Source organism: Halomonas sp. WWR20, assembly GCF_054602495.1.
In genome coordinates this window covers 1-40,840 of sequence record NZ_JBTRHR010000016.1, presented here as the reverse complement: position 1 = coordinate 40,840, position 40,840 = coordinate 1, and the positions used below count along the sequence as shown (strand labels likewise).

Here is a 40,840-nt window from a genome sequence, read left to right as displayed (position 1 = left end):
GCCGGGCTATGTCGACCGCTACATGAAGGGCGAGCTCAAGATCGACGAGTTCGTGACGCACGATCTGCCCTTCGAGAAGATCAACGAAGCCTTCGAGCTGCTGCATGAAGGCAAGAGCATCCGCTCTGTGCTGCACTACTGAGCATCATCGTCATTCGCGCTCGGGGCGGTCGATACCATCCCGAGCGATTCTCAAGGAGTCGAGCATGACCATGACCGAATCGCTGGAGCTGGTGTCCGCCACCAAGAGCTTCGGTGGCTGGCTCAAGCGCTACAAGCATCGCGCTCGGAGTCTCGATTGCGAGATGATCTTCGCCATCTATCTGCCGCCCCAGGCCGAGGAGGGCCGGGTGCCGCTGTTGTGGTGGCTGTCGGGACTGACCTGCAACGACGAGAACTTCATGCAGAAGGCTGGCGCCCAGCGGCTGGCGGCAGAGCTGGGCATTGCCATCGTGTGTCCCGATACCAGCCCGCGCGGTCTGGATCTGCCCGGTGAGCAAGACAGCTATGACTTCGGCTCCGGGGCGGGATTTTACGTCAACGCCAAGCGCGAGCCCTGGGCGCGACACTATCGCATGTACGACTACGTCAATGACGAGTTACCCTCGGTGGTGCGTCAGCACTTTCCGGTCAATGGTCGCGAAGCCATCAGCGGCCATTCCATGGGGGGGCATGGGGCCCTGGTAATGGCGCTGCGTCAACCGGGCCGCTTCGCGTCGGTGTCGGCATTTTCTCCTATCGTCAATCCCAGCGCGGTACCCTGGGGCGAAAAAGCCTTTAGCCACTATCTCGGCGACGATCAGGGCGACTGGCATCAGTACGACGCCTGCGAACTGGTCGCCCGAGGGGCCTCTCGTCAGGAGCTGTTCATCGATCAGGGCGAGGCCGATAACTTTCTCGACGAGCAGCTCAAGCCCGAGCGTCTCGAGGCGGCCTGCGAGAAGCGCGATCATCCACTGACGCTGCGTCGTCAGCCCGGCTACGATCACAGCTATTTCTTCATCGCCACCTTCATCGACGACCACTTGCGTTACCATGCCCGCCATCTAGGCGTGAGCTGAAACGTTTTCGATTCTGCTGGTTGATGTCGTCTCTCATGCCCCACCCTCGCGTGGGGCATGTTTCGTTACAGCGCGGTGTGGTACTGATGAAGACGCAAGCGTCATGACCGAGCGCGCTCCACGCGTCCGGCATTGTTATACTCTCGCATCGATCTTTGGCGAGACCACAAGGCAGGCGCATGACGCAGAGCTGGCCGCGCAGGATGCTGCGCATCGTATTTTTTGCTGTTCTCGGTTTTATCGGCGTTTCCGTGCTGCTGGTGGCCCTGTTTCGTGTGGTTCCGGTATTCGGCTCGATGGTCATGGTCGAACGCAAGATCGAATCCTGGATCTCCGGCGAGGCACTGGATATCCAGCAGCAGTGGACGCCTTGGCCGCGGCTATCCGACAACGCCAAGCTGGCGGTCATTGCCGCCGAGGACCAGCGCTTTCCCATGCATTCCGGGTTCGATCTGGTCCAGATGCGTCGGGCGCTGGATGCCTGGTTTCAGGGCGAGTCGTTGCGCGGCGCGAGTACCCTCAGCCAGCAGACCGCCAAGAACTTGTTTCTCTGGACCGGTCGCAACTGGCTGCGCAAGGGGCTCGAAGCCTGGTTCACGGTACTCATCGAGTTGCTATGGCCCAAGGAACGCATCCTCGAGGTCTATCTCAACATCGCCGAGTGGGACACGGGTGTGTTCGGACTCGAGGCCGCGGCGCAACACTATTTTGGCGTCTCGGCGACCCGCCTCAGCGAGGTCCAGGCCAGCCGCCTGGCGGCGATCCTGCCCAATCCACGCGCCTGGAGTGCCTCGCGGCCTTCCGCCTATATCGAACAACGCAGCGCCTGGATTCGCAAGCAGATGCGCAACCTGGGCGGAACGGCCTATCTGCAGCGTCTCTAGCCCAGCGATAACCGAACGGGTATGCCACGATCGCGTTATGCCCATTGGCGCCATACGGCCGGGCAGGGTAGGGTGAGCTCCTGTCAAGGACTCCACAGAATGGATACGCAAAAGGACGCTTCGCATGCCCGCGCTCAAGATCGCTATCGTCGGTTTCGGCAAGATCGCCAAGGATCAACACCTGCCCGCCTTGCAGCACAATCCTGATTATGAACTGGTGGCCGTCGCCAGTCGTAATGCAACGCTGGATGGCGTTGACAACTATCCTGATATCGAGACGCTGCTTGACGCAGTGCCCGAGCTGGATGCCGTGTCGCTGTGTACGCCTCCCCAGGTGCGCTACCAGCAGGCCCGGACCGCGTTGGCGCACGGTAAGCATGTCATGCTGGAAAAGCCGCCCGGGGCGACGCTGAGCGAGGTGGAGGATCTCAGCGCACTGGCCCGGCAAGCTCACCGGACGCTGTTCGCCACCTGGCATTCCCGACATGCTGCTGGCGTATCGCGTGCCAGACAGTGGCTGGCGGAGCGCGAGATTCACGGCGTGGACATTCAATGGAAGGAGGATGTGCGCCGTTGGCATCCGGGGCAGGCCTGGATCTGGCAGCCGGGTGGGCTGGGAGTCTTTGACCCCGGTATCAATGCCTTGTCGATCGCCACGGCGATTCTACCGCGTCCGTTCTTTCTCACCCAGGCCGAGCTTGAGTTTCCCAGCAACTGTCAGGCACCGATCGCCGCCCAACTGGACTTCAGTGATGCCTTGAAAACGCCGATTCACGCCGATTTCGACTTCCGCCAGACCGGGCCGCAAACCTGGGATATCCACGTGGAAACCGATGCCGGGCGCTTGACGCTATCCCAGGGCGGCAGCCGGATGATCATCGATGACGAGGTCGTGCACGACGGCGAGGATGCCGAATATGCCGGGCTGTACACCCGTTTTGCCGAACTGGTCGATGCGCAGCACTGCGAAGTCGATGTCGCGCCACTGCGCCATGTGGCCGATGCCTTCATGCTCGGGCGCCGGGTCGAGGCCGAGCCCTTCCACGAATGACGCGCGGTGTCACATGCCCGCACGGGCCGGATGACGGATGATGTCGCGCAGGGTCGACATCAGCACCCCGGCGCCGGGCGACAGACGCTGTTCTCGCAGGCTGACCAGCCCGTAGGGCTGAACGCTGAGCTTTTCGGTGAAGGGCAGGATGCGAAAACGTGGCGGCGAGCACAGCAGTTCCGCGACCTGCCGCGTGGTGACGGTGAGCGAGTCGGACTTGTCGACCAGCGCCAGCGACACCAGGATATCCGGCGTGTCGACGATCTGGCGCGGGGGATGCACGCCATGATGCAAGAACAGGTTGTCGACGCGTTGACGCATTAGCGCACCGGGCGGCTGTAACGACCAGGGGTAGGCCACCATGGCCTCCAGATCCAGCGAGGGTAGATCCGCGAGCGGATGCCCCTCGCGGCACACGAAGCAGATCTCCTCCTCACCGATCTCCTCGAACACGAAGCGCTCGGTCGGAAACCCTTCGGGAATCCGTGTGATCGCAAAATCGTACTCTCCCTCCATCAGGCGGGGAATCAGCATCTTGCTTACGTTGACATCGACACGCATCTTCAGTCCGGGATGTTCGCGATGCACACGCTCAATGGCACTGGTCAGCAGGGTCACCGCCGGTGCCATGACCGTCCCCACCGCCACCGTTCCCGCATTCCCCTCGCGCAGGGCGTTGAGTTCCTCGCCGGTATGGTGCAGTTCCGAGAGGATGCTGCGCGCATGGCGGACCATGATCTCGCCGTACCAATTGGGGGTCACGCCCCGCGGATGTCGATCGAATAGCGCCATGCCCAGTTGGCTCTCGAGGTCGCCGAGCAGCTTGGACGCGGCGGGTTGGCTCATCGAGAGGCACTCGGCGGCGCGATGCAGGTTACGCTGCTCGTCCAGCGCCAGAAACAGCTGCAGATGACGCAACTTTAGTCGTGCACGAAGAAACCACTCGGCAGGGAGAACGCCCATGTCATGCCTTCCTGTGAAGAATCGATAACCACCAATGCATGGCTCTTGGCAGAAAGCATTATTAGCCGGTTATTTACAGGCTGTCTAATATGATTCGGGACGTCTCCCTTTCTTGAAGCGCTAAAGCCAAGAAATGCTAAAAACAACGTGCTTCCCGAGCGGAAGCCAGGAGCTTGCCATGTCACCTAACGTTTCTCTCTCGCGTCTGGCGCTGGGCATTGGGCTGGCGGCCTTGATGCTGGAGGCAGCACAGGCCAATGACGATGCCGACACTCAACAGCGCGATACTAAACCCAGTGGCGCTGCGGGCGTCGAGCAGGCAACGTTCGGCACATTGCCCGATGGCCGCGAGGTCGAGGTCTATCGCATCGCTAACATCAACGGCATCGAGATGCGTGTGATCAACTACGGTGGCACCATCGTCTCGCTGCGTACCCCTGACATAGCGGGACAGTTCGACGACATCGTGCTGGGTTTCGATTCACTGGAAAAGTACCTCTCCGATACCTACCGGGACGCCAACCCCTATTTCGGGGCGCTGATCGGACGCTACGGCAACCGTATTGCCGGCGGGAAGTTCTCGCTCAATGGGCAGACCTACGAGCTGGCGACCAACGACGGCCCCAATCATCTGCATGGCGGAGAGCAGGGGTTCGACAAGGTATTGTGGCAGGCCGAGCCGTTCGAGAACGACCAGGGGCGGGGTGTGGTGCTGACCTATACCAGCGCCGACGGTGAGGAGGGCTATCCGGGCAAGCTAAAGACGCAGGTAACGTACACCTTGACCGATGCCGACGAGTTGGACATTCAGTATCGTGCCACGACGACTCAGGCCACGCCGGTCAACCTGACTCAGCACAGCTATTTCAATCTTGAAGGCGAAGGCAGCGGTAGCATTCTCGATCACTATTTGATCATCAACGCCGAGGCCTTTACGCCGGTCGACGAGACGCTGATTCCGACCGGCGAGATTCGTCCGGTGGCCGGTACGCCTTTCGACTTCACCCAGCCGACCCCGATCGGCGAGCGAATCGAGCAGGACAATCAGCAACTGACATACGGCAAGGGCTACGATCACAACTTCGTGCTCGCCCGCGAATCGAGCGCCGATGACTCCCTGGTGCTAGCCGCTCGGGTATGGGAGCCCGATAGCGGGCGCCTGCTGGAAGTCTCGACGACCGAGCCGGGACTGCAGTTCTACTCGGGTAATTTCCTGACCGGCGATCTGACCGGCAAGCGTGGAAAGCCTTACCGGCACCGCTCCGGCTTCGCGCTGGAAACCCAGCACTTTCCCGACTCGCCCAATCAGGAAAATTTTCCCTCGACCATCCTCGAGCCGGGCGATACCTACCATTCGCGCACGGTCTACGCCTTCTCTGCCCAGGCATCGCTTGGTGACGAACAATAACTCCCGACTGCTCCATGACATTGCGTGCCGGCCGCCAACCTGGTGTCGGCGGCCGCACTGGTCATACCAGCTGGCCAACTTTAGTCGCAGCGTTGAGAGTGCATCACGATCCACAACGCCCATTGCTGCGGGATTCGCCATAACCCGATAACAAATTGATTATCGAGACTTGGATAAAAAGGGATTTGTCGGTTATTTCCAATCTGCTCTATCGTAATGCGCATCCACCCCGTACCACCGCATGGTCGTCGAATAACAACAATGCCCTGATGGGCATAAGGAGAATTCCGATGTCTTTTATTCCCACGCTCACTCGCCTGGCGCTGGGTGCCGGCTTGGCATTAGGCACGTTGGGGATTGCGCAGGCCGCCGAGGACGAGGTGAAAATCGGCTTCATCGTCAAGAAGCCCGAGCAGGCCTGGTTCATCAATGAGCAACAGGCGGCGACCGAGCTTGGCGAAGACAAGGGCTTCGAAGTGGTCCGCCTGGCCGGCGAGGATGGCCAGCAGGTGCTCAGCGCCATCGATAACCTCAATTCCCAGGGCGCGCAAGGCTTTGTCATCTGCCCGCCTGACGTGCGCCTGGGGCCGGCGATCATGAATCGCGCCAAGCAGTATGGCATGAAGGTGGTCACCGTCGACGATCAGTTCGTCGGCAGCGATGGCGAGCCGCTGGCCGATGTGCCTCATCTGGGCATGTCGGGCTACAAGATCGGTCAGCAGGTCGGCAACGCGATTGCCGAGGAGATGCAGGCGCGCGGCTGGGATCCGGACGAGGTCGCCGCACTGCGCATCACCAACAATGAATTGCCCACCGCCAAGGAGCGCACCGACGGCGCCACCGACGCGCTGCTCGAGGCCGGCTTCAAGCAAGCCAATATCTTCGATGCGCCCCAGCAGAACACCGATACCAGCAGCGCCTTTGCCGCAGCATCTCCGGTACTCTCCAAGAATGGTGATTTCGAACACTGGGTAATCTATGCGCTCAACGAGGAGAGCGTACTGGGCGGCGTGCGCGCCAGCGAACAGTACGGTCTTTCCCCGGAGCAGGTGATCGGTGTCGGCATCAACGGCTCCGGTGCGGCGTTTGCCGAGTTCTCACGCGAAATCCCCACCGGCTTCTACGGCACCGTGGCGGTCAGTTCGACCCAGCATGGCCGGCAGACGGCGGACAACCTCTACACCTGGATCACCGAAGACGAGAAGCCGCCGGCCAATACCGAAACCACCGGAACCCTGATGACTCGGAACAACTGGCAGCAGGTTCGCGCAGACCTCGGGCTTTAACCCGCACAAGACATACTGGACGCCCATGCATGGCGTGGGCGCGTTTCTTCGCGAGTCGTTTTCGGAGTCGGATCATGGCCGAACCTTATCTGCGTTTCGACGGTATTACCGTCGAGTTTCCCGGCGTGCGCGCGCTCGACGGCGTCAGCTTTGGCGCCAAAGCCGGCGAAGTGCATGCCCTGATGGGCGAGAACGGCGCCGGAAAATCGACGTTGCTCAAGGTCCTCAGCGGGGTCAACAAGGTCACTGCCGGCGCGCTGTGGATCGATGGCCAGCGACACGTTTTCGCCAACGCTCGCGAGGCCTTGGCCCAAGGCATCGCCATCATCTATCAGGAGCTGACCCTGTCGCCCAACCTGTCGGTGGCCGAGAACCTGCTGCTCGGGCAATTGCCCGAGCGTCGGGGATTCATCGACCGCCGTACGCTTCACGACCGGGCTGTCAAGGTACTGCGTGACTTGGGTGAGGAGGACATTCACCCCGCCACCAAGGTGCGCGAGCTGTCGATTGGTCAGCAGCAGATGATCGAGATCGGTCGTGCGCTGCTGCGCGATGCGCGGATCATCGCCTTCGACGAGCCCACAAGCAGTCTCTCCGTGCAGGAGACCCGTCATCTCAAGCGTATCGTTGCGAGGCTGCGCGACGAGGGGCGGGTAGTGCTCTACGTCACCCATCGCATGGAAGAGGTCTTCGACATGTGCGATGCCGTGACCATCTTTCGCGACGGCCAGCATGTGCGGACACATACGTCTCTCGAGCATCTCGACCACGACACGCTGGTCAGCGAGATGGTCGGCCGTGAAATCGAGGACGTCTACGGTTACCGCACGCGTCAGCATGGCGACACCCTGGTCGAGGTCGAAGGGGTGATCGGGCGCGGCGTTCACGCACCCGTGAGCTTCTCCGTCCGGCGTGGCGAGGTGTTCGGCCTGTTCGGTCTGGTCGGTGCCGGGCGCAGCGAGCTGATGCGGCTGGTCTGCGGCGTAGAGCGGGCCCACGAGGGCGTGGTGCGTTTCGACGGCAACGCTCGACGTTTCGCCAGCCCGGGTGAGGCGATACGTGCCGGCATCGCCATGTGTCCGGAGGATCGCAAGTCGCAGGGCATCTTCCCGGTGGCCAGCGTCGCCGACAATCTCAATATCAGTTGCCGGCGCTTCTTCAAGCGCTGGGGCATGTTCCGCAGCCCGGCACGCGAAGCGGCCAACGCCAACGACTATATCCGCCAGCTGAGCATCAAGACGCCGGATGCGAGAACGCGTATCAGCACACTCTCCGGCGGCAATCAGCAGAAGGTGATCCTGGCGCGCTGGTTATCCGAAGAGATCGAGCTGTTCGTGATGGATGAGCCGACGCGCGGCATCGACGTGGGAGCGCGACGCGACATCTATTCCCTGCTCTACGATCTGGCCGAGCAGGGCAAGAGCGTAGTGGTGATCTCCAGCGACCTGGCCGAGGTCAGTTCGATCTGCGATCGCATCGGCGTGATGCGCGACGGTGAGCTGGTCGAGATCGTACCGCGAGACGAGGCGACGCCTGAGCGCCTGCTGGGGCTGGCGCTACCCGCCTGATATCGACTATGGAGAATTCGTCATGACCACGCAAAAACTCACCAAAGGCGCCGCAGATTCCCCCAATGCCGACTCCGCGGGGCGTCGCGGCATGCCCAAGGCACTGCGTACGCTGCTCGACACCTCGGGCCTGATCGCCATCTTCATCCTGCTGTTCATCGGCCTGTCGGTGTTGGTTCCCGACTTCCTGACCGGGCGCAACATCGTCGGTCTGCTGCTGTCGGTGACGCTCATCGGCACCATCGCCACCACCATGATGATGGTGCTGGCGCTGGGCGAGGTCGACCTTTCCGTGGCCTCGATCGTCGCCTTCGCCGGGGTGGTCGCGGCAGTGATCACTTCGACCTCGGGCAGTGTGATCATCGGGGTGCTCGGCGGCGTGGCCGCCGGCGGGGCGGTGGGGGCCTTCAACGGTTTCGTGGTGGCGCGCTTCGGTATCAACTCGTTGATCGCCACCCTGGCGGCGATGGAGTTCGTCCGCGGGCTGGCCTACATCACCTCCGGTGGCGATGCGGTGATGATTACCGTGCCGGGCTTCTTCGACCTGGGCAGTGCCTCCTTCCTGGGCCTGACCCTGCCGGTATGGACGATGATCGTGTGCTTCGTGATCTTCGGCGTGCTGCTCAACATGACTGCCTTCGGCCGCAATGTGCTGGCCACTGGCGGTAACGCCGAGGCGGCGAGCCTGGCCGGCGTCAACGTGCGCCGGCTCAAGATTACCGTGTTCGCGCTGCAGGGCGTGGTCGCCGGCATCGCCGGGGTGTTGCTTACCTCGCGCATGGGCCTGGGCGATCCCAACACCTCGCAGGGGTTGGAACTCGCCGTCATCTCGGCGTGTGTGCTGGGCGGAGTGTCGTTGTCCGGCGGGGTGGCCTCGATCACCGGCGTGCTGGTCGGGGTGCTGATCATGGGCTGCGTACAGAACGCCATGGGACTGCTCAACGTGCCGACCTTCTATCAGTATCTGGTGCGTGGGGCGATTCTGCTGCTGGCGGTGATGTTCGATCGCTGGAAGCAGACACGCAGAGCAAAAGCTTGATCTCGCGTTTCACCAAGTTGGCGTAACGATCACCGGGCAGGGCACCATACCGCTATACGGTGTCCGTCAGTACCGCTTCCGCCAGCCCCAGAGGGTCCTCCTCTAACCCGTCCAGTTGACCGTCGAGCAACAGTTGGGCCAGGCCGTGTACCAGAGCCCAGGCCCGCAGCGCGGTGCGGTTCACGCGTGTCGGATCCGGCGCTGCCTCGGGCCAGCTGCGGGCGACCGCCTCGCGTAGCGTCTCGAAGGCCGTCTGCGAGGCTTCGCGCAGTTCGTCCTCGCGCCGTTGCGACGGGATCACGCTGAACATCAGACGGAACAATGCCGGGTTGTCGTGGGCGAAGCGAATATAGCTACGTCCCCCGGCGAGCAGAGTTTCGCCGTCTCCGGCCTGCGCGTCGGCCTGACGCTGGGCGGCGCTCAAACGCCGGAACCCCTCCGAGGCCAGCGCCTGCATTAAGGCGTCCTTGTTGGCAAAGTGCCGGTAGCTGGCGTTGGCGGTGACACCTACCCGGCGAGCCAGCTCGCGCAGACTGAAGCCGCCGTCGCCACTCTTTGCCAGCAGTTCCAGACCCTCCTCGACCAGGGCACGGCGCAAGTCGCCATGATGATAGCGATTCACGGGACCGTCTGGGGTTGATGTTGACACTGTATACATCCTCTCCTAATCTTATGTTCACAGCATACACATAAGTCCGATGCGGGCCCAGCCCGCCGGGGAGAAGGCCATGATGGCGGTCTGGATTCACCTGGTAGCGGCGCTCTGGGCGCTGACGTTCGGTGCCGTACAGCTGCTATCGGCGAAAGGGTCAAGGCAACACCGCTGGCTGGGTTGGTCCTGGATGCTGGCGATGGTGATAACGGCGGTGTCCTCGTTCTGGCTGCATGGCGATCTAGCCATACTCGGGCCCTTCAGTGTGATTCATCTGCTCTCCCTCTGGATACTGGCCTGCGTGGTGATATCACTGCTGGCGGTACGCCGCCGGCGCTTGAATGTCCATCGCAAATTTATGATTGGCGCCTACCTGGGACTGCTGGGTGCCGGTCTGGGCACCCTGGCTCCGGGGCGTCTGATCAGCGGCTGGCTGTTCGGCGCTTGATTTGCCACGGGCTGAGGCGGGGGGCTTCGCCCATCTAGGGGGTAATCATCCGGGGGCCTTCCCTTGGACTGCCGTCAATATCGTTGCGCTTCAATACGAGTGTGCTCGAAGCTTTCCTGCTTGGATTCAACCCATAAATGCAGTTCCTGCGGTTTTTGCAAAACAAAGTAAAACGGGGCGGGCCAAAGGCCCGCCCCGTTTTACCGATTACTCGCGTTTTTTAGGCTTATTCGGGTAGCGCGTAGACGGCGATCTGATCGCCGACCTGATCCTTGAGGATCGTATTGCCGCCCGCGACGAAGGCGACATATTCGCGGCCCTTGTACTCGTAGACCGAGGGGTTTGCCACGGCCGGAGCTTCGGCCTGATCGGACCACAGTTCTTCGCCGGTCTCGAGCGAGTAGGCGCGGAGCTTGGCATCCATCGAAGCGCCAATGAAGATGACCCCGCCGGCCGTGACTGCCGGACCGCCGATGGTGGGCGAGCCCCAGCTTTCGGGCATGAAGAAGCCATACTGCTGCGAAGCGCCTACCGGGCGGCGCCACTTCACATCGCCGGTGTGCATGTCGATTGCAACGATCTCACCGAAAGGCGGTTCCCAGCACGGCATGCCGAGCCAGTTACGTGCCACCATCAGTTGCATGCCGTAGGGCGCGCCGGTCTGGGGCGCATAGCCACTTTCATTGCCGGCCTCCTTGTCAGCCTTTTCATAAGCCTCACGGTCGTAAAGCTTGACGTACTGCACGATGTGCGAGGTATTGACGATGGCCGTCTGACTCTCCGGATCAAAGGCCACGCCTCCCCACTGTACGCCGCCGGAGCTGTCGGGATAGGTCAGCGCACCCGCGCCCTTTGTGGTGGGAGGCGTGTACATGCCGCGATATTCGAGCTGGTCCCAGAGGCGCGAGCACTGGCCGAAGCCCACGGCATCGGCTAAGTTCCAGATTTCCGGCTTTTCGGACTGGTCGAGCAGTGGGGCGGGTTTGGTCGGGAAGGGCTGCGTCGGCGCGTAGACTTCGCCCTCGACGGAACCATCTCCCTGCGGTACCGGGCGTTCCTCGATCGGCCAGACATCCTCGCCGGTCAGACGGTTGACCACAAACAGGAAGCCCTGTTTGGTGGCCTGCACCAGTGCGGGAATCTGCTTGCCATCCACCGTGATGTCCATCAGCGTCGGCGCAGAGTTGATATCGTAGTCCCAGATATCGTGATGCACCCACTGTCGCGACCAGACCACCTCGCCGGTATCGATGTCGAGCGCCGTGGTCGAGGTCGCCAGCGGCGCCTCTTCGGTGCGATTGCCGCCCCAGTAGTTCGGCGATGGCGACGACACCGGCAGGTAGACCAGGCCATGCTCTCTATCGGCCGACATGTGTGTCCACACGTTGGCGGTACCGCTCTTCTGACGCAACTCCTCGGGAAGCGCGTGGAAGGTCCATTCACGTTCGCCGGTCCGTGCGTTGATCGACCAGACGGTTCCGGGCGGGGCCTGCTCGTACGCCCAGTCCATGCCGGCCCAGCCGAGAATCAGATGATCGCCGACCACGGTCGGTGGCTGCAGCAGCGATAGCGGCCACTTGTCGTGGGTATCGTTCCACTGATTGGCATTCAGCACGCCATTATCGGCAAAGCCCTTGCACAGCTCGCCGCTGTCGGCATCCAGTGCATAAAGCTTCGCATCGACCGTGCCCATATAGACGATCTTCTGGCAGGACTCGCCAGCGACCGGATTATCCGCTTCCCAGTAGGAAACGCCGCGGTTCTTCAATACCGGCTGCGTCAGTGCCTTCTTCGGCGCTTGGGTATCGAAGCTCCATTTCTCCTCGCCGGTGCCGGGATCGATCGCGATCAACCGATAGAAGGGCGTGCCTACGTAAATCGTGTCGTTGGCAAAGATCGGTGTCGCGGACCAGACGGTGGCCGGTGTATCGCCGCTACCATCGGATATGTCGCCGGTGTGGAATTCCCAGACCTTTTCCAGCTTGCCGACGTTGTCGGCAGTGATCTGTTTGAGCGGGCTGTACTTCTGCGCGTTGAGTTGACCGTGGAAGCTATCCCAGGTCGGTTTAGCGGGCACGAGCGGGATCGGTGCGCGGGCGGCATCGCCTGACGCAGTATCGGCCTGCTGCTCGGCAGGCCCGTTCTGGGCGGCCGGCTGATCCTGTGCCAGCAGCGGCGTGGGTGTGATGAACAGCGCGAGTGCCGCGGCCGTGCCGAAGCGTTGCGCGGTGGATAGCAATGTTGCCATGGAGCGGCTCCTCATGAGTGGGCGGGGCGGTGGGCTTTAGGGGAGCGGATCATGTCCAGAATCAGTCCGACAAGACCTATGGCCATGGCAACACAAAACCACCACTGATGCAGAAGGAGTCCTGCGAAGCCGGCGCCGACGAGTGCCAGCAGGATCAGAACGCGTAGCGCGTTGCGAGCGCCACGGCCTTTCAGCGCCGGCAGGACAAGCGACAGGATGGCCAGCGCGATGCTGACCAGAATGATGGCCAGCGCCCCGAGAGTGCCGGTGACGCCGGTCAGTGGAGTGAAGTAGGCATAAACAGCAACGGCAAGCCCCGCGAGCGAGGCCAACAGCAGCAGAATGGCGCCCGGTCTGGACGAAAGGGAGAGTGGCATATCGTTTCTGTCTCCTTGTGAAACGATGGGTGGAAACATTGGAAGTTCGTTCCGGTGTTTACCTTGCTATTCGTCTGAAACAGCGAGCTTTATATTAGCATGAAGCAGAATTAGTGACTGGATAGCACTATAAATCTTCATCAGGGCGTAGAGCCTTGGTCAGGCAAGTCACATTGAGCTCTCGCCGCGCTATTCTGTACCGATCGATTCGATGAGGAGGCGATATGCCGATTACCTTGGAAAATACCTCGCTGCGCCTGGTCGTCGCGCCTGAGGTCGGAGGCGCGGTGGTGCGCTTCGATTCACTGGGAAAAAACGGGCCGGAGCCGATCTTCCGTCCGGGCAGCCACGATGAACGCGACCCCAACCGGCTGGGGCTATATCCATTGCTGCCCTGGGTCAACCGCATCGGGACGGGCGGCTTCGTCTGGCAGGGCGAGCACTACAGGCTGGCGGCCAACCAGCCCGGAGAACCGCTGCCCCTGCATGGCGACGGCTGGCAGCAGACATGGCGCGTCAGACAACAGAATAGCTCGCAGGTCAGTCTCGAACTGGAGTCGAGTCATCAGCCGCCGTTTCTCTATCACGCCTCGCTGGTCTACCGCATCGTCGGCGCGGTGCTGACCGTCGAACTGGCGGTGACGCATCAGGGGGACCTGCCGGCGCCTTACGGTATGGGGCTGCATCCCTGGCTGCCCCGCACCCCGGACGTCGAGGTCGAGGCGCCGGCACAAGGCGTCTGGGAAATGGATGCGCAGCAGTTGCCCGCGCACTGGCATTCCGTCGAGGAACGCCCCGAATGGGATTTCCGTCAGGCAAGAACGCTACCGGATGGGGTCATCGATAATCCTTTCACCGGTTGGAATGGTCATGCCCGCTTAGCCTGGCCATCTCGGGGGATGACGCTGTACATCGATTCCGACCCGCCCTGTCCGCGCTACCAAGTGTTCTCGCCGGGCCGTGAGGCCGACATTTTTTGCTTTGAGCCCGTCACGCATGATGTCAATGCCCACCATCTCGAAGCGCCGTTGGAGCATGGCCTGATCGAGTTGGCCCGGGGGCAGACGCTACGCGCGCGCTACCGTTTTCAAGTCACGCGCAACGTTGCCTGATCGGCTGACGGTGAGTGTCGGTAAGGGCGTATGGCGTCCTGTGTCATTTTTGTATCGAGACCTTGAGTTGCGTGGCGGGGGCATGCATCTCGATTAGGCTAAGCAGGCGTAAGTGACAACAGGCACGCCGTCAAGGAGAGAGCATGTCCACGATTCTTGGAAAGCAGTACATCGGTGGCACACGGCTGGCCGAGGGCGGCCACACCATGCTGTTCAGCATCGACGCCGCCACGGGCGAGGCGTTCGACCAGCCTTTTCACGAAGCCACGCCACAGGAAGTGACAGCCGCCGCGCGCGCCGCAGCCGATGCCTTCCCCGCCTATCGCGCTCTGGCGCCGGAAACGCGTGCCGGTTTTCTCGAGGCCATCGCCGATGAAATCGATGCCTTGGGCGATGATGTGATTGCCGAGGTCAAGCGCGAAACGGCGCTACCGGACGGGCGACTGACCGGTGAGCGTTCGCGGACTAGCAATCAGATGCGTCTGTTCGCCAAGGTCCTGCGGCGTGGCGACTGTCTCGGGGCACGTATCGATCGCGCCAATCCAGAACTCAAGCCGCCGCGTCCGGATCTGCGGCAGATGAAAATCGGTCTCGGCCCGGTGGCCGTGTTCGGCGCCAGCAATTTTCCCTTCGCCTTTTCGGTGGCGGGAGGCGACACCGCCTCGGCGCTGGCGGCAGGATGCCCAGTGGTGGTCAAGGCGCATCCCGGCCATCTGATCACCTCGGAATTGATCGCCAACGCGATCAGTCGCGCGGTGGAGAAAACCGGCATGCCCAGCGGTGTGTTCAACATGATCTACGGCGATAAGGTCGGCGCCCAACTGGTCCAGGAACCGGTGATCAAGGCGGTGGGCTTCACCGGCTCGCAGCGCGGCGGCCGGGCGCTGTTCGATCTGGCCCAGGCGCGTCCCGAGCCCATTCCGGTGTTCGCCGAGATGTCGAGCATCAACCCGGTGTTCGTCCTCGACACGGCGTTGGAACAGCGTGGCGACGAGATCGCGCAAGGGCTAGCCAGCTCGGTAGCCTTGGGGTGCGGTCAGTTCTGTACCAATCCGGGCCTGATCATTGGACAGCGCTCTCCGGAGATGAGCCGTTTCGTCGAACAGCTGGGCGAGGCGATGCGTCAACAGCCGGGGCAGCACATGCTCAATGCCGGGTTGCGCGACAATTACCGTGAAGGTATCGAGCGCTTCGAGGGGCTCGGCGGCATGCAGGAAGTGGCGCGCGGTGAGGCCGACGAACACCAGGTCGAGGCGCGATTGTTCAAGGCGGACAAGGCGCTGTTGTGGTCCGAAGGGACACCGCTGCTCGAAGAAGTGTTTGGTCCGGTCACCGTGGTGGTCGAGGTGGATGGACCTGAAGAGATGGTCGCCGCGGCGCGACGCCTCGATGGCCAGTTGACCGCGACGCTGGCAGCCGAGCCGGTCGATCTCGAACGTCAAGGCGGGCTCATGGCGATTCTCGAGGACAAGGTCGGGCGGCTGCTGTTCAACGGCTACCCCACCGGCGTGGATGTCGGCGATGCCATGGTACATGGCGGACCTTATCCGGCGACCACCGATGCACGCGGCACCTCGGTGGGCACGCTGGCCATCGAACGCTATCTGCGTCCGGTGTGCTATCAGAACCTGCCGGATGCGTTCCTGCCCGAAGCGCTCAAGAACGCCAATCCGTTGGGAATCCTGCGGCTGGTGGACGGCGAATATACACGCGAAACCGTTTAGGCGCCTTTCGCGTCGATGACATGAAAAAGGCCACCGGGATTGCCCGGTGGCCTTTTCTCGTGCCGATTCGAGGAACTTAACCGCTCATCGCCTGAGGCAGATAGAGCACGATGCCGGGGAACAGATGCATCAGTACAATGGCGACGATCATCAACAGGAAAAACGGCAGTGTCGCACGGGTGATGGTCAGAATGTCCTTGCCGGTCATGCCCTGGATGACGAACAGATTGAAGCCCACCGGAGGAGTGATCTGCGACATCTCGACCACGATGACCAGATAGATGCCGAACCAGATCAGATCGAAACCTGCAGCGTCGATCAGCGGCATGACGATCGATGTCACCAGCAGGATCAGCGAGATCCCATCGAGAAAGCAGCCCAGCACCAGCAGGAACAGCGTCAACACCACCAGCAGGGCGGTCGGTGACAATCCCATCTCGGCGATGCTCGTGGCCAGTTGCATGGGCAACTGGGTGAAACTCATCGCCGAGGACAGCAACGAGGCGCCGGCGATGATGAAGGCGATCATGCACGACGTGCGCAGCGCGGCAAATAGCGAGTCGAGAAAGATCGCCTTGTCGAAGTGACCGTTCCAGCGGGCAATCAGTATCGACAGCACCACGCCCACGGCGGCAGCCTCGGTGGGCGAGGCCAGCCCACCGTAGATGCTGCCGAGGATGCCGCCGATCAGCACCAGCAGCGGAATCAGCTGGGCGCTGTTGCGCAGTTTTTCCAACAGTGGCTGGTGCGGTTCCTCATGGCCTGCACTTCCACGGGGCTGGCCGATCCACAGCGACCAGCCGATCAGGTAGGCCATGAAAAGCCCCAACAGCAGTAGACCGGGCAGCACGCCGGCAATGAACAATTGCGAGATCGACTGCTCGGTGACCACGCCGTAGACGATCATCATGATCGACGGTGGAATCAATAGCCCTAGCGTCGAGGCACTGGCCAGCGTGCCGATGGCCATTCCACTGTCATAACCACGCCGCTCCAGTTCGGGCAGGGTCATCTTGCCCACCGTGGCGCAGGTCGCCGCCGAGGAGCCGCACACGGCGGCGAACAGGCCGCTGCCGATGATGTTCGAATGTAGCAGGCGACCCGGCAGGCGATTGAGCCAGGGCGCCAGGGCACGGAACATATTGTCGGCCAGACCGGAGCGGAACAGCACCTCACCCATCCATACGAACATCGGCAGGGCAGTCAGATCCCAGCCATAGCTGGCGCCCCAGAAATCGGAGGCGAGGATCGGGCCAGGCTCAAAGCTGCTGAAAAAGCTCAGGACGATCCAGCCGGTGCCAAGCAGGGCGAAGGCGATCCACACGCCACCGCCGAGCAGTAGGGCGAGGGCGAGAATCGTGGCGAGACTGAGGGTCAGCATAGGACGTTTCCACACTCTTTGGCAGGCATCATTCGCCCCCCTCCTGCGACTCGGGAGCCACGTAGCGGGAGGGAGCCGTCAGGGCGGCAGTCAGCGTGGCGACCAGCGTTTCGAGCAATGCCAGGCACATCAGCGCAATGCCAACGACCAGAACTGTCTGCGGAATCCATAGCGGAATCGCCAGCAGCCCGGAGGAGACGTCACCGTAATCAAGGCTTTCGCGGATCAGTCCGACCAGTTCCCAGGCCAACAGTACGCTCAGCGCCAGCGCGATCAGTAGGCAGGCGGCCTCGACCCACACACGCATGACCGCCGGTAACCGCGAGATGAGCAGCGTCACACGAATATGGGCATGGTGCGTGAAGGTGTAGGCCAAACTCAGGAAGGTCGCACCCACCAGTAGGTAAGCGGCGAGTTCGGCAACCCCCGGGATCTCGATGCCTAGCCGCGCGGCACCGACCAGCACCAATAGGGCGTCCAGACAGCGCAAGAGTACCTGCAGGGTGACCATGAGGCAGATAGCCAACATGCAGATAGCGGCACCCCAGGCACCGAGGCGATAGAGTCTGTCGAATCTGAAGGTCATGTCGGTCACTCACAAACGGTGAGGACGCCGCCCAGCACCGGAAATGCTGGGCGGGCGAGGGTGGTTTATTGCGCGGCCTGGCGTTCGCGGTAGCGCTCGACCAGCTCATGGGCCTGCTCACCGGCACGGCTTTGCCAATCCTGGAAGAGCTGATCGCCGGCGGCCTTAAGATCGGCGGCCAGCGCCTCGTTGGGTGTCGAGAGGGTGATGCCGTGAGCTTTCAGTGCCTCGGCACTCTGGGCACTGTCCTCGCGGCTCATCTGCCAGCCGCGGCGCTCGGCCTTGGCGGCGGCATCGAGCACGGCCTGCTGGTTGCTTTCATCAAGGCGGTCAAAGGCCCGCTGGTTGACGAACACGATATTCTTGGGCAACCACAGTTTGGCATCGCTGTAATGGGAGACGTAATCCCACGCCGACATGGAGTTGCCGGTGGATACCGAGGTGATCATGGCATCGACCCGGCCGGTGCTGAAGGCGGTCGGAATATCGGCCTCCTCGGTTGCGGTCGGTGTACCGCCGAGGTTTTCAACGAAGCGTTGTGTGTTGATATTGGGCGCACGCACGCGCAGCCCCTCGAACTGGGACGCATCGGTAAGCTCGAAATCGGTATAGATCCCCTGGGCCGGCCACGCGACGGCGTATAGTGGCATCAATCCCTGTTCGGCGAACATCTGGGTGATTATCGGCTTGGAGGCCTGCCACAGGTCATAAGCGTCCGCGTAACTGCCGGCCAGGCCGGGCAGGGTGTCGACTTCGTAGATTGGCGACTCGTTGGAGAGGATGGAGAGAAATACCTCACCGGCCTGGACGGTACCGCGCCGCACGGAAGGCTTGATTTCGGGGTGGGCGATCAACGACCCGCCGCTATGCACGGTGATGGTTAGGTCGCCATCGGTGGCGGCGGCGACATCCTCGGCAAACTGCTTGGTGTTTTGGGTGTGGAAACTGGCATCGCCGTAAGGTGTGGCGAGATTCCATTGGGCGGCCAGCGCGCTGGTGGCAAAGGCCAGGGAGCCCAATGTCGCCAGCCAGACAAGAGAATGGGGAGTGCGCATATCAACGTTTCCTCGTTGTTATTGAAGCTTGGGAATTGAAATCATTCTTCAAGCGGCGGCGTGTCGGGTCAAATCGTTAATTTTGATGTCAAGTATCGGCTCAGCCTTTCATTGCGAAAGGTAATGAAAGTCTCTCGTTAATCGCGCGCGTAATCCGCCGCGCACTGCTTGCCGAGGCGCGCCACGCTGGCGCAAAAGCTCGGGTAGTTGGCACTGCGCCAGATAGCCTCGTAGATCATCGGGGGCAGCGGCTCTTCCAAGGGCAGACGCTCCAGTTCGCCGTTCTCCATTGCGTCGCGTACCGTGGCGACCGGCAACACGCCGATGCCCAGGCCCTCGATGCTCATACGCATGATGGTCATCAGCGTGCTCGAACAGTGGATCTTGGGCGCCTCGACACGGCGCGCCGCCAGATAGGTCACCAGTTCGCTGTAGGGGCGCGCCTGCTTGCTGAAGGAGATGAACGCCGCCTGGGCAAACGCCTCGCGGCCACCCCTTCGCAGCCGAGCGGCCAGCGCCGGGGCGGCGAACATACCCATCTCATAGGTACACAGCGGCGTTTGTACGGCGCAGAGCCCCGCTGCGACACCGTCCATGGCGAAGAGCATGTCGAGATCGTTATCGGCGAGACGTTGATGGAGAAACGGCGAGATATCCACCATCAGCTCGATGGTCAACTGCGGGTAACGCTCGGCGAGGCGGCGCATGAACGTGGGAAACCAACTGCTGGCGATGGTCTCGATGACGCCCAGGCGCAGGGTGCCGGAGAAGGATTCCTCGTCCTGGAACAGGCGCATCGCTTCCTCGCGTCCATTCAACAGACGCTCGGCGTGGGCGAAGAACTCGCGCCCGCGTAGGGTGGGCTGCACGGGGCGCGCCGAGCGCTCGAGCAGCGACTCGCCGACGCTGGTTTCCAGACGCGTGAGGCGGTCGGAGATCGACGGCTGGGTGATGTGCAGCCTAGCGGCGCCCTTGCGGAACGAGCCCAGCCGCACGACCCAGACGAACGCCTCGAGTTCCTTGAAATCGAACATGTATCGTGTCCTGCTTTACACGCGTAGAGGCGAACCGGACCCACGTCTCTCCGGCGAACGCAGGCGGTTGCGGCCTGGCTCAGGCCTTCTTGAACAGTTGGGTCTCGCGGTCCTTGAAGGCCTTGAACTCCAGTGCATTGCCGGAAGGGTCATAGAAGAACATGGTGGCCTGCTCGCCCGGCTCGCCCTTGAAGCGGATGTAGGGCTCGATCTCGAATTCGACGCCGTGGTCACGCAGCTTGTCGGCCAGCGCTTGCCAGGCGTCCGTTTCCAGCACCACGCCAAAATGCGGTACCGGTACGCCGTGGCCGTCGACCGGGTTCTTGTGGCTGGCCACCCCTTCGCTTTTCAGCGCTGGATTCAAATGACAAACGAACTGGTGTCCGTAAAGGTTGAAATCGACCCAGGAGTCGGAAGAGCGGCCTTCGGGGCAGCCCAGGAAATCGCCGTAAAAGCGGCGAGCCTCGTCGATGTCACGGACCTGGATGGCGAGATGGAACGGATCGCTGACAGCCATGGAGAGCATCCTCGCTAGGTGGCGTTGTCGAACATTGAAGTGTCCGAGAATGGAAAGCGCTTCCAGTACACGGGGAAGTCGAGAAGCTTGATTCTTCAACTCGTCGAGGCCTGGCGTCAACTCGTTTCGTCAACGCCACGCATGAAAGTCTGCGCCGATATTGCGCATCGCGAAAAACGATTGGACCCGTTCGTATGGCTTTCCCTAGAGTGGCATTCAGCCATAACAATGACAGAGGTGAACGTCATGTGCCTTCCCCTTCTCAACTGCGACATGGGCGAAAGCTTCGGTAACTGGCGAACAGGGCTCGACGAGGAGGTCATGCCCTACGTCGACTGTGCCAATATCGCCTGCGGCTTTCATGCCTCCGACCCTGGCATCATGCGCCGTACGGTCGCTCTGGCGGTGAAAAATGAGGTGCGTATCGGCGCGCATCCCGCCTATCCGGACCTGCAGGGGTTCGGGCGGCGTTCGATGGCATGCTCGCCGAGTGAAGTCGAGGATATGATGCTCTATCAAATCGGCGCGCTGGAGGGCATCTGTCGCGCCGAAGGTGCGCGTGTCAGCTACGTCAAGCCGCATGGTGCGCTCTACAACGACATGGCGCGCGACTCCGAACTGCTGCGTGCCGCAATGCAGGCGGTGATTCGCTACGACCGTTCGCTGCCGCTGTTGGTCATGGCCACCGCCGATCCGGCGCCGATGCGCGCCCTGGCCGCAGAGATGGGCGTGACGCTGTGGTTCGAAACCTTTGCCGACCGCGCCTACGATGCCCAGGGCCATCTGGTCTCGCGGCGCCTGACGGGGGCCGTGCATCATGACCGCGAAGCGATCGTTGCCCAGGCGGTGACCCTGGCCAAGGGCGAGGCGTTGACGGCCAATGACGGCAGTACGCTCTCGCTGCCCGCCGACACGCTCTGCGTGCATGGTGACAATGCCGAGTCGGTGGCCGCCGTGCGTGCCATTCGCGAGGCGTTCCAGGCTCTGGAGCAGGCATGAAGAGGCCTCTGACACCACGGCTGGAAACGGTGGGCATGGATAGCCTCATCGTGCGTCTGTTCGAGAGCATCGACGAAGCCAACATGCCGTGGGTGTTGGCCGCCGATCAGGCACTGCGCGACACTTTCGATGACACGCTGATCGACCTCGTGCCCTCCTATACCACACTGCTGGTGCACTACGACATCCGGCGTCTGGGCCTTGAGGAGGCGCGCAGACTCGTGCGCGAGGCCCTCGAAGGCTTAGTGCCCGTCGCCGGGAGTGGCGGGCAGCGCCATGTGATTCCGGTGTGGTACGACGAGAGAGTGGGACCGGAGTTGCCGCGTATCGCCGCGCGGTTGGGAACAGACGTCGAGGAACTCATCGCCCGCCACTGCGGACGTGATTACAGCGTCTTCGCGCTGGGCTTCGCGCCCGGTTACGCCTTCATGGGGCTGGTCGAGGAGGATCTGGCCACGCCGCGCCTGAAGACGCCGCGTCAGAAGGTCGCGCCAGGCAGCGTGGGCATCGCCGATCGTCAGACGGCGATCTACCCGTCGCGTTCGCCCGGCGGCTGGAATATCCTCGGACGCACGCCGGTGGCGCTGTTCGACCGCAATCGTGACGGCTATAGCCTGTTCCGTCCTGGCGATAAGGTGCGTTTCGAGGCCATCTCCCGCGAGGGGTTCATCGCCCAGGGTGGTGATCCCACGCCGTTGGAGGAAAGGGGATGAACGCAGTGCGAATGAAAGAAACGTCACCGAATGCTCTGGTTGTCGAGCGTGCCGGCCCGCTGGCGCTGGTTCAGGATGGCGGCCGTTTCGGTGTACGCCATCTGGGCGTGACTCAAGGCGGCGCCGCAGACTGGGTCTCGCTGGGCTGGGCCAACTGGTTGCTGGGTAACGCACCTGCCGCGCCCGGGCTCGAGATCGCCGTGGGTGGGTTGATACTGCGTGCCGAGTCGACAACGACGCTGGCGCTGGCCGGTGCCGACTTGGGCGCCACGTTGGCGGGCGAACCGCTGGCAGCAGGGCAATGCTTCGAGATCCGGGCCGGCCAGCGTCTCGCCTTCGCCAGTCCTCGAGTCGGCTTGCGAGCCTATCTGGCCTTTCCCGGAGGACTCGACGCCACGCCGGTACTCGGCAGCGTCTCGAGCGTGATGCGCGAAGGCCTCGGGGGGCTGGAGGGTGAAGGCGGTTCGCTCGCCGACGGTGATCGGTTGGTCTGGTCGGGAAGCGGCGACGCTCAGCGTACCCTGCCGATGCCGTTACCCGACATGCCGGGGGGACCGGATGAACCGGTGACACTTGAACTCGTGGCTGGCGCTCAGATCGCCGAGTTCACTGGCGCCAGCCTGTTCGCTGCCTTCAATAGCGCTTGGCAGGTCGACAGCCGTGCCGACCGCATGGGCGTGCGCCTGACCGGCCCGGCTCTGCAGCGTACCGGCCAAGGGATGGTTTCCGAGGGCATTCCGCTCGGCGCCGTCCAGGTGCCTGCCGACGGTCAGCCCATCATATTGCTCAATGATCGCCAGACGATCGGCGGCTATCCGCGTCTGGGAGCGTTGACCCCACTCGCCTGCGCCCGCCTGGCACAATGCCTGCCGGGAACAACGATTCGCCTGCAGCCGGTGACAGCGGGGCAGGCGCGCGAAACGTATCTGAAACAACTGGCAGTGTGGCAGGCATAAGCCTGCCACTGGCCGGGTCCTGTCCGTCTGAATCATCGACTAACTGCTGTTTTCCTACCTTTCCATTCAAGCTCACCCATGGCGCCTGGTGCCGGCTCGACGGCTCACGTGTAATGACGCCAACAATGAGGTGGAAGATATTGTCGTCTCGCTTTGAAAATAAATTTCCATAAAAGGAAATTTATTTGTATTGGTGGGGCGAACCTTCTAGAGTGAACATCATCGATCCACTGCTGGAGCCCTGCATGCCTGCTTCCCCCTTGCCTCCCGAGCGTTACGTCGAACTGCAAGCGCTGGCGTTGCGTGCCCGTCGCGGCGAGGCGCCGGAACTCAAACTCTCGCCCAAGGGGCTGGCGCTGTTGGAAGGGCTGCTTACCACGCCTGAGGCAGCGGGACTTTCGAGTATCTCGCAATTGGCCGGACGCCATGGCGTCAATGCCTCGAGCCTGACGCGCCTGTCGCATGCGCTGGGCTTTTCCGGCTTCAAGGCGATGCAGGCGCTGTTCCGTAATGATCTGGCCGGGAGCGCCTTCTATTCGACCCGGGCGGAGCGACTGCTCGACTTTGGCGAGATGCCGCAGGCGATGGCCGACGAGTCGGGGAAGGATTCGGCCTTGTGGCAGCAGGAGATGGCCAATCTGTCGGCGGCGGTGGAAGGCCTCGACACGACGCGCCTTGAAGCGGCCGTGCAGCAGATCATCGAGGCCCGGCATATCCATGTGGTAGGGCTGCGGGCCAGCTTCGGCGCGGCGCACTACCTTGCGTACTACCTGGATTATTTGCGCGACGGGGTACAGCTGGCTTCGCTGCAGGCGGGCGTCGGCGTGGAGCATGTGCTGCGCCTGGGGCCGGAGGATCTGGTCATCGGCATTGCCTTTCGGCCGGAAACCCGCGCCAGCGTGGAATACTGTCGCTTGGCGACGGAGCAGGGCGCCTCGCTGGTCGCGCTCAGCAACCATAGCAATGCGCAACTGGCAGGGCTGACCGACACATTGCTGGTGGCTCCCGCCGAGGGTCCGTTTTTCTTCAATCCGATGGGCAGCCTGTTCCTGCTGGTGGAGTTGCTGCTGTCGCGTGTCGCGCATGGCATGGGATCCACTGCGGTGAGCGCCATCCGCCGGCGCGAGGCGCTGATCCAGCGCCTCGCTATCGAATAACCTACCCACTCTGATAGAAGGTTGCCGCATGAATCCCACCGTTACCGGTTATGACCACCCTTCGCCTGCTGCCGCGCAGTGGCTGCAATACAGCTACGGCGATGCTCAGGAGGCGACACGCGCGTCCGACACGCTATTGATCAATGAGCAGTCGCGGCTCCTGGAAGCGCAAGGCCGGCATATCGTCAAGTTCGGCTTCGGCCAATCACCGTTTCCGGTGTTTGAGCCCGCGGTGAAGGCTCTGGCTCGGCATGCCGGTGACAAGGCGTACCTGCCAGTACAGGGATTGGCGTCCCTACGAGCGCAAGTGGCGGCTTTCCACCGCCGTATGGATGCCACGCCATGGGAGGCGGATCGGGTCATGATCGCCCCGGGCAGCAAGCTGTTGCTGTTCACGCTGATGAAAGCGTTGCCACCGACCGAGATACTGATTTCCGCACCGGCCTGGGTCTCCTATGCACCGCAGGCCAGAATGGCCGGTCAGCAGGCGGTGCGTATGGAAACCGCCTTCGCCACGCGCTGGCAAATCACGCCGCAGCAGCTCGATGCGCACTGCCGGGCGGGTGGCCCCCGGCTGAGGCTGCTGGTGCTCAACGCCCCGGGCAATCCCACCGGATTGTCGATGAGCGCATCGATGCAGCGCGACCTGGCGAACGTGGCTCGCCGACATGGGGTGCTGGTGCTGTCCGATGAGATCTACGCGATGTTGCATCATCAGGGCGAGCATCGGGCCTTCGCCCGCGACTATCCGGAGGCCACGGTGACGACCAGTGGCCTATCCAAGTGGTGCGGCGCCGGGGGCTGGCGTCTGGGTGTGGCCCACGTGCCAACGGCGTTGGGGGATGAGTTGCTGGCGCGCATGCTGGGCGTGGCCTCGGAGACTTGGTCGAGTGTGGCCAGCCCCGTGCAGGAAGCAGCCGTTACCGCCTACGATGCAACCCCCGAATTGCTGGCCTACGTACAACGACAGCGGGACATCTTGCGCGACGTTGGCCAATGGTGTGCGGCACGCCTCAATCAGGCGGGCATTCGCACTCATATGCCCGAGGGCGGTTTCTATGTGTTTGCGGATTTCGAGACGCACCGCAAAAATCTGGCGGCGAGGGGGATTGCCACGAGCGTTCAATTGACCTCACGCTTGCTTGAGGAACGGGGCGTGGCCCTGTTGCCGGGATCGGCGTTCGGTTGTGCTCCCGAGCAGTTGACGGTCCGGCTCGCCTATGTGGATTTCGATGGAGAGGCTGCGATGAAAGCGGATACGCCTGAAACGGGGCAATGGGTGGAGCTTCCTGCCTTCGCGCGCCTGCGTCAGGGGATGGAATCGATGATCGGCTGGCTCTGATGAGTGCTCGTATCGTTGCTTGTCGCCAGCCTGCGACGGGCTTGGTGACATTTACACTTCATTTTTCAATATGTTACAAGAAAGGTGGAACTAAGCAGGCGTGAGTGCGTCACACTTGGGTACACACATTGCAATACCTTGGAGGTTTTCATGCAACGGATCACTGCATTCTTGTCGGCTGCGCTACTGGCCACGGGCATGGCGGCTGTACCGGCCATCGCTCAGGAGAATTCTGACACTGCCGGTGGCGCAGGCGCTGCTCAATCCCAGGCACAGAATTTTTCCGACGAGCAGCTGCAGCAGTTCGCGGATGTTTCTCAGGAAATCGCCAGCATTTCTCAGGAATATACCGGTCAGTTGCAGAATGCGGAAGACGAAGCCGCTCAGCAGCAGATTCGTCAGGAAGCCAATGACGCTATGGTAGGTGCAGTACAGGATAGCGGCATGAGCATTGAAGAGTTCAACAACATTGGGCAGGCGATTCAGCAGGATCCCCAGCTAATGCAGCGTGTACAGCAGATGGCGCAGCAGCAACAGTAAGCGGCATGACGTCAGGCATGGCGGACATCCCTAAAGGCCACCCATCGAGGTGGCCTTTGTTTAGGTTATGAGGTTGTTTAACCTTAATCCTTAAAACAAAGGTATTTTTGACCAGCCATAACTAGCCATCATTGAAATTAAAAAAGCCTACCGTATTTGCGGTAGGCTTTTGCAGCGAAACTGCACACAAAGGCTATGGCAGTTTAATTGTCTCGATCGTTATCGATCGCTTCGCTGGCGTTATCAAGAATATCGGAAGTCACGTCCTTGGTACTCTCCCAAGCGCTGGCTGCTCCCTCTTTGGTGTTTTGCCAAGCACTTGAGGCACCTTCTTGGGTATTTTCCCACGCTTGAGCGGATTGGTTCTTGGCTGCGGTCCACCACTGGTTATTATACTCGGGCAACTGTTCTATCTCGTCGCGGCTCATGTCGAGGTATACCCGATAGCCCAAGTTATCCAGACTGGCGTTTTCCGTAGTCTCGACCGTAAACTGTCCCTTTTCGACCACGTAATCGTTGTCGCCTATGTCAAGTACACCGCCAGCTTCGAATATCAAGGCCTGAACGCTCATGTCTTCGCCAAGCAGGATATCTTCGACGTCGCCGATATCTTCGTCACGATTATCATTGAGATAGACGTCGGCATCCATTAACTCATCGGCGGAATACAGCCCTTGAGGTTGGGGGGGCTGTTGCGAGTCTTGGGCCAGTGCATTACCGCTCGCAGCTAGACCGCCAGCGATGAGGGCAGTGACAATGGCATGATAGAGTGGTTGACGCATAGTAGGTGCTCCTTGCTTTCCAAGTGGGCGCTGCGAAATGCGGACTCGTGCAACGCTTGCTGATGACAGGCTTACCTGATCATCGTTAATGCCAGGATATCCTTCCCGGCATCATTCTTCCTCCATCCCGTCGTATAGTCTTTCTATATCAAACCTTTCTATATCAGGACAGCGGGCTAGGTCTCGATTGAATATGATCTTCGCTTTTACAACAAGTTCAATGATAACCCTGTCGGCTGCTGGTCTTTTGCATAACTATGTAAAGCATAAGAGGATATTATGAATTTTCAAGCTCGTTTCCATTGATCACGCTCCAAGAAGACAGCTTTGCCCGCGGTATTTTAGCTTGGTGGCGAGCAGCTTCTTGCCGGTTGGCCGTAGATGAACAAATCGGCTATTTTGATAATCTCGTACATAAGATATCTTGTGGATTGAATTCTACCGCTGTGGATTTGGAAAAGGCTGTGGTGCGTTTTGTCTGACGGAGGCGCAAACCTTCAGGCGGCGCTTAGGGATAGTTTCTTGACAAGGAGAAAACAGCATGTCCGAGATGAAAAGGGTAAAGCCGTTATTGGCGGCGATGACCTTGGTGCTAGGCAGCTTGGCATTGTCCGGGTGCGGCGATGACGAAACACCGGAGCAGGTTGAACAGAATCAGGGGGCCAGCAGCCCCTCGGAGGACCGCAATGAAGTCCTCGCCACGGATAGTGAAAGGGAGGTTATCCTCAGCGACGAGGACACCATTGGCGGTGAGGATGACAGCATCGACAGTCAGGAAGCGCTTTCGGCCCGCTCCGGGGAGGACCCACAGGTAACGGGATCGGCGGATGATCGTCAACGCAGCCGCCCCGAACAGGATGAAGATCCGGTTGAACCGGAGCCGAGCGAACAGGACTCCTTTGACGACACCACTGCCGGAGGCACTGCAGGAGGGTCGTTGGTTGACGAGGACCCGGACGAGGAACGTTAAGTCACGCCGCGCATTCGGGCGGCATCGTCAGGGTATAGCTTGAATTCTAGCCCGGCTTATGCCGGGCGTTTCAGGGAAAACAGGTCGGTGCAACGGATATAGTCGGCACCGGCCATACGACCTATGGGCCGAAGCGTATCGATATCGATGTGACGCCCATCCCAGACGCGGTCATCGGCGTGGATCGTCACGACTTCGGCGAGCACCAGGCAGCCGGCTCGAGGCTGATCGCCGAACTCGACGATACTATGCAGTCGACAGCCAAACGCAATCGGAGCGGTTGCGATTCGCGGCACCTTGAGCGTTCCCAGAGAGGCCTTGGCAAGTCCGGCATGCAGGAATTCATCTTCGCCGTACCTCAGCGAAGCGCTGGTGGCGTTGAGCGACTCGATGAGGTCGGCCCCGCCGATATGGATTACGCACTCCGGGATGTCGCGCAGGTTGCGAATGGTGTCCTTGGGCTGTCCGGTTTCGCCCAACAGGGGCGAAAAGGCCAGAATGGGCGGTGTGACACTGGCAACATTGAAAAACGAGAACGGCGCGAGGTTGGCATGACCTGCAGCGCCGAGGGTGGATACCCAAGCGATGGGCCGTGGGGCGATGCTACCGGAAAGCAGGCGATAGAGATTGCCTGGATCCAGCGTCGAGGCGTTGAGTTCCATAAGAATCCTCGTGGCGAGAGTCGATGTGGCATTATCCCACCATGTCATGCCGGCGGCGTCCAGCGGGCCGGGTTTGATGAACGGTTTCGTAACGCTTGCAGTTGTGCCGTCATGAAGCTTTATTGAAAAGAAGCCAGACGCTATCGAGACGTCTCGATATGCGCTGCTTACGTGTAAATGCCTCTGACAGGGAGTAAAGGCATGTTCAATACCAGGCGCTTCAGAGCGATGCTGATCGGCGTGTTACTCACGTCCAGTGGCTTGGTGCTATCCGGCTGTGGCGATGATGAGGCCGATGAATCGGCCGAGACCTCCATCGAAGACGTGAAGGATGCGCAGTCCGACACGGAATATGCGACAGATCAGGGGTCCGGCAGCCCCGACCAGGATGAGGAGAATCCGGTATTGAGCGGTGAGGCGCCGGTTCAAGGCGGCAATCAACGAGGTGCCATGGGCCAGGATGGCGGTACTCTGGCAGGTGAAGGCAGCAGTAAAAGTGGCCAGAGCGGTATCATGCAAGGGCTGGACAGCTCGCACGGTGCTCAAGGGGGCACTATTGGTGGCGAGCCTGGCAATCCCGGGCAGCCGGAGGAGGTGCCGCAAACGCCCCAATAACCTGGCCCTGATTAAAGCAAGAAAACCAGCTGTAAGGGCAAATAGATAAACGCCAGCAGGGTGGAACAAAATACCAGGCTGGCGACATATTCGGGCTCGCGTTGGGCGCGTTGGGCAAAAAGGTAATTGTAGACCGCCACCGGCATGCTCATCTGCAGTACCAATACGCTCTGAGCCAATGGCGGGAGTTCCAGTACATAGCCAACGCCTAGGGCAACCGACGTTGCCACCAAGGTTCTCAGGAGGCTGAAGCTCAGACCGGATTTGAGCCTCTTGACCTGAATGCTGGCCAGCGAAACGCCTAGCGTGATCAGCATCAGCGGCACGGTAAAGCCGGACATCAACCCGACGGTGTTGGCCAGCCACTTGGGGAGATGAGTGTCCGTCAGCATCAGTACTACCGCGAAGCTGATGCTATAGATGGTCGGCGTGCGAAGCAGGGCTTTCAGGGGATTTTGCCGACTGCTGATCAGGACGCCGAACGTGAACTGGACCAGCGCGACGGTTACCATGACGGTTATCGCATAGGCGAATCCCGCCTCCCCGAAGGCATATAGCGAGACCGGCAAGCCCATGTTGCCGGTGTTGGGATACATCATCGGCGAGATCACGACCCGCCAGTTCTTACCCAGCAACTTGGCCATCCCGAAAGCTGCGACCGCCATCACCGACAGGACGCTCAGCGTGCCGAGCATGGTCTGCCCGAAGGAGTGAGGGTCGATACGGGCGCTTGCCAGTGATGCCAGGATCAGCGAAGGCGTTCCGATATTGAAGACCAGCTTGGTCACGAAATCGGTCGGATAATGATAACCCAAGCGGACCCAGAAAAAGCCGATACTGGCGCCAAACAGGACGGGTGCCATAACGGCGAACAGTTCGGCAAGCATGGGTCATCCCTGTAGTCATTCGATTCAGGCCGCTAGCCGGCCAAGACGGCAAAATCCTTATTGTCCTTAAACGCCACGGCAAAATCCAACGTGGATCTCGCATGCATGGGCGTTGCCGAGTGCTGCCTGGGCATGGGCGACGCTAAGCCTGTCGCTACGGTACGCTGGCGTACGGCGCCTGACTTTTATACAGTGAAAAGCCCAACCCTGAATATTGATCGCATATCAAGCCATATAAGGCTCAAGGAGGATGACCTGTCGATGTCGAACGCAGAAACGTTCCTTTCGTGTCCCCTGCCTCCGAGAGGCGATGCCTGGGCGCTGTTTCTCGACCTGGACGGCACGCTAAGTCCTCTCATGGCCAAACCCACCGATGTGGTCCTCGAAATGCAGCTGCTCGAGTTGCTGAGTACGCTGCATGAACGGTTGGGCGGAGCGCTGGCGGTTGTCAGCGGACGTTCCATTCAGGATCTATCGCGCTTGTTGGCGCCTCTCGAGCTGCCTCTGGCAGGCCAGCATGGCGCCGAGCGGTGCGATAGCATCAACGGTTATTCGCTGAACGAGCCCGACCATGAGACGTTAGAGAAAGCGCGTGAGGAACTGAGCCGCCTGCTCGAGGCGCATCCCGAGTTGGAACTGGAGGACAAGGGCGCGAGTCTCGCCCTGCATTATCGTAACGCTCCCGACAAACTGGAGGTGATCGAACAGCAGTTGCAGCACCTGCGCGACACCTTAGGCGAAGCGCTGACCATGCATGGCGGCAAGTTCGTCTTCGAATTGCGCACCACCTCCTGCAACAAGGGCGAGGCGATTCATCAGTTCATGAAGGAGGCGCCCTTTGCCTCCCGGACACCGGTGTTCATCGGTGATGATTTGACCGACGAGGACGGTTTTGCGGCGGTCAACGCACTGGACGGGCATTCGATCAAGGTAGGGGAGGGAGCGACGCGTGCTACCTATCGGCTTGAGGATACCCAAGCCGTAGAGGCTTGGCTAAACGCCTGCCTGGCCCAGCTCGCAGAGGATTAGAATCATCGGCGTCTGGCTTGATAACAGGAGGATATGCCACCACTGAGAAACTCGATACGCAGAAGGCTGCCTGGCGATGCATTGGCATGGCACGGCGCCCCGGCCGAAGGTCATAGGGTCGGATAGGACACACATGGCCAACAATCATTTATCAGAGGAAGTTTTTCTCATGTCCAAGGAACAGGATAACGCGCTGATTGTGGTCTCCAATCGAGTACCGGCTCCCAAAAGCTCTGGGGGCAGTCAGGGGGGACTTGCCGTTGGCGTAATGAATGCCCTGCAGAAGAATGAAGGGTTGTGGGTCGGTTGGAGCGGAGAAATCGATCAGGACCGAGATGCGCAGCTCAATCATTACACCTTCGACTCGGTACGTTTTGCAACGTTTCCTTTAACCGAGCAGGACCACCAGACTTTCTATGTCGGGTTCTCCAACGAGGTGCTCTGGCCACTGTTTCACTACCGCACCGACAAGGTGGAATACAATCGGGAAAACCTCGAAGGTTATCTGCGCGTCAGTCAGCGATACGCACGTCATGTGGCCACGCTGGTAGAACCGCATTCGCGTATCTGGGTCCATGATTATCAGTTGATCCCGCTGGGGCACTTTCTACGCCAGGCGGGCGTCGACGCGCCTATCGGGCATTTCCTGCATACGCCATTTCCACCGTGGGATGTGCTGCGCATTCTTCCCGACTATGAAAACCTGCTGCGCTATTTCAGCGCCTACGATGTCATCGGTTTCCAGACGGAATGCGATCTGCGTAATTTCCGCGACTGCATGCAGCATGGGTTCGACGCGGTCTTTCACGATGATGGCACGATAGAAGCCGAGGGGCGGCGCTTCAAGGCGGAAGCTTTTCCCATTTCGATCGATATCGAGTCTGCCCAGGAGATGGCCAAGCGAGGCGTGGAAACCAATACCGGCAAGCGGCTGGCGAACTCCTTGCGGGACCGCACGCTGGTGATGGGGGTCGACCGCCTCGATTACAGCAAGGGTGTCTACAAGCGCTTCCAGGCTTTCGAGCGTCTTCTGGAGAAGGCCGAACATCAGCACGGCCATGTGGTGTTCATCCAGATCTCGCCACCCTCGCGCACTGACGTTCAGGAATATGCGGATTTGCGCATCGAGCTCGAACGTGTCGCCGGCCATGTCAATGGGCGTTTCGCGGACTATGACTGGACACCGCTGCGTTACCTCAACCGCGGATACAGCCGCGAATCGATCCTGGGCTTTTTGCGCTTGAGCCGGGTCGGTTTCCTGACTCCGCTACGCGACGGTATGAACCTGGTGGCCAAGGAGTTCGTGGCGGCCCAGGATCCGGAGGATCCTGGAGTGCTGGTACTTTCCCATCTGGCCGGGGCCTCATGGGAATTGAAAGAGGGGGCTCTGGTCTGCAACCCCTATGACACCGAAGGGGTCGCCGACATGTTGGAGCAGGCCCTGGTCATGCCGCTGGAGGAGCGCAAAGAGCGCTGGCAGAGCATGATGAATGTGCTGCGCAAGAACGACATTCATCAGTGGTGCCAAGCGTTTCTCGGCGCGCTGGGCGATATCCGACAGCCCCAGAGGGATCAATTGCAGCTGCCGGATTGACGCGTTTCGCGGAGGCGATATTAGGAAAACGGGGCCTTTAATTCTCGCTTCAACCCGTTGTATGGAAAACCGCCCTTGACCATGGGCGGTTTTTCGTAAGAATCGGAGAGCCATTTCACCTGCATCAGGACTCTCCATGGAGCTTCTCCGCGTCGTCTTTCGCCATTACCGCTGGCCATTTATCGCTGTCATGGTACTGAGCCTGGTCAGTGCTGGCTTGGGGATAAGCGTCATTGCCTTCATCAATCAGCGGCTGATCGAATCGGTCGGCAGCCCCACGGTGATACTGCCCCAATTTATCGGGTTGATCGTGCTGCTATTGATTGTCTCGCTGGGTGCACAGCTGGCCCTGACGATGCTGGGGCATTTCTTCGTCTATCATTTGCGGGGCCGTCTGATCAAAAGGATTCTCGATACCGATATCGAGCGCCTCGAGCAGTTGGGTAGCGCGCAGTTGCTTGCCAGCCTGTCCAGCGACATTCGCAACATCACCATCGCTTTCGTGCGGCTGCCCGAACTCGTCCAGGGCATTGTTCTGACGCTAGCTTCGATCGCTTATCTGGGATGGCTCTCGCCGCCGATGCTGATGGTCACGATGGTCTGGATCGGTGTCACCGTGGCGGTGAGCTGGTGGCTGGTCTCTAAGGTCTATCAGCATTTCAGTTGTGTACGCGAGGCCGAGGATCGGCTCTATCAGGATTTCGAATCGATCATCGACGGACGCAAGGAGCTTACGCTCAATCGCTATCGCGCCCAGCACTTGTTCGAACAGGTCTATACGAACGACTCCCGGGATTACCGCTACCACATCATCCGCGCGGATACCTATCACCTCAGCGCCAATAACTGGACCAACATCATGATGCTCGGTGCAATCGGCGTGGCTTTCTTCCTCGCCAACGGGCTGGGCTGGTCGAATACCACGGTGGCGGCAACCTTCGCCTTGACCATTCTGTTTCTGCGCACACCCTTGATTCAGGCGGTCGGCGCGCTACCGACGTTGATCAGCGCCCAGGTCGCTTTCGATAAACTCAAAGCACTGGAGCTGGCCGACTACCGAGCGGATTTTCATGGCGATGTCGCGCCGCCCGACTGGCACGTCATCGAGCTATGTGGCGTCAATTACCGCTATGCCGCGAAGGGCAACCGGGAAGGTTTCGAAGTGGGGCCCGTGAATCTGCGTCTGGAGCGTGGCGAACAGGTGTTTCTGATTGGCGGCAACGGCAGCGGCAAGTCGACCCTGGCCCGTTTGTTGACCGGCTTGTACCGCCCCTTGTCGGGAGAAATACGCGTCGACGGGCAGCCGGTCTCGCCGGAGCAGTGGGATACCTTCCGCCAACGCTTCGCGGCGGTATTTACCGACTTTCATCTTTTCGATCGAGTTATCGGGGCGCAGGGGGAGTCGGTGAATTCCGCATTCCTCGAGACTTGGCTGGATCAGCTCGAGATGCGTGAGAAGCTGCAGTTCGAGGGGGCGCGCGTAGTCAGTACCCGGCTTTCCCAAGGTCAGCGCAAACGGTTGGCCTTGCTGCTGGCCCTGGCCGAGCAACGTGACATTCTGGTGCTCGACGAGTGGGCCGCCGATCAGGATCCCGTGTTCCGACGCATCTTCTATCGTGAATTGCTGCCGCGCTTTCGCGAGATGGGCAAGACGGTTTTCGCCATCAGCCATGACGACCACTATTTCGAGCACGCCGACCGGCTGCTGGAAATGCGGGCTGGCCAGCTCACCGAATTGACCGGCGAGATGCGTGCTCAGGTCAGCCGCGATGCCGTCGCTCGGATAGGCGAGGCATAAAGGCGCCACAATGCCTAACCGTTCTCCTGAAAAGCCGTGGCGTTGACGCAGAATAATTGTGGGCCTAAATAAAAATATTTATCATGTGCATCAGTGTTTCGTCTCGCCGAACACGTTGTCCCGCGTGACGCGCCGAACTTTTCCGCCAAGTCTCGCATCGCTGCATAACCGAGGAGTCGTCATGTCCCGTTCCCTGCCCCCCGTCGGGTCCTTCAATGTTCTGTCGTCCCAGGCCCGCCGTCGACTGGCGCGGAGCCTCCCCGGTATGCTGCTGCTGGCTGCACCATTAACCGCTCTGGCCCAGGGCAGTGCTCAGGAAGAGTCGCTGGATACCGTGGTGGTGGTCGGAACGGCGTTGAAGGTGGCCACGCCCATGCTGGAGACGCCCCGGTCCACCTCGGTAGTAACCGATCAAGAACTACAGGAGCGGGCCGTCAATGATTTCGACGAGACGTTTCGCTATCGTGCCGGGGTGATTTCGGCGCCCTACGGTGACGACAATAAGGCGGACTGGTTCGTGCTGCGCGGCTTCGATGCCGGCGACGCCATTTACCAGGATGGCCTGCGGATGTTCCGTGAGGGCGGATACTTCTGGTGGCTGACCGAGCCGTTCGGCCAGGAGCGGGTCGAACTGCTCAAGGGGCCGGCGTCGATTCTCTACGGCGAGGCGCCTCCCGGCGGGGTGATCAACAGCATCAGCAAGCGTCCCACCGAGGAGGCGCGCGGGCTCTTCGAGGTCGAGGCTGGCAGCGACGATCATCGCCAGGTGGGCATCGACACCTCCGGGCCGTTGGCGGGCACCGATGATGTCCGCTATCGCGTGGTGGGGCTGTTTCGCGAAGGCGACAACGAGATCGACGGCACCGACAACGAGCGTATCTACTTCGCCCCCAGCCTGTCGGTCGACCTGACGGACGATACCCGCATCACCTTCCTGGCCAGTTACATGAAGGACCACGGGGTACCCACCAATGGCTTCTTCCTGCCCTATGGTTCGCTCAACGACACCCCGTTCGGCCGTGTCGATCCGCAGACCAATCTCGGCGAGCCAGGGTATGACCGGCGCGAGCACAAGCAGATATCCCTGGGCTACGAGTTCGAGCATGATTTCGACGATACCTGGTCCTTCCAGCAGAACCTGCGTTACAGCGAACTCGAGCTGCTGCTGCGCGGTGTCTATGCCTCCAGTCTCGGTTATGCAGATCCTGACGATTCCAGCAATTGGATCAATGATGGCCGCAGCGTGACCCGGGGTTTGACCTACCGTGACGGGGAATACGATGCCCTGACCGTCGACAACCGGCTGATCGGCAAGTGGTTCACCACCAATACCGAGAATACCCTGCTGTTGGGCGTGGACTATCAGGATTTCGACCTCAGCTACCAGAACGGCGATAGCTTCAACTTCGGGGAACCGTTCGATATCTTCGACCCCGAATACGGCAATTACACACCGGTGACCGATATGGATCACTACGAGCAGGGCAAGGAACAGTTGGGGCTGTACGTGCAGGATCAGCTGCGCCTGTACGATCGCTGGGTTCTGCTGGCCGGGATGCGCCATGATTCGGTCGATGTGACCAATCGCAGTGGGGCAGGAGAAGATAGTAGCTATGACGACGATCAGATGTCCTTCAGCGGTGGCGTCATGTACCTCGGCGATTACGGCATCTCGCCCTATCTAAGCTACAGCGAATCCTTCAATCCGCAGATCGGCTACGACCCCGACGGCAACGCCTACGAGCCTAGTGAAGGCGAGCAGTGGGAAGTGGGGGTCAAGTACGCGCCCGACTGGCTCGATGGCTACGTGACCGCGGCGGCCTTCGATCTCAAGGAAACCAATACGCTTTATGTCAGTGGTGAATCCAGCAACCGGCAGGGCGGCGAGCGGCATTCCCAGGGCTTCGAACTCGAGGGCGTGGGCTATCTGACCGACCAGCTCCAGGTGAAGGCTGCCTACACCTATACCGATACCAAGGTGGATATCAGCGAAGCGCAAGAAGACCTGCGCGCCGGGGGCATTCCGCGCCACCAGGCGTCGCTGTGGCTCGACTATGGATTCGAGGGTGGCGTACTCAATGGTCTGGATCTCGGCGGTGGAGTGCGTTACGTCGGCGAGAGCGTCGATGCGCCGCAGTACAGCGATGCCGAGGTCGACTCCTATACGGTGTACGATGCCATGGCGCAGTATGCCATCAACGATCAATGGACGGCGCAGCTCAACGTCAAGAACCTCACCGACAAGGAGTACATCAGCAACTGCAACTACTGGTGCTACTACGGTGAATCGCGTAGCGTCGTCGGCAGCCTCAAGTATCGCTGGTAGGAAACAGGAGGCAACGGCCAGACCGAAGGCCCATGATAGCGGGCCCGAGGGATGACTAAGCGATAGCGGTCAGGAAACCAACGAAACGTCCCGCCATATGGCGGGACGTTTCGTTGAGGCTATGGTTAAGGCACCAATGGGATACCCCGCGATCAGGCCGTCAGCAGGCTGGCATCCTCCGTATCGGCGACGCCCAGCAGAAGGGCGGGAAGCTCCATGGGAGTCGACGTTTCTGAAGATGACGTATCCAGAGCCGTCTCCTGGTCAGTGATGACTTCAGCCGGCTCCGAGTCGTCAGTAGCTGACATTGCCGAGAAAGCCGCTTCACGGTCCAAGGTGAATGATTGAAGGTTCATGGAGCCACCGTTGAAGGACAGGCGCAGGGTCTGTTCGCCGGCCTGCAGGTCGAGCTCCAGCGTCTGGGTGGTGACGAAGTCGTTCCAGTCGCCGGAACTGGGCACCGCAACGGGACCGGAATCCTCATAAAAGCTTCCGTCCTGTTCCACCGAGGCCGTAATCGAACGCCCCGCGTTCGGCGTCGCGACCAGAAACGACAGATCGTAGGTACCGGCCTCCTCGACATCGAGGGTATATTCGACCCACTCTTCATCGCGGATCCAGCCGATCGCGGTACCTTCATTCAGGATATCGACACCCTCCTGGCGGTAATCGCTACCCAGTTGAGCCGCCTCGGTATCGCTGTAAGCGATATCCTGTCCCCCCTCGTCGAACAGCACGGCATCAAGGGTAAGGGTATCGCCTACCTGCCACGGGGTATGGTCGGTATTGAAGGGGAGCTGTCCCGATGCATTGTCCGGCTCCAGAGCCAACTCGAAGGAAGCCAGGTTCTGCGAACCGCCATTGAAGGTCAGCCGCAGTACCTGCTCTCCAGCGTTGAGGTCGACCTGGATGGCGTCGCTGTCGGTATACGCGTCCCAACTGCCGCTGTATTCGGTGACGATGGGAGAGGTCGTGATATAGGTCTCGTTGTCCTGGGTAAAGGCGGCCGTGATGGAGCGCCCACCATCCTGGTTACCCAGCGCTGTCAGGAATGACAGGTCATAGGTGCCGGCCTGCGTTATATCGAGGGTGTACTCCAGCCATTCGCCATCCGTCACCCAACCGACGGCGTCGCCAGCGCCCAGAATGTCGACCCCCTCACCGCGGAAGTCGCTTCCCAGTTGGGCTTCGCTGCTGTCGTGATAGGCGATCCCCTGACCCCCTTCGTCATAGAGGGCGGCACCCAGCGATAGCCCGTCCTGATCGACGAGCCAGGGTTGCTGGGCGTCGTTGTGGGGTTGCTGCTCGGTAGTCCCATCCTGCGTATCCAGGAAGTTCGGGGCGCCGTCGCCATCATTGTCGTCGTAGAGGTCGACACGACCGTTGCCATCGGCATCTTCCGTCCCGGAGGGATCGTAGGTTTGGACGTTTTCTACCAGGAAGATGTTGTCGTTGTAGTCGTAATTCACTCCCGCGTAGTCCTGAATGACGATGTAGGTGTCGGGGATGACATTACCGGCACCGTCTTTGGCGACATAAACCCGAATCAGGTGACCGTCGTTCTCGTTCCAGTTGAGGTTGGTTCCGGGGTTACCGATAGCGTCGACGCTATCCTCGTAAAGGTTCGCGTCGGGGTCGGACCAGGAGATATATCCCTGACGGTCACTGATCTCGGCGAAGAAGCCAAACGGTGCATCGCGATCGAGTGTGGTGGTGGTCAGTAAATCGCCGTCGTCGAGCGTACGGGGGAGTAGTGTCTGGCCGTCGAGTTCATCATGGGCAAGAATCTCGTTGAGATCGCGACTATCGACATCGTGAACGAACAGTCGAGCGATATCCCCCTGGGTGTGATAGGCCGCCAGTTGCGTAATCTTGATCGGCGCACTGCTATCCGCGCGCTGGAAGTAAGGGGCGATAATCTCGTCGCCATTGGCTTCCACCAAGCCGCCCTGGTTCATCTGTGCCTGGGCCACGTCAGTACTGAAGCCAAAGGCATCGACTATTTCCTGAACCGTCGGCTCCTGGCCGTTCTCCGACTGGCCCTGCGCGATCCCCGCGAGTTGGACCACTGCCTGGGGTGTCTCGCTATTATTGGCGTGGACCATCAACGCTGACTCGTAGAGTGAGCCGTCATTGGTATCCTCGGCAATGAAGCGCACCGTCACGTCCAATGAGCCGCCGGCGGGCACCACCAGATTGGTGGTGTCGCCAACGATCTCGAACAGTGAAGGATCGGCTATTTCCAGGCTGGTGATCGTAAAATCGGCAGAGCCGTTGTTACTGATGGTGAATGTCGCTTCGTCGTGGACCTCCTGGCTGTCGTTTGCCGGATTCTCGATACGACTCATGACGAGACGGTCGTCCGAAGGCACGCCGTCAAGGTTCTCGATCGAGAGGTCACCGGCAGCCACGGGCTCGAAGAGGGAAGCCGGCTCGATGCCTTCGATAACGAACATGTTATCGTTGTAGTCGTAGTTGATACCGGTGTAATCCATGATACCGAGATAGGTGTTGGGTATCGCATTGCCGTTGGCGTCCAGCGCCTGGAACATCCTCACGGTGTAGCCACGCTCGATGCCTTCGGCATCTTCCGGCACATCACCGCCTCCCGTCGGGTTGAGCGACGGGTCGGTGGACAATCCTTGAACGATGATGCTGAAGAGGTCATTGCCTTTCCAGCCGTCGGGAATCGTGCCGTTGTCAAAGGTCGCCGTCGCGAACTGCCCGTCGTTCTCGATCGGCAGCAGCGACTGGTTATTATCACCGGCATGATTGGTCAGCTGGACTACCTGCCCCTTGTTGTCGGGGTTATGGATACCCAGGTAGGCGGCGCCGCTGCCGTGAAAAGCGGCAAGCTGGGTGATCTTGGCCGAATCGAACCCGTCGGCAATCTTCCAATAGCGCGATAGCACTTCATCGTCGTTGACCGGGCGGTAGAGGTCGTGATCATTGAGGACGGAATTTTCCCCGGCCTGAACAGTGGGAAGCCCCTCGATGACGTTACCGAAACCGAAGACTTCCCAGACTTCATTGACGTTGGGTTCCCAGCCGCCTTCGTCTCGAGCCTGCCAGAAGCCGGCCAGGTGCATCTCGGCAATGGGAGTGTCGGCGTCGTTGGTCGTTAGCTGCAAAGTCCCCTTGAAAACCCCGTCACCCGCGTCCGTGGAGGGGGGCGTATAGGCGTCCCGATCGAAGAGGATATCGACGGTAACCGATTCGCCGGCTGCCAGTGTCAGATCTTCGAAGATGGTCGGATCGGCCAGTTCGAAAGGCCCTGAGAGGTCGGCTTTAAGTATCGACAGCTCTGCGGTGCCGGTGTTGCTGACCACAACGCTGCCGCTCTCCTTGTAGTCGCGATCCGGGTTCGAGGCGCTGTTGTTTTCCAGGTAATTGAAGTGAATCCGGTCTGCGTAGTATCCGGCATCGTTGCTTTGGAGAGCGATATCCGCATCCGGGTCGCCAGGCGCTGAGCCGCCGATCGGCTCGTCTGCCACCTGTAGCAGGTCGATGTTGGGACCATTGGCATCGGGTGCCGTGATGGCAATGTTATTGGCGCCTGCGTTTAGGGCGACCGTGGTGGTCTGGTAGTACCAGTCATTCTCGGCAGCATTACTCTGACCAGCGAAGGCGAGTGAACCGAGACTGGTGCCATTGACGGTCAGCGCGAGTGGACGGTCGGCCTTGGTAGCCGACAGGGCATATCGGAAGCCGATCTCGTATACGCCAGCCTCGACAGCATTGACCGCCCAGGAGATGGTCTGATCTCCGCTGCCGTCGAAATCGACGAAGCCATCACCGGACGCATTGCGGTCGTCCTCGCTTGCTGACACGACGACGGGACCGTCGAGCTCGGCACTTTCAGCTTCATATTCCGTGTAGCCTGGTGTCGGATCTTCCGGCTCGTCGGGTGTGGTATCGAGCACGAAGTCCGCCGCCGCAGTGGCTTCGTTGCCTGCCGCATCCGTCACGAACAGTGTGGCGGTGACCTCCCCGTCGGGCAGGGCGGAGACATCCACGCTGAACTGGCCGCTGTCATCCGGCACGACGGTGATGCGCTCGCCGTCGTTGAAGCTGAC

At 60.7% G+C, this 40,840-nt stretch carries 35 protein-coding genes and 1 pseudogene; 23 read left to right on the top strand and 13 right to left on the bottom strand.

Annotated elements, in window-relative coordinates; translation table 11 throughout:
* The 4 genes and pseudogenes from ACW4DH_RS18675 to ACW4DH_RS18660 form a co-directional block, all read left to right on the top strand.
* Nucleotides 1-142, top strand: a pseudogene (locus ACW4DH_RS18675) (S-(hydroxymethyl)glutathione dehydrogenase); the annotation flags it as partial.
* Between the two features lie 64 nt (nt 143-206).
* A complete protein-coding gene (gene fghA / locus ACW4DH_RS18670; protein ID WP_459637912.1) occupies nt 207-1,061 on the top strand; it encodes an S-formylglutathione hydrolase in 855 nt (284 codons plus the stop codon).
* A gap of 179 nt (nt 1,062-1,240) precedes the next feature.
* Nucleotides 1,241-1,945 carry a monofunctional biosynthetic peptidoglycan transglycosylase gene (gene mtgA / locus ACW4DH_RS18665; RefSeq protein WP_459637911.1) on the top strand — a complete coding sequence of 235 codons (705 nt, stop codon included), beginning with the start codon at nt 1,241-1,243 and terminating at the stop codon, nt 1,943-1,945.
* 124 nt (nt 1,946-2,069) lie between these two features.
* The gene (locus ACW4DH_RS18660; protein WP_459637910.1) at nt 2,070-2,996 is read left to right on the top strand and encodes a Gfo/Idh/MocA family protein; all 927 of its coding nucleotides are present in this window, start codon (nt 2,070-2,072) and stop codon (nt 2,994-2,996) included.
* 9 nt (nt 2,997-3,005) lie between these two features.
* Here ACW4DH_RS18660 and ACW4DH_RS18655 read toward each other — a convergent pair whose 3' ends face one another.
* Nucleotides 3,006-3,959 (bottom strand): LysR substrate-binding domain-containing protein, encoded by a 954-nt coding sequence (locus ACW4DH_RS18655; protein WP_459637909.1) that lies wholly within the window; start codon nt 3,957-3,959, stop codon nt 3,006-3,008.
* Between the two features lie 178 nt (nt 3,960-4,137).
* Here ACW4DH_RS18655 and ACW4DH_RS18650 point away from each other — a divergent pair, with 178 nt between their 5' ends.
* The 4 genes from ACW4DH_RS18650 (at nt 4,138) to araH (ending at nt 9,260) form a co-directional block, all read left to right on the top strand.
* Nucleotides 4,138-5,367 carry an aldose epimerase family protein gene (locus ACW4DH_RS18650; RefSeq protein WP_459637908.1) on the top strand — a complete coding sequence of 410 codons (1,230 nt, stop codon included), beginning with the start codon at nt 4,138-4,140 and terminating at the stop codon, nt 5,365-5,367.
* Nucleotides 5,368-5,657: 290 nt separating this feature from the next.
* Nucleotides 5,658-6,653 (top strand): arabinose ABC transporter substrate-binding protein, encoded by a 996-nt coding sequence (locus ACW4DH_RS18645; protein ID WP_459637907.1) that lies wholly within the window; start codon nt 5,658-5,660, stop codon nt 6,651-6,653.
* Between the two features lie 74 nt (nt 6,654-6,727).
* A complete protein-coding gene (gene araG / locus ACW4DH_RS18640; RefSeq protein WP_459637906.1) occupies nt 6,728-8,221 on the top strand; it encodes an L-arabinose ABC transporter ATP-binding protein AraG in 1,494 nt (497 codons plus the stop codon).
* 22 nt (nt 8,222-8,243) lie between these two features.
* Nucleotides 8,244-9,260, top strand: a complete 1,017-nt coding sequence (araH, locus tag ACW4DH_RS18635; protein WP_459637905.1) for an L-arabinose ABC transporter permease AraH — start codon at nt 8,244-8,246, stop codon at nt 9,258-9,260.
* Between the two features lie 52 nt (nt 9,261-9,312).
* Here the strand turns inward: araH and ACW4DH_RS18630 are convergent, their stop codons facing one another.
* Nucleotides 9,313-9,909 carry a TetR/AcrR family transcriptional regulator gene (locus tag ACW4DH_RS18630; RefSeq protein WP_459637904.1) on the bottom strand — a complete coding sequence of 199 codons (597 nt, stop codon included), beginning with the start codon at nt 9,907-9,909 and terminating at the stop codon, nt 9,313-9,315.
* Between the two features lie 79 nt (nt 9,910-9,988).
* Here ACW4DH_RS18630 and ACW4DH_RS18625 point away from each other — a divergent pair, with 79 nt between their 5' ends.
* Complete coding sequence (locus ACW4DH_RS18625; protein WP_459637903.1) at nt 9,989-10,360, top strand: DUF2306 domain-containing protein; 372 nt, start codon at nt 9,989-9,991, stop codon at nt 10,358-10,360.
* A gap of 226 nt (nt 10,361-10,586) precedes the next feature.
* On the opposite strand, the gene ACW4DH_RS18620 is transcribed toward ACW4DH_RS18625, so the two are convergent.
* On the bottom strand, nt 10,587-12,608 hold the full coding sequence (locus ACW4DH_RS18620) for a pyrroloquinoline quinone-dependent dehydrogenase (RefSeq protein ID WP_459637902.1): 2,022 nt from the start codon (nt 12,606-12,608) through the stop codon (nt 10,587-10,589).
* 11 nt (nt 12,609-12,619) lie between these two features.
* Nucleotides 12,620-12,985 (bottom strand): hypothetical protein, encoded by a 366-nt coding sequence (locus ACW4DH_RS18615; protein ID WP_459637901.1) that lies wholly within the window; start codon nt 12,983-12,985, stop codon nt 12,620-12,622.
* Between the two features lie 224 nt (nt 12,986-13,209).
* Between ACW4DH_RS18615 and ACW4DH_RS18610 the strand changes: the two genes are divergently transcribed.
* Nucleotides 13,210-14,097, top strand: a complete 888-nt coding sequence (locus ACW4DH_RS18610) for an aldose 1-epimerase (protein ID WP_459637900.1) — start codon at nt 13,210-13,212, stop codon at nt 14,095-14,097.
* A 143-nt stretch (nt 14,098-14,240) separates the two neighbouring features.
* Complete coding sequence (locus ACW4DH_RS18605; RefSeq protein WP_459637899.1) at nt 14,241-15,821, top strand: aldehyde dehydrogenase (NADP(+)); 1,581 nt, start codon at nt 14,241-14,243, stop codon at nt 15,819-15,821.
* Between the two features lie 76 nt (nt 15,822-15,897).
* On the opposite strand, the gene ACW4DH_RS18600 is transcribed toward ACW4DH_RS18605, so the two are convergent.
* The 5 genes from ACW4DH_RS18600 to ACW4DH_RS18580 all read right to left on the bottom strand — a co-directional run bounded on the left by ACW4DH_RS18600 (nt 15,898) and on the right by ACW4DH_RS18580 (nt 20,394).
* On the bottom strand, nt 15,898-17,202 hold the full coding sequence (locus ACW4DH_RS18600) for a TRAP transporter large permease (RefSeq protein ID WP_459637898.1): 1,305 nt from the start codon (nt 17,200-17,202) through the stop codon (nt 15,898-15,900).
* A gap of 28 nt (nt 17,203-17,230) precedes the next feature.
* On the bottom strand, nt 17,231-17,788 hold the full coding sequence (locus tag ACW4DH_RS18595; protein WP_459637897.1) for a TRAP transporter small permease: 558 nt from the start codon (nt 17,786-17,788) through the stop codon (nt 17,231-17,233).
* A 65-nt stretch (nt 17,789-17,853) separates the two neighbouring features.
* On the bottom strand, nt 17,854-18,843 hold the full coding sequence (locus ACW4DH_RS18590) for a TRAP transporter substrate-binding protein (protein WP_459637896.1): 990 nt from the start codon (nt 18,841-18,843) through the stop codon (nt 17,854-17,856).
* Nucleotides 18,844-18,980: 137 nt separating this feature from the next.
* Nucleotides 18,981-19,877: a LysR family transcriptional regulator gene (locus ACW4DH_RS18585; protein WP_459637895.1), complete on the bottom strand. Its 897-nt coding sequence runs from the start codon at nt 19,875-19,877 to the stop codon at nt 18,981-18,983.
* Nucleotides 19,878-19,956: 79 nt separating this feature from the next.
* Nucleotides 19,957-20,394 (bottom strand): VOC family protein, encoded by a 438-nt coding sequence (locus ACW4DH_RS18580; RefSeq protein WP_459637894.1) that lies wholly within the window; start codon nt 20,392-20,394, stop codon nt 19,957-19,959.
* Nucleotides 20,395-20,640: 246 nt separating this feature from the next.
* On the opposite strand from ACW4DH_RS18580, the gene ACW4DH_RS18575 reads away from it, so the two are divergent.
* The 6 genes from ACW4DH_RS18575 to ACW4DH_RS18550 all read left to right on the top strand — a co-directional run bounded on the left by ACW4DH_RS18575 (nt 20,641) and on the right by ACW4DH_RS18550 (nt 26,101).
* The gene (locus tag ACW4DH_RS18575) at nt 20,641-21,393 is read left to right on the top strand and encodes a 5-oxoprolinase subunit PxpA (protein ID WP_459637893.1); all 753 of its coding nucleotides are present in this window, start codon (nt 20,641-20,643) and stop codon (nt 21,391-21,393) included.
* Nucleotides 21,390-22,106: a 5-oxoprolinase subunit B family protein gene (locus tag ACW4DH_RS18570; protein ID WP_459637892.1), complete on the top strand. Its 717-nt coding sequence runs from the start codon at nt 21,390-21,392 to the stop codon at nt 22,104-22,106. The genes ACW4DH_RS18575 and ACW4DH_RS18570 overlap by 4 nt, the downstream gene beginning before the upstream one ends.
* Entirely contained in the window at nt 22,103-23,062 is a 960-nt protein-coding gene (locus ACW4DH_RS18565; RefSeq protein ID WP_459637891.1) for a 5-oxoprolinase subunit C family protein, read from the top strand. The genes ACW4DH_RS18570 and ACW4DH_RS18565 overlap by 4 nt, the downstream gene beginning before the upstream one ends.
* 245 nt (nt 23,063-23,307) lie before the next feature.
* Entirely contained in the window at nt 23,308-24,219 is a 912-nt protein-coding gene (locus ACW4DH_RS18560; RefSeq protein WP_459637890.1) for a MurR/RpiR family transcriptional regulator, read from the top strand.
* Between the two features lie 28 nt (nt 24,220-24,247).
* Nucleotides 24,248-25,561, top strand: coding sequence for a pyridoxal phosphate-dependent aminotransferase (locus tag ACW4DH_RS18555; protein ID WP_459637889.1), 1,314 nt, complete (start codon nt 24,248-24,250; stop codon nt 25,559-25,561).
* Nucleotides 25,562-25,711: 150 nt separating this feature from the next.
* Nucleotides 25,712-26,101 (top strand): DUF4168 domain-containing protein, encoded by a 390-nt coding sequence (locus tag ACW4DH_RS18550; protein ID WP_459637888.1) that lies wholly within the window; start codon nt 25,712-25,714, stop codon nt 26,099-26,101.
* Nucleotides 26,102-26,304: 203 nt separating this feature from the next.
* On the opposite strand, the gene ACW4DH_RS18545 is transcribed toward ACW4DH_RS18550, so the two are convergent.
* Nucleotides 26,305-26,883 (bottom strand): PRC-barrel domain containing protein, encoded by a 579-nt coding sequence (locus ACW4DH_RS18545; protein ID WP_459637887.1) that lies wholly within the window; start codon nt 26,881-26,883, stop codon nt 26,305-26,307.
* A gap of 541 nt (nt 26,884-27,424) precedes the next feature.
* On the opposite strand from ACW4DH_RS18545, the gene ACW4DH_RS18540 reads away from it, so the two are divergent.
* Nucleotides 27,425-27,853 carry a hypothetical protein gene (locus ACW4DH_RS18540; RefSeq protein WP_459637886.1) on the top strand — a complete coding sequence of 143 codons (429 nt, stop codon included), beginning with the start codon at nt 27,425-27,427 and terminating at the stop codon, nt 27,851-27,853.
* A gap of 56 nt (nt 27,854-27,909) precedes the next feature.
* Here ACW4DH_RS18540 and ACW4DH_RS18535 read toward each other — a convergent pair whose 3' ends face one another.
* Nucleotides 27,910-28,515: a flavin reductase family protein gene (locus tag ACW4DH_RS18535; protein WP_459637885.1), complete on the bottom strand. Its 606-nt coding sequence runs from the start codon at nt 28,513-28,515 to the stop codon at nt 27,910-27,912.
* Nucleotides 28,516-28,716: 201 nt separating this feature from the next.
* On the opposite strand from ACW4DH_RS18535, the gene ACW4DH_RS18530 reads away from it, so the two are divergent.
* Nucleotides 28,717-29,130, top strand: coding sequence for a hypothetical protein (locus ACW4DH_RS18530; protein ID WP_459637884.1), 414 nt, complete (start codon nt 28,717-28,719; stop codon nt 29,128-29,130).
* A gap of 11 nt (nt 29,131-29,141) precedes the next feature.
* On the opposite strand, the gene ACW4DH_RS18525 is transcribed toward ACW4DH_RS18530, so the two are convergent.
* Nucleotides 29,142-30,017, bottom strand: a complete 876-nt coding sequence (locus tag ACW4DH_RS18525; RefSeq protein ID WP_459637883.1) for an AEC family transporter — start codon at nt 30,015-30,017, stop codon at nt 29,142-29,144.
* Nucleotides 30,018-30,278: 261 nt separating this feature from the next.
* On the opposite strand from ACW4DH_RS18525, the gene otsB reads away from it, so the two are divergent.
* The 4 genes from otsB to ACW4DH_RS18505 all read left to right on the top strand — a co-directional run bounded on the left by otsB (nt 30,279) and on the right by ACW4DH_RS18505 (nt 36,764).
* On the top strand, nt 30,279-31,046 hold the full coding sequence (gene otsB / locus ACW4DH_RS18520) for a trehalose-phosphatase (protein WP_459637882.1): 768 nt from the start codon (nt 30,279-30,281) through the stop codon (nt 31,044-31,046).
* Nucleotides 31,047-31,215: 169 nt separating this feature from the next.
* Nucleotides 31,216-32,640, top strand: a complete 1,425-nt coding sequence (locus ACW4DH_RS18515) for an alpha,alpha-trehalose-phosphate synthase (UDP-forming) (protein ID WP_459637881.1) — start codon at nt 31,216-31,218, stop codon at nt 32,638-32,640.
* A 136-nt stretch (nt 32,641-32,776) separates the two neighbouring features.
* On the top strand, nt 32,777-34,438 hold the full coding sequence (locus ACW4DH_RS18510; RefSeq protein WP_459637880.1) for a multidrug ABC transporter permease/ATP-binding protein: 1,662 nt from the start codon (nt 32,777-32,779) through the stop codon (nt 34,436-34,438).
* A 181-nt stretch (nt 34,439-34,619) separates the two neighbouring features.
* Nucleotides 34,620-36,764, top strand: coding sequence for a TonB-dependent siderophore receptor (locus ACW4DH_RS18505; RefSeq protein WP_459637879.1), 2,145 nt, complete (start codon nt 34,620-34,622; stop codon nt 36,762-36,764).
* A 152-nt stretch (nt 36,765-36,916) separates the two neighbouring features.
* On the opposite strand, the gene ACW4DH_RS18500 is transcribed toward ACW4DH_RS18505, so the two are convergent.
* Nucleotides 36,917-40,840 (bottom strand): carbohydrate-binding protein (locus ACW4DH_RS18500; protein WP_459637878.1); only part of this gene is annotated, 3,924 nt, incomplete at its 5' end.

Bases quoted from the DNA above. Each gene is read 5' to 3' on its own strand.
- fghA (WP_459637912.1), top strand. From the start codon at position 207: ATGACCATGACCGAATCGCTGGAGCTGGTGTCCGCCACCAAGAGCTTC.
- mtgA (WP_459637911.1), top strand. From the start codon at position 1,241: ATGACGCAGAGCTGGCCGCGCAGGATGCTGCGCATCGTATTTTTTGCT.
- ACW4DH_RS18660 (WP_459637910.1), top strand. From the start codon at position 2,070: ATGCCCGCGCTCAAGATCGCTATCGTCGGTTTCGGCAAGATCGCCAAG.
- ACW4DH_RS18655 (WP_459637909.1), bottom strand. From the start codon at position 3,959: ATGGGCGTTCTCCCTGCCGAGTGGTTTCTTCGTGCACGACTAAAGTTG.
- ACW4DH_RS18650 (WP_459637908.1), top strand. From the start codon at position 4,138: ATGTCACCTAACGTTTCTCTCTCGCGTCTGGCGCTGGGCATTGGGCTG.
- ACW4DH_RS18645 (WP_459637907.1), top strand. From the start codon at position 5,658: ATGTCTTTTATTCCCACGCTCACTCGCCTGGCGCTGGGTGCCGGCTTG.
- araG (WP_459637906.1), top strand. From the start codon at position 6,728: ATGGCCGAACCTTATCTGCGTTTCGACGGTATTACCGTCGAGTTTCCC.
- araH (WP_459637905.1), top strand. From the start codon at position 8,244: ATGACCACGCAAAAACTCACCAAAGGCGCCGCAGATTCCCCCAATGCC.
- ACW4DH_RS18625 (WP_459637903.1), top strand. From the start codon at position 9,989: ATGATGGCGGTCTGGATTCACCTGGTAGCGGCGCTCTGGGCGCTGACG.
- ACW4DH_RS18620 (WP_459637902.1), bottom strand. From the start codon at position 12,608: ATGGCAACATTGCTATCCACCGCGCAACGCTTCGGCACGGCCGCGGCA.
- ACW4DH_RS18615 (WP_459637901.1), bottom strand. From the start codon at position 12,985: ATGCCACTCTCCCTTTCGTCCAGACCGGGCGCCATTCTGCTGCTGTTG.
- ACW4DH_RS18610 (WP_459637900.1), top strand. From the start codon at position 13,210: ATGCCGATTACCTTGGAAAATACCTCGCTGCGCCTGGTCGTCGCGCCT.
- ACW4DH_RS18605 (WP_459637899.1), top strand. From the start codon at position 14,241: ATGTCCACGATTCTTGGAAAGCAGTACATCGGTGGCACACGGCTGGCC.
- ACW4DH_RS18600 (WP_459637898.1), bottom strand. From the start codon at position 17,202: ATGCTGACCCTCAGTCTCGCCACGATTCTCGCCCTCGCCCTACTGCTC.
- ACW4DH_RS18595 (WP_459637897.1), bottom strand. From the start codon at position 17,788: ATGACCTTCAGATTCGACAGACTCTATCGCCTCGGTGCCTGGGGTGCC.
- ACW4DH_RS18590 (WP_459637896.1), bottom strand. From the start codon at position 18,843: ATGCGCACTCCCCATTCTCTTGTCTGGCTGGCGACATTGGGCTCCCTG.
- ACW4DH_RS18585 (WP_459637895.1), bottom strand. From the start codon at position 19,877: ATGTTCGATTTCAAGGAACTCGAGGCGTTCGTCTGGGTCGTGCGGCTG.
- ACW4DH_RS18580 (WP_459637894.1), bottom strand. From the start codon at position 20,394: ATGGCTGTCAGCGATCCGTTCCATCTCGCCATCCAGGTCCGTGACATC.
- ACW4DH_RS18575 (WP_459637893.1), top strand. From the start codon at position 20,641: ATGTGCCTTCCCCTTCTCAACTGCGACATGGGCGAAAGCTTCGGTAAC.
- ACW4DH_RS18570 (WP_459637892.1), top strand. From the start codon at position 21,390: ATGAAGAGGCCTCTGACACCACGGCTGGAAACGGTGGGCATGGATAGC.
- ACW4DH_RS18565 (WP_459637891.1), top strand. From the start codon at position 22,103: ATGAACGCAGTGCGAATGAAAGAAACGTCACCGAATGCTCTGGTTGTC.
- ACW4DH_RS18560 (WP_459637890.1), top strand. From the start codon at position 23,308: ATGCCTGCTTCCCCCTTGCCTCCCGAGCGTTACGTCGAACTGCAAGCG.
- ACW4DH_RS18555 (WP_459637889.1), top strand. From the start codon at position 24,248: ATGAATCCCACCGTTACCGGTTATGACCACCCTTCGCCTGCTGCCGCG.
- ACW4DH_RS18550 (WP_459637888.1), top strand. From the start codon at position 25,712: ATGCAACGGATCACTGCATTCTTGTCGGCTGCGCTACTGGCCACGGGC.
- ACW4DH_RS18545 (WP_459637887.1), bottom strand. From the start codon at position 26,883: ATGCGTCAACCACTCTATCATGCCATTGTCACTGCCCTCATCGCTGGC.
- ACW4DH_RS18540 (WP_459637886.1), top strand. From the start codon at position 27,425: ATGTCCGAGATGAAAAGGGTAAAGCCGTTATTGGCGGCGATGACCTTG.
- ACW4DH_RS18535 (WP_459637885.1), bottom strand. From the start codon at position 28,515: ATGGAACTCAACGCCTCGACGCTGGATCCAGGCAATCTCTATCGCCTG.
- ACW4DH_RS18530 (WP_459637884.1), top strand. From the start codon at position 28,717: ATGTTCAATACCAGGCGCTTCAGAGCGATGCTGATCGGCGTGTTACTC.
- ACW4DH_RS18525 (WP_459637883.1), bottom strand. From the start codon at position 30,017: ATGCTTGCCGAACTGTTCGCCGTTATGGCACCCGTCCTGTTTGGCGCC.
- otsB (WP_459637882.1), top strand. From the start codon at position 30,279: ATGTCGAACGCAGAAACGTTCCTTTCGTGTCCCCTGCCTCCGAGAGGC.
- ACW4DH_RS18515 (WP_459637881.1), top strand. From the start codon at position 31,216: ATGTCCAAGGAACAGGATAACGCGCTGATTGTGGTCTCCAATCGAGTA.
- ACW4DH_RS18510 (WP_459637880.1), top strand. From the start codon at position 32,777: ATGGAGCTTCTCCGCGTCGTCTTTCGCCATTACCGCTGGCCATTTATC.
- ACW4DH_RS18505 (WP_459637879.1), top strand. From the start codon at position 34,620: ATGTCCCGTTCCCTGCCCCCCGTCGGGTCCTTCAATGTTCTGTCGTCC.